This is a genomic window from Rhizobium tibeticum (assembly GCF_900110205.1).
Taxonomy (GTDB): Bacteria; Pseudomonadota; Alphaproteobacteria; order Rhizobiales; family Rhizobiaceae; genus Rhizobium; species Rhizobium tibeticum.
Genome location: NZ_FOCV01000013.1, coordinates 129,399 through 186,498 on the forward strand (window position 1 = coordinate 129,399; position 57,100 = coordinate 186,498).

Consider the following 57,100-nt stretch of genomic DNA (forward strand, 5'->3'; position numbering starts at 1 on the left):
CCGGCTGCTCGAGGCGAGCACCGGCATTTCCTCCAGCTCTGCCGGCAGAACATTTTCTTGCGTCGTGGACATCAATTGGAGATGCAAAAACTCATTTTCGGAAATTGTCTATCTTTTTAGTAGATTACGGCAACTGCTCTCCACCAATTAAGACAGGCGCGAAGTTTTCCTTTTCCGATCACGGAGAAAAACATTCTTCCTATTTCCCTTCAGCCGGCCCGATGATGCCTGTGACGGACGTTTCGCCGAGGCGTCACCCACACTCAGGGGGTATTGATGGACATTCGGAGACGCCAACTCAACGAGCTTCTTGCCTTGACGGGCCTGACCGCGCTCGTACCGCTCAGCGGCTTCGCTGAGACGTCGGGGGCAACAACGGGCGGCACTTTGAATTTCATTGTCGAGCCGGAGCCCCCCACGATCCTGGCGCTCGCTCACACTGCTGGCGGCACACAGAAGGTCAGTCCGAAGATCACCGAGGGATTGCTGACCTATGATTTCGGTCTCGCGCCGAAGCCGCAGCTTGCAACCGAGTGGTCCATCAGCGAAGACGGATTGAGCTACACATTCAAGCTGCGCCCAAACGTGAAATGGCACGATGGCAAGCCATTCACATCCGAGGATGTCGCCTATTCGATCGAGCTTCTGAAACAGGTACACCCACGCGGTCGTGGCACCTTCGCCACCGTAACAAAGGTCGACACGCCCGATCCGCTGACCGCGGTCATCCGGCTTTCCAAACCCGCGCCGTACCTTTTGAGCGCCCTCTATGGCGCGGAGTCGCCGATCGTACCGAAGCACGTCTATGACGGCGTCAAGATTGCCGACGTACCAACCAACCCGAACGGCGGCGCGCCGGTCGGCACCGGACCCTTCATCTTCAAGGAATGGGTGCGTGGCTCCCACATTATCCTGGAGCGCAATCCGGACTATTGGGATGCCGGAAAGCCCTATCTCGACAAGATTGTCGTGCGCTTCGTGCCGGACGGCGCAGCACGTGCGGCGGGCTTCGAGACCGGTGAATTCGATATCGGTGGTGACAATCCGATCCCGCTGAGCGATCTCGAGCGCGTCAAGGCGTTGCCGAATATTGGCGTCGATTCGCGCGGCTATGAGACCAAGGGTGATCAGACACAGCTGATCTTCAATCTCGACAACGAATACCTCAAAAATGCCCACGTCCGCCGAGCGATTGCCCATGCGGTCGACCTCAATGTCGTCCTCAACACGGTGTGGTACGGCTACGGTCACGTCTCGCCGAGCCCGATCAGCACCTTCCTGCCGCGCTACCTCGATGCCTCGATCAAGCCTTACGCCTATGATCTGCAGGCGGCCGAACATCTGCTTGACGAAGCAGGCTACAAGCGCGGCGCCGATGGCATCCGTTTCGGCCTTCGGCTCACGCACAATTCCTACAATGAGGGCTTCAAGCGGGTCGCCGAATATCTGAAGCAGAACCTGACCCGCATCGGCATTGCGGCGACGATCGAGTCCTATGATTTTTCGACCTATATCAAGAAGGTCTATACCGACCGCGCTTTCGACGTGACGGCCGAATATCTCGGCAACCAGTTCGATCCGACACTCGGCGTGCAGCGCATCTACTGGTCGAAGAACTTCAAGCTCGGCCTGCCATTTTCGAACGCCAGCCACTACGCGAACCCGGAAGTGGACAGCCTGCTCGAAGCGGCCTCCGTCGAGACCAACGACGAGAAGCGCAAGCAGCAGTTCTATGCCTTCCAGAAAATCATTGCCGACGAGGTGCCGGTGGTAAACCTGATAGCGCTTGAGAATGTCACCGTTTTCAACAAGCGCGTGAAAAACCACACGATCGGGGCCGAGGGCGTGCAGTCCAATTTCGCGGAAGTATACATCAAGGACGGCGAAGGCTGATCGGGGGCGACGGCGGACCGGCACGAAGGGGGCGCATCGGTGATGCGCCCCTTTTTTTACTATGTCAGGCGACGCGCGCCGGCGTCAGTTTGGCAAGGATGCGAGCGGCGAGCGCGATCGCCTGTGTGCGCTGCTCGGTAATCGAACTCGACTCCCATGCGACACCGCGCAGCGGATGCCCAATGGCGCTGAGGTTGCGATGAACGCGACCCTCCTCATTGACGAGGTCCCCCTCAGGCGTCGCATCGATACCGTAGCCGGTGCTATGCGGCCGAACTTCGCCACTTGCAAGCAGGCTCTTGACGAAAGGATCGGCAATCTGTCGCCAGTCGTGCAACTGATGACCGCGGCAGTCGATGACACCGTCGAACCGTGCGGTCTCGATACCCGTTCCAGTCCCTAGTCTGGCGACGATCTGGTCTCCCTCGAGGGCAAAGCCAAGCACACGCGCGCGACGGTGGGCCAGCCGGCCTTCGGAGATCACGGTCTCGATGGTCTTGTGGCTCTCCGGCGCCGATCGGTGTGCTGTAACATCCCAATAGGCTCGCAGATGCCTGATGAAACGCAACCGCTCACGATCACTCGCGCCCTGCCACAAGGACAGGATATGGGGCCGGATCGCGAGAGGCAAGCCCTGCCAGTCCGTACCGGCTGCCGCGATCGCGCGCCGCTCCGCCTTCACGCGCGACAGCAGATCGCGCGCCGTCACCGGCAACGGCCCCTCAGCGAGAAAATCGCGGGCGGCGGGGACGGTTCTGCGTCCGTCCACGAACTGACCACGGCGCGATATCACCCGGTAGCGGCCGCGATTGCCTCTCGCTTCCATGCTGGCAACCGCATCGACCATCGACAGGCTGGAACCGATCAGGAGAATCTCCTCGCAGCCGGTCAGGCGGTCAAGCGCATCGGCGTCCCAGGGACTGGCTGCAAAGCGCGCGTGACTTGCAAGAGCGGCCTCAGCTTCGGACAGTCGTGGCTGGAACACGCCAAGCGCCAACACGGCCTCGTCGGCCTCCACGACCGTACCGTCAGCTGTCGTGATGCGGATCCGGTGCGGTGTGGAAACCAGCGCAGATGCCGACGACCTGACATGCCGCAGCGTCGACCCAAACCGCGCACTCGCAACGGCACGGGCAAGCTCGTCGCGAACATAGGTTCCGTAAAGATAGCGCGGCGGACTACTTGAGCTGACGTCGACGGGCGGCACCCAGCCGTTGACGGCGCCGTTGTCGACAAGCCAGCGTGACAGATGGCCGGGGTCGTCGGGGTAGAGCGAAAAGATTTCAGCCGGTCCATTCACAAGGTGGACGGGGTCGGGCGTGCTGTAGGCGACCCCTCGGCCAAGCTCGGCACGCCGCTCGATCACAGTGATCGCAAGCGGCACTTCAGTCCGTTCCAGAAGCTTCAACGCTGTCACCGCCCCGGCAAAGCCGCCGCCAACAATAGTTACCGAATGATGCGGAATATGATCATCGATGCGCAATGAACCTCCTCTCCCGTCGGCAATGACAGGGCCTGGTAGATCGTGGTGAAAAATCGGCATGCGAAGGCAAGCCGTGCGAAACGTTGCTACGCGATCAAGCGGCGACGACTGCGGCGGTGGCCTTCGAGCAGATCAAGGGCATTTCGGCCGGCAACCAAGTGCGCTTCATGGTCGCTCAGCCCGGCCGCCGCGAATGCTTTTGCAAGCTCTTCCTGCGTCGGACCGTGTTCAAGGATCGGCCAGTCGCTCCCGACCAGAACATGATCGGCACCGACGAGACTGGTGACGAACCGGAGGAAACGCGCTTCCGACGGCATGATGTCGATGTAGAGATGCCGCCGCTTTCCGGCAGATGCGCTGGCGAAAATCGACGGCAGTTCGCCGAACGGACCAGTCAGCGCCAATGCCGCGACGCCAAGGGCTGTGATGACGACCCGAAGCTCGGGCAACTCCTCGAAAACGCCCGATGTCACAAGCGAGATCGCGGCGGCCGCGTTGATGGTGCCTCGGCTCAGGCGGGTACCAAGCCGGCCAAGTCCGGCCAGTTGGCTCGAAAGTGGCTCGGGGTTGATTGGATGCAGGAAGACGGGGACGCCCAGTTCGGCAGCAACTTTCAGGACAGGCCTGGCCTCCGGCGCGTCAATCAGCCTGGTCCCCTTTGCGCTGTCGAGAAATAAGCCGGACAGATTGAGATCAAGTATGGCGCGTCGCGCTTCGACGGCCGCTGCCTCGCCACCGAATGCGTCCACCGTCGCCAATGCGAACAGACGGTCGGGATGGTGCGCAACCGTGGCTGCCAGATCGTCGTTCAGCCTGCGGCTGACGTCCCCGAGATCGGCATCGGGTGCGGCGACCATGGACAGCGCCACACCAATCACGCGACGCGCAATCCCGGCTGCGTCGCTGTCGGCAATCAGTGCATCGATATCTGAGATTTTTGTTCCGATGCGAGCCCACAGGGGATCGAGCGGACGGTCGGGCGCGCGGTAGATCTCCCAGCCCTGCGGCAGCAAATGCGTATGAAAATCGACGATGTTGAGCTTGCCCATGGTTACTCCGCAGCGGAGCGTGATTTGCGTGCGGCAATGCCTACCTTGACGAGGGGCGCGACATCGCGCCCGTAGGTCACCGTGTCTTCGGTCGGATAGAAGCCTCGCATCAGGAAGTTGGAGACGCCGGCGTCATAGTAATCGAGGATCGCTTCGGCGACTTGGTCCGGCGTACCCACGAGTGCCGTCGAGTTGCCGGCGGCACCGCTGACCGCTGCGACCTCAGTCCACAGGCGCTTGTCGAGGACCTTGCCGCGGGCGGCTGCTTCCCGCAGACGCACCGAGCCGATGTTTGATGGCAATGTTTCGCCATTGCCGCCGGGCCGGGCTATCGACTTGACCTTCTGCAGGATGGAACTGGCCTTTTCCCATGCCTTGTCTTCGGTCTCCGCAACAACGATCCGGAAGGCGATGGTGAAGCGGATGTCATCGGCGCGCCCGAAAGGTTCAGCGGCCGTGCGCACCTTGCCGATCGTTTCGCGCACGCCATCGAGCGGTTCGCCCCACAGCGCGTATATGTCCGCGTGCTTGCCGGCGACCTTGAAGGCAGCCTCAGACGAACCGCCGAAAGAGATCGGAATCCGTGATTGCCGGAATGGCCTGACCTGTGAAACCGCACCCTTAACCTTGTAGAATTCGCCTTCGTGATCGAAAGGCTCTTCGCTTTCCCAGACGTTCTTGAGAACTGTCAGATATTCGTCGGTCCGGTCGTAGCGTCTGTCGTGATCGAGGAAATCGCCGTCGCGCTGCTGGTCGGCGTCAGAACCGCCGGTGATGATGTGGACCCACAGTCGCCCGTCTGAAAACTGATCGAGTGTCGCGAGCTGGCGCGCCGCAAGCGTCGGCGCCATGAAACCGGTGCGATGAGCAAGGAGCGCACCGATGCGGCTCGTCCTTGCAAAAAGGTAGGCGGCGATCTGGTTGTTGTCCGGCCAGGTCGAAAACGCACCGATCAGAAGCCGATCGATACCGGCCTCTTCAGCGGCCGTTGCATGGTTGAGGATATAGTCCTTGTCCACGACCGGTCCCTTGGGTGGCACGATATCCGACCCCTCGCGGTTCGATACGTGACCGATGAATTCGAAGCTCATGAGACACTCTTCCTTTAAGCGGCCGATCTCAGAAGACCTTGCCTTCTTCCAGATGCGTCGTGGTTCCGTTGATGTAATAGTCGCCGACCACCCTCGCCTTGTGCAGCAGCGGGTTGTGGTTGAGCACCGTGCGGATGTTGCGCCAGTGCCGATCGAGATTGAGATGGCGGGAGGTCGCCGACCCGCCGCCAAGCTCGAAGACGTTGGTGGCGGCCGCAAGCGCGAGTTGCGAAGCGATGATCTGCGTGCGGGCCGTCGTCAACGCGCTTTCGATCAAGGCTGTTTCGATCGCCTCGGCTTCCCCCCCTGCAAAGGCCACCACCGAGCGATCCAGCGCACGAGCACTCTCGCGGATCAACGTGTCGACAGCAAAGGAGCCTGCAGCAATCTCACCCAATATCTTCTGCACGAAGGGATCGGCATTGGCCGTCTCGGCCGCACTGTGGGCAGCCGACCGCGCCTGCCTGCGCACATAATCGGTCCCCTCTGCGAGTGCGCCGCGCACCGCACCTGCCATTGAGGCGGCCAGGTGGAGTTGACGCAACGTCGAGGTATGGCGACCGACAAGCGTGTTCAGACCCCGTCTGGAGATTTCGTGCGGTAATACCTCGACGTCTTCGAGCATCACGCCGCCGCTGGCCGTCAGCCGTTGGCCCATGCCGTCCCAGTCATCGAGAATGGTGATGCCTTTGCGATCCACCGGCAGCAGGACGCTGACGAACTCGTCGTCGTCGTTCCTGGCACTGAAAGAGGCAAAATCGGAAAAAGCTGTCCCCGTCGCATACCATTTCCGGCCGTTGAGGCGGTAGGTCTCGCCGGTTCTCGTCAACCGTGTCGTCACTTCGCCGGGGCGCTTCGTGCCTTGCTCGGTGTGAGCGCCCCCGAAAAGCTTGCCAGTGAGAACGCGGCCGAGCTGCGTTCGGTCGATGGCCGTATTGGGGCTGAGAATAAGGCTTTCGGTGAAATTGAAATGGCTGCGCAGTGCATGGGCAACGTTTGAATCTGCGACACCGATTGCCATGATCATGTCGATGTAGTCCGCCACAGATCCGCCCGGGCCGCCGAGTGCCACCGGAATGCGTAACGCGCCGAGCCCAGCCTCTTTGAAAAGGCGGAAAGCTTCGAAAGGAAGCTCCCTCTCCAGGTCGCGCCTTGCCGCCTCTTGGGATATTTCGGCCGATAGCGTCGGGATCTTCGCGAGAAGCTCGGAAAGATTGTTCCCCTGCGCAGATAGGCCGGGCGCGGCAGTGGAAGACAGTGCGGAAGGAGCGATATTCGGCATTCAGGAACCTTCTCGGCGCTAAGGAAAAGAATGGAAGGATCCGCCAGCGGGGCGGATCCTCGAGGCATATTCAGGCAACGGCGCGCGTCAGCGGCACCACATTGTCGATGCCGGAAGCAGTACTGCGCGGCACGCGGCCTTCGACCGGATGGCTGGGATCGTTGAAACCGGGCGTCGAGGGGTGCCTGTAGTGACCAGCCGATCGACCAGTGCCTCATCCTCAGCATCGAGCTTGACGTCGAGCGCGCGGATGTAGCTGTCCCAGTGCTCTTCCGTGCGTGGACCGGTGATGGCCGCCGAGATCAGCTTGTTGTTGAGCACCCAGGCAAGCGCGAATTCCGTCGGTGAAATCCCCTTGCGGGCGGCATGAGCGGCGATCTCGGTTGCAATGGCAATCGATTCAGGACGCCATTCTGTCTCTAGGATGCGCTTGTCGCCACGACCGGCACGGGTGTCGGCGGCTGGCTCCTTGCCGGGTTCGTACTTGCCCGTCAGGACGCCGCGGGCAAGTGGCGAGTAGGAAACGACGCCGAGGCCGTAGTGATGGGCTGCAGGTAGCTGCTCTGCTTCGGCGGTGCGGTTGACGATGTTGTAGAGCGGCTGGCTTGCTACCGGACGATCGATGCCGAGCTCATCGGCAAGATGAGCAATCTCGGCGATCCGCCAGCCACGGAAGTTCGAGACGCCGAAATAGCGCAGCTTGCCAGCGCGGATGAGGTCTGCAATGGCGCGCACCGGCTCTTCCAAAGGCGCGTCAAAGACAGCTCTGTGGAAATAGAGGATGTCGATATAGTCGGTGTTGAGGCGGCGCAGCGAATTCTCGACCGTCTCGATCACCCACTTGCGCGAATGGCCGCCGAGGTTCGGACCCTTCTTGTGGGAGTTGACGAACTTGGTTGCCAGTACCCAGTGATCTCGATGCGCCTTGATGCCTTTGCCGACGACCTCTTCCGATTTGCCGTCGTGATAGACATCGGCGGTATCGATGAAGTTAATCCCCTGCTCGCGTGCCTTGTCGATGATGCGGAAAGCGACATCGTCAGGCGTCGGCCCACCAAACATCATGGTTCCCAAGCTGAGCGGTGATACCTTCAGCGCACTGCGCCCCAGATAGCGATAATCGACCATTTTCTTCTCCTTGTTACTGAGCGTGGTGACAGGCAGCGGCGTGGCCGGTGCCGAACTGGCGCAACGTCGGGTCTTCGGCCCTGCAGATAGCGGTTGCGAGCGGACAGCGCGTATGGAAACGACAACCGGCAGGCGGATTGTGCGGGCTCGGCAGATCGCCAGTGATGGGCGCGGCCTGCTTGCGGCGCGACGGATCGGGGACGGCTGCGAGCAGCGCTTGCGTGTAGGGATGCTTCGCATTGGCCCAGAGCTCGCTTGTCGGGGCACTTTCGACAATGCGCCCCAGATACATCACGAGCACGCGATCGGCGAAATAGCGCACGACCGAAAGATCGTGCGAAATGAAGAGGTAGGAAAGCGACAGCTCGGTCTTCATTTCTACCAGCAGATTGAGGATCTGTGCCTGGATGGAAAGATCGAGTGCTGAAACCGGCTCGTCGCAGATGACCAGTTCCGGTTGCAGGATGAGGGCACGGGCGATCCCGATGCGCTGGCGCTGACCGCCTGAGAATTCGTGCGGATAGCGATCGAGTGCGTCGGCGGGAAGCCCTACATGGGCAACCATCTGAGCCGCAATCGCCTCGCGGCGCTTGCGCTCGCCAACGCCATGAACGGCAAGCGGCGCAGTCAGGATGGCGCGGATCGTCTGCCGTGGATTGAGGGACGCGAACGGATCCTGGAAGATCATCTGGATGCTGCGGCGGACCGATTGCAGCTCGCTGCCGGACATGGCGGTCACGTCCCTGCCCTTGAAGGTCACACTCCCCGAGGATGGGTCGACGAGCCGCACCAGCGATTTGCCGAGCGTGGACTTGCCGCAGCCCGACTCCCCGACCAGCGCCACCGTCTCGCTTTCGGCGATCTCCAGCGAGACGCCGTCGACAGCACGCACGGTGCCGGTGGTTCCCGGATAGTGGGTCGAAAGCCGATCAACCGACAGGAGCGACATGGGCGACCTCCGCAATTGCTGGAACATAGGGGCACGCAACCTGCCGACCGGCCGAAAGAGCGGTGAGCTGAGGGACACTGGAGCCGCAGGCCGGCCGCGCGACGGGACAGCGCGGGCGGAAGGAGCAGCCCTTCTCGCCGGCGGCTGACACGATCGAGCCCGGGATTTCTAAGAGCGGGCCGTCACGGTAGTGATAGTCGGCCTTCAGGCGCGGCGAGGCCGACAGCAGGCCGTGCGTATAGGGATGGTAGGGCGTCTCGAACACCTGATCGGGCAACCCCTCCTCGATCTTGCGCCCGGCATACATGACGACGACGCGGTCTGCCCATTGTGCGACGATGCCAAGATCGTGGGTAATAAGGATGACGGCCATCTGCAGCTGGACGCGAAGATTGTCGAGCAGTTGCAGCACTTGCGCCTGTATCGTCACGTCCAGCGCGGTCGTGGCTTCATCGGCGATCAAAAGTTTCGGATTGCAGGCAACGGCAATCGCGATCATGACGCGCTGGCGCATTCCGCCAGAAAGCTGGTGAGGATATTCGTCGATACGACGGGCGGCTTCCGGAATACTGACGAGATCCAATAGCGCGATGGCGCGCTCGCGAGCCTGGCGCCGGGTCAGATTCTCGTGAATGCGCAGCACCTCCATGATCTGATCACCGATCGTCAGCACCGGATTGAGCGATGTCATCGGCTCCTGAAAGATCATCGCGATATCGCGGCCACGAATGCGGCGCAGCTCGCGTTCGGAAAGACCTGTAAGATCGCGGCCGCCGAAGAGGATCTGTCCGCCGGCGCGTGCCTGCCGCGGCAGCAACCCCATCAGACCAAGCGCCGTCAGCGACTTGCCCGAGCCGGATTCGCCGACGATCGCCAGCATCTCGCCCGGATTTGCAAAAAAGCTGACGCCCTTGACAGGCTCGGCAGACGGGAAGCGCACCGAGAAATCGGAAACCTGCAGGAGCTTTGTCATCAGCGTTCCTCCGAAAAACGCGGGTTGAGCGCATCATTGAGACCGTCGCCGATCAGGTTGAGAGCAAGCACCGTGAAGACGATCGCAAGACCAGGCAGCGCCGTCAGGTACCAGGCGGTGCGGATGACGTCGCGTCCCGCACCGATCATCGAGCCCCAGGACACACGGTTGGGATCGCCGAGCCCCATGAAGGAAAGCGCCGATTCCATCAAAATGGCGCTTGCCACCATCACCGAGGAGGTGACGATCAGCGGCGGCAGGGCGTTCGGCAGGATCTCTCGGAAGATGATGCGCGCATGGCCGAAGCCGAGGCTGCGGGCGGCGAGCACGTAGTCCTTCTCGCGAATGGCCCTGAATTCGGCGCGGGTCAGCCGCGCCACGGTCGGCCAACTGACGATCGCGATCGCAACCGTGACGGTTGCTGTCGTCGGCTGGGCAATGGCCACGAGGACGACAAGCAGCACAAAGCTCGGAATGGTCTGGAATATCTCGATGAACTTGACAAGCACATCGTCGACCAGGCCGCCGAAATATCCCGCGACGGCACCGATGGCAATCCCGGCCGTCAGTCCAAGTGCGGTGGCTGCAAGCCCAACGGTCAGGGAGATCCGCGCCCCATGGACGATGCCGGCCAGCACATCACGCCCCATGGAGTCGGTGCCAAGCGGATAGGCTGGATTCTGGCCCGGCCAGAGGAATGGCCTCGCCACCATCTCCAGCGGATCGCCCGGATAGAGGAGTGGAGCAAACAAAGCTGAAAGAGCAACGGCGAGGAGGATGCCTGTGCCAAAGAGTGCATTGGGATTGGCTAGGAAGACCTTCACCTCTCGCCGCATGCCGCGCCAGGCCGTGCCAGACACCGACGCACGCACGTCGGGCGCATGGATATGTGTCCAGCGCGGCGGTTTGGGCGGGGCCGGCGCCGGCTGGCTGTCCTCGAGCTTTGCCTGCGGCGCAAAGTCGATCGCCCGACCGGCAAGAGTTCCAAGTTTTGGACTGTTCATCGACTTGCTCCAATTCGGGGATCGATCCACGCCTGCAAGAGGTCAACGGCGGCATTGGCGACGATCACGAGGAAGGAAGACAGCAGGAGTATGCCGAGAAGCACGCTGAAATCGCGCGCCATGACGGCTTCGAATGCCAGCCGGCCTAGTCCCGGCCAACTATAGACAGTCTCGACCACGACCGCGCCGCCCAGCATGCCGCCAAAGTGCATTCCAGCCATCGTCGTAATGGGGATGAGGGCATTGCGCAGGACGTGGCGCGTCGTCAGCACGAAGGGCGAGACACCCTTGGCGCGTGCCGTGCGCACGAAATCCTGCGACTTGACCTCCAGCATCGAGGCGCGCGTCAACCGTGCATAGATCGCAAGGTAGAAGAGTGCCAGCGAGGTGGCCGGCAGCACCATGTAGCGCGCCCTGTCGATCAATTCCGGCAATCCCGTCAGCCGCGAGCCGATCGTGCTGTCGCCGCCGCTCGGCAACCAGCCGAGCTTGACGGAAAACAGAAGAATCAGCATCAGACCGATCCAGAAGCCAGGGATCGAATAAAACAGCAGCGAAACGACGGAGATGATGCGGTCAGGCAAACGCCCGGAGAAGGTTGCCATCAGCGAACCGAGCAGCAGCCCGACGGCAATTGCGATCGCCAGCGCCGCCAGCATCAGCACAAGAGTGCCGGGCAGGCGCTGACCAATCAGATCGGCGACAGGCATGCCGTAGCGCGGGGAGAAGCCCAGGCTGAAGTGCGCGAGGTTGTTCAGGTAGTTGGCCAGCTGAACAAGGATAGGATTGTCCAGTCCGAAGCGCTCCCGCAACGCGGCCATGGTCTCCACCGTCGCCGAACCCGACTCTGCCGCCATGACATCGGCCGCATCGCCCGGTGCCAGCTTCAGCAGGAAGAAATTCAAAATGACGATCCCAAGCATTGTGGGAACGGCCTGAATGATCGTCCTGCCGATGGTTCGTCCGATCCGCCTGTACGCCGACATGTGTCCCGCCTCGCGATCTTGAGAAAAGATTTCGCCTCGTTTTCCTGTGTAAGTAGTTGACTAATTCTGTGGGTTTTGTCAAATCCATACAGGTAAATAATTCCAAAGGACATCGTTCTACGATCTACTTTTAGGAATCGCGTACCGCTTATGGCTACATAATGGAATTTTATACCACATCATCGTGATCGACTGGCAAAAATCTCTACGCCGGGAGTGATCTGCGGAATGGTACCGAACCTGGCCCAAGCGGCCTTTGAGATCATGAGGGTTGAACAAAATGTCACTATTCCCGGCACCCACACGCCGCAGCTTCCTCCTTGCCTCGGTCGCAATTGGCGTCACGGCAGCAGCTAGGCTTCCAGCCTTTGCTGCAGCAACGCGCGGAGGCACGGCAACGCTCCTGCTCTCGGCCGAGCCACCTGTCCTGACAACGATCGCCCACACGGCGTTCAATGCGGTTTACGTATCGCCGAAGACGACGGAAGGCCTCCTTACTTACGATTTCGAGCTGAACCCGCGTCCGTTGCTCGCCAAGCAATGGACCGTCAGTCCCGATGGTCTGACCTATACGTTCAAGCTGCGCGAGGGTGTGAAATGGCATGACGGGCAGCCCTTCACCTCCGCCGATGTCGCCTTCTCGATCAAGACCCTGAAGGAGGTGCACCCGCGTGGGCGCAACACCTTCCTCAATCTTGTCGACATCGAAACGCCCGACGCGCTGACGGCCATTCTGAAACTGTCAAAGCCGGCGCCCTATCTCATTACCGCTCTTGCCGCATCCGAAACACCGATCGTGCCGCGCCACGTCTATGAGGGTACCAAGGTTGGGGAGAACCCGGCCAACCTGGCGCCAATCGGCACCGGCCCCTTCAAGTTCAAGGAATGGGTGCGCGGCAGCCACATCGTCTATGAACGCAACCCCGACTATTGGGATCAGCCCCGCCCCTATCTCGACCAGCTGATCGTCCGCTTCATTCCGGATGCAGCCGCCCGTTCGATCGCGATCGAGACCGGCGAAATCGACCTTGCACCGTCAACGCCCGTGCCGCTCAGCGATCTCGAGCGACTGAAGGGCGTCGAAGCGCTCGCCTTCGAGACCAACGGCTACCAATATGCGAATGGCGTCAGCCGCATCGAGTTCAATCTCGAGCGTCCTTTCTTCAAGGACGTACGAGTGCGCCGCGCCTTTGCCCATGTCATTGACCGCAACGTCATCCTGAACACCATCAACTATGGCTACGGCGCCGCTATCCCAGGCCCGATCAATCCACATCTGGCAAAATGGTATGTGCCCGATCTCAAGACCTATCCGATCGACCTGGCCGCGGCCGAGAAACTCCTGGATGAGGCCGGCTACCCCCGCGGCGTCGACGGCATACGCGCCCGCATCAATCTAGACTACGTGCCGAGCGGCGAGACCTATCCACGGGGATCCGAATACATCCGTCAGGCGCTTGCCAAGGTCGGCATCGACGCGACGGTCCGCAGTCAGGATTTTGCAACCTACACCAAGCGCATCTACACGGATCGCGACTTCGACTTCGCCTTCGAAGGCATGAGCAACCTCTTCGATCCGACGGTCGGCGTACAGCGCCTCTACTGGAGCAAGAACTTCAAGCCCGGCGTGCCATTCTCAAACGGAGCGGCCTACAGCAATCCGAAGGTCGATCAGCTGCTTGAAGCAGCTGCCGTCGAAGTCGATCCGGAAAAGCGCATCGCGCAGTGGCGCGAGATCCAGCAGATCCTCGTCGAGGACGTGCCGGCGATCGACATCGTCAGCCAGCCGGAACTGACGATCTATAACAAGCGCATTTCCGATCACACGGTTGGTGGCGAAGGCGTGGCCGGCAGCCTGGCCTACGCCTACGTGGCCGCATCCTGATTATTCAACGACCGACAAACGGGAGCACTATGCATGTCCATTCAACATCGTCCCGGATCGATCGTTGGCCTGCCGAAATTTGCGGCCCCGACCGACTTTGCCGAAAGCCCCTTGTCGCAGGCGCTCAAGCAGCCGCTCCTTCTCGGTCTCTTCCTGCCGATCCAGGCCGGCGGCTGGACCCAATCGACGCTGGAAAGATCGACCGACTGGCGTTTCGACTACAACAAGGCTCTGACGCTGAGGGCCGAAGAACTCGGATTCGATCTCGTCTTTGCGCTGTCACAATGGCTGCCGAAGGGTGGCTATGGTGGCGTCTTCGACGGCCAGGCACTGGACAGCTTTGTATCGACGGCGGCATTGGCGGGCCTCACCAAGAAGATCATGCTGATTTCGACCATGCACGTGCTCTATGGCCCGTGGCATCCCTTGCATCTGGCAAAGTTCGGGGCAACGCTCGATCACATCACCGGCGGGCGCTGGGGCATCAACGTAGTGACCGGTCATCGCGCGGTCGAACATGAAATGTTCGGCTGGCCACGCATCGAACACGATAAGCGATATGAGCTCGCAGCCGAATTCCTGGAAGTTGTACAGCGCCTGTGGAGCGACACGGAAAATTTCTCCTTCGAAGGAGAAAGCAGCTGGAAACTCGGCGGCGGCTTCGTGACCCCAAAGCCGAATTTCGGCCGCCCGATCCTCGTCAACGCCACTGGTTCTGATGCAGGGATTGCCTTTGCAGGCCGCTACTCGGATATCGTGTTCATCACCAGTTCGACGGGTGCCGACATCGACAGTGCCCTGCAATCGCTGCCGGCGCATACGAAGCGGGTCAAGGACGCCGCAATCGACGTCGGCCGCACGGTCCGCACGCTTCTCAATCCAATGGTGATCTGCCGGCCGACAGAGAAGCAGGCCTGGGAGTTGGCCGACCGAATTGTTGCCCATGCCGATCATCGCTCACCACAGGGCTTCCAGTCGCTGAATTCGGACGCGCAGGCCTGGAAGGGGCGCGATCCCCAGGATCCCTACCGCGCCATCGGCGGCAACATCCGTGTCATCGGCTCGCCCGAACAGGTGGTCGATCAGTTCGTCAAGCTGAAGGAGGCTGGCGTCGACGGCCTGCAGCTCAGCTTCTTCGATTTCCGTGACGATCTCGAATTCTTCGGTTCGCACGTCCTTCCCCTGATGAAACAAGCTGGCCTGCGCCACTGAGGAAAAGCGCCATGACAAGCGATGCCATTTCAGAAATCTGGTACACGCGCTGCCCCGTGCCGACGCCTGTCGGCCTTGCCGCGCAGCTCGGCTATCTCGAGGAGAGTTTCCGCAAGGAAGGGGTGACGCTGAAGTCGATCATCGATTCACCCGACCGCAGCATCCGCCAGAGCCATTTCAACCACACGCTCGAATGGTCGTTCCGCCATGGCGGCAACGTGCCGCCGATCCGGGCCCGCTCGGAGGGACGCAAGACACGGCTCGTCGGCATCACCTGGACTGATGAGTTTCAGGCGATCATCACCCTGCCGGACACCGGCATAAAGACGACGAAGGATCTGAAGGGGCGTCGCTTCGGCATTGCCCGCCGCCCGCAAGGCATGGTCGATTTCATGCGCGCCACCGCATTGAAGGGCCTCGTTTCGGCGCTTTCGCTCGAAGACCTGGCACTTAGCGATGTCGAGATCGTCGATATCGCGCTTGCCGATTCGGTGCTTTTGACACAGGAGGGCCCGTCGCTTTTCGGGTTGAAACGCCGGCAGGCATATGGCGAGGAAGTTGCCACACTACTCCGCGGCGACGTGGACGCCATCTACGTGAAGGGAACGGCGGGCATCAACGTCGCAAACCTCATCGGTGCCGTCCAGGTCGTCGAGTTCGGCTTTCACCCCGATGCGAAGATCCGCATCAATTCCGGTTCGCCGCGCGTACTGACGGTTGACGAACGCCTGGCCGACGAGCGGCCGGATCTCGTCGCCCGCCTGCTGGAATCGATTTTCAAGGCAAGCACATGGGCTGAAGCCCATCCGGAAGAGACAAGGCGCTTCGTTGCGCGGGAATCTGGCGCCAGCGAAGAGCAGGTGCTCGCCGCCAATGGCCCGGACATCCACAGGCATCTCGGCCTCGGGCTTCAGCCGGAGTTGGTCGACGCCATTGGTCACTACAAGGATTTCCTGCGAGATTTCGGCTTTCTCGAAGCCGACTTCAGCATCGCCGACTGGGTCGATCGCCGCCACATCGACGGCTTCGACCGGCGTGCTGTGGCCTGAACCAAAAGGACACTTGATACCATGCTTTTGCAGCCGACCGATCCGGTGGACAAGGCGCGGCGGCTCGCCGTGGATTTTGCCGAGCGTGCCGCCCACTATGACGCGACGGGAGAGTTTCCCTTCGAAAACTTCACGCGTCTGTTCGAGACCGGATTGCTTGGCCTTGTGACCGCACGCGAGCACGGCGGCCATGGCGGTGGGCTTGCCGAGGCACAGGCAGTGGTAAGCGAGATCGCGCGCGGCGAACCCTCGACTGCGCTCGTTCTTGCGATGCACTACAACAGCCACTATAGCCTTCGCCGCTACGAAAAATGGCCTACCCATCTCGCCGAACGGGTTCTGTCGGCAAACCGGCTGGGCCCTGCCCTGATCAACGCCGCCCAGGCCGAGCCCGGCATTGGCTCTCCCGCTCACGGGGCATTGCCTGAAACGATCGCGCATCGTGAGGGCGACAGCTGGCGCATCACCGGCCACAAGAGCTACGTCACCGGCATCCCGGTTCTCAAATGGGTATCGCTGCTGGCGCTGACCGATGAGAAGGAGCCGCGGCTTGCTTCCTTCCTCGTCCCCACGGACAGTCCTGGCCTGCACATCTCAAAGACATGGAACGCCGCGGGGATGCACGCGACCGCCAGCGACGATATCATACTCGACAATGTCGTCGTGCCACTTCAGGATGTCATCGAAGCACAGCCCGCATCGGAGCCGCTGCGTCGCGAAGAGCACGCAACAGCCTTCTTCTTCTCGCTCATCGGCGCTGTCTACCATGGCGTGGCAGTTTCTGCGCGCGACCGCGTGCTCGCTTTTGCCGCCCATCATAGGCCCGCAAGCCTCGGCTCACCGATCGCTACCGTGCCGCGGATCCAGGACGGACTGGGAGAGATCGAGGTTCGGCTTGCCACCAACGCCAGACTTTTGCGTTCGCTTGGCGAAGACGTCGATGCCGGTAGACCTGTTGGAATGGAGGGCATGAGCGTCCGCCACGTTGTCATCGACAATGCCGTTGCCATTACCAGCCTTGCCCTCGACCTTGCCGGAAACCCGGGCCTGAACCGTGATTTTCAGCTCGAGCGCCATCACCGCGACGCCATAACGGGGCGCTCGCACGCGCCGCAGAACCACATGATCAGAACGATCGCTGCCCGAAACGCTCTTGGCAGCATACCGCCGCACCCCTGACATTGCATGCGGCCGACTCAACCATCGCCCTGCCCGGTCGTGGCCCAAAGGCGCTCCGCGATCGCTTCTGCTACTTTGCGGGCCTGCACCCGCAGATCAGGTACGGCGGTGATTTCCCAGAACTGGCCGGCAGTCAGCGCGCCCACGGCGTAGAGGGAAGCGCCGTTTTCCGCGGATTCGGGATGCGCGACTGAGGATCGACTATGATGCCGAGCCCAAGGGGGTCGGCTACGATCAGACCCTGGTGCTGCATCGCGCGCAATAGAGGCGAATGCGCGATACCTGCCCGTTCCATGCCGGTGCAGTTCACGATCCAATCGCTCTGAATGGACCGGACATCGCGCCGCCCCCTGGCTCGATAGCAAAGCGTGAGCCGATCTCCATCTTCGACGTTGAGCAGGTAACCCGCGTGGAGCGCGATCTGCCCGCTTCTTGTTATCTCCTCAAATCGCTCGAAGACATCAGGGGCGACCCGGTGTCGATGGATGTTCCACCACGGCAGAGCGTGGCGCAAAAACCGGCTTCGTTCGGACAGCGGCAACCGTTGCCAAAGCGTCTGAGTCTGCGGACGCAGGCCGTCCATGATGCTGCGCCAATCATCGGCAAGTCTGCTTTCCCGGCGCAGTGTCCTCATGAGTTCGCTCAATCTGGTCGGCAGCGTCGCAACATCGAGTTCTGCCGGCGGCTTCGGTGCACGCACGTGGCCAAGTGGTGCAAGACCGCGCCTCGAGATGACATCGATATGACCCTTGAAGCCGTGAGCATGAAGAGCGAGAAGCTGATCGATCATCGTCAGCCCCGAACCGAGGATGCAGACGCTGTCTTCGGACGCCACGCGCCCGAGCCAGGACAACCGCCAGGGATTGTCGACGACATGACTGGCCCCAATCGCTGACAGTCCGGATAAGTCAATCGGCAGTTTGGCGCTTCCAACGCCAAGGCAAAGCACGATGTTGCGACCTGCGATCTCTTTGCCGTTGCCGAACAGAAAGCCGAGGGCCGCGTTGTAGCGCTCAAGGCACCCCGTCGCTTTTGCCTTGATGAAATCGACCCGGCAGCGCGGTTTCTTTCGAAGAAGCCCCGCCAGACTGTCGCGGATGTAAAGGCCGTAATCCTGGCGGGAGGCGAAATCGCGAGCACCCAAGGGCCGCTTGCGCTCGGCAAGCCAATCGACGAACGCCTCTGGTCGATCCGCAAACAGGCTCATACGTCCCGCCGGCACGTTGAGGCGGTGCAGATAAAGCTCCGTCCGATAGGCAGTACCGCGCCCGAACCCCGGATCGTCGCCGACGACCGCGACGGAGGAGGAGGAGGCAGGCAACAGTTCGATGAGATTGCAGACGCTGGCAATTGCGGAAAATCCAGCGCCCACGATCACGACATCATAGACCATCGCACACTGTTTTCCGGTTGAGCAGCTACCAGAACGCCGTGGCTCGTCACCGAGTTTCGTGATCGAGATCTTGTCTCCGGTTTGATCTCCAGTAGCCGCTTCGCCTGAGGACCGTGTGCGAACCAAAATCGCCTCCCTCTGTGAAAAAATAGAATAATCTATCTTCTCTATAAACTTAATAGCAATTAGATTTCACGAACGAAAGAAGGGATCCGGGCAACCGGTCGCATCGAAATACGAGATTGAACACAGGCTGAGAAGCAATCCATCCATGCGTGACCACCAAAATCATATCAGACACCGGACGCACATTCATTGAGTAGCACGACGCAGTTTTTCGGTTGTGCCGAAACCGCTTCACCAGTGAGGACACTGGACGCGCAGCACATCGGTTCTTGTCACTTTTGTTTTGGCGTGACCGCTCCCCGACTATCGCTCTGTTTGTTCAGTCCATCAGCGCGCAGGCAATTCGCATCATGAGCGGCAACTCCGAATTTCTCTGGTACATTCCCAACGACGTCAAGCCTGGCCATCGTGGCGATTCGGCCGTCGAACATCACAACAGCTTGGATACCCTGACCGAACAGGCAAAGGCGCTGGAAGAACGCGGCTGGAAGGGGGCACTCATCGGGACCGGCTGGGGCCGACCCGATACCTTCACGGTCGCGACGTCACTTGCGGCGCGGACCACGACCTTTGAGCCGCTGATTGCGGTCCGCCCCGGTTATTGGCGACCAGCAAACTTCGCGTCGGCCGCGGCAACCCTCGATCACCTGACCGGCGGGCGCATTCGCGTTAACATCGTCTCTGGTCAGGACAATCTTTCTGCCTATGGCGACAGCGAAGGCGATCAGGCCCACCGCTACGCCCGGACGAAGGAGTTCATGCGGCTCGTGCGCAGGCTTTGGACCGAAGAGACCGTCACTTATGAGGGGCAGCACTTTCGAGTCAGTCAATCGAACGTCGCGCCACGCATAGAGATACGCGGCAAGCGTCGCCACCCTAAACTCTACTTTGGCGGTGCGTCGCAGGCAGCAGAGCGGGTGTCGGCCACTGAAGCCGACGTTCAGCTTTTCTGGGGGGAGCCGATTGACGGTGTCAGCGAACGGATCGAGCGCCTCAAGGGGCTCGGCAGGAGGCTCGACCGCGACCTGCCGCCTCTCGAGTTCGGGTTGCGCATCACGACACTCGTGCGTGAGACCACGCAACAGGCCTGGGCCGACGCCGAAGCGAAGGTAGCCGAGATGGCCAAGAACGCAGGTGCAGGTTGGAATGACCATCGACGATCGGTGGCCGTCGGACAGCAGCGATTGCTCGATCTGCATAAGCGCGGTGATGTCCTTGACGACAACCTCTATACTGCCCCGGGCAAATACGGGGGCGGAGGCGCCGGCACCACATGGCTTGTGGGCTCTGCAGCAGACGTCGCGCGTTCACTGCGCAAGTACGAGGATCTGGGCGTGACGCATTTCGTCCTCTCCGATACACCATACCTCGCCGAAATCCGCCGGCAGGGTGACCAACTGCTTCCGCTGTTGCGCCGCTGAGACACTGGCGCGAGGGCCGCACATGAAGCTGAGTAAGTCTTCGATCATAACCGTAGTCCTGCTTGGGATCAGTCCCGCCTTGATGATCGAGACCGCATAGCCTCTTCGTCAGCGCTCGATCGTCGCAGACAGCGGCAAGAGCGTCATCCTCATTTCCAAGGCATGACCCTGAAAAGCGCGGCTTGTGATCGTTACCGGGCTAATGTCGACCGGGGCAAATTGTTACGTCTCTAGACTCGACCGGCGCTCGCATCATTGAAAGGCCGTTCCTGAGCTTCTCCCTTGAGGCCGATAGAGACGGTTATCGATGAGGAAGTCGTCCGCCGCGATTTGGGAAGAGATGCGACAGTAGATTGCCGCATCCCAGGCTTTAAGCGTTAAGCCTCGATAAAGGCGAGCAAGTCGGCATTGAGGACGTCGGCATTGACGGTCAGCATGCCGTGCGAGAAGCCGGGGTAGGTTTTCAGCGTGCCGTTCTTCAGGAGCTTAATGGCTTTCAATGCTGCGTCCGCGATCGGCACGATCTGGTCATCTTCACCATGGAGAACGAGTGTCGGAACACCAATTGCCTTGAGGTCTTCGGTCTGGTCGGTCTCGGAAAAGGCCTTGATGCCGTCGTAGTGCGCCTTGGCACCGCCCATCATACCCTGCCGCCACCAGTTCTGGATCACGCCGTCCTGGACGGCCGCACCCGCGCGATTGAACCCGTAGAACGGGCCGGCTGGGACATCGCGGAAGAATTGCGCCCGGTTGGAGGCCAGCGCGGAGCGGAAGCCATCGAAGACTTCGATCGGCAGACCCTCAGGATTGGAGGGGGTCTTGAGCATCAGTGGCGGCACAGCGGAAACCAGTACCGCCTTGGCAACGCGGCCTGCCGGCTGGCCATGCTTGGCCACGTAACGGGCAACTTCACCTCCGCCGGTTGAGTGGCCGATATGGACGGCATTCTTCAGATCGAGCGCTTCGACGACAGCGAAAGCGTCGGCAGCATAGTGGTCCATGTCGTGCCCTTCGGAAACCTGAGCCGATCGACCATGGCCACGGCGATCGTGGCCGACAACGCGGTAACCCTTCGACAGGAAGAATAGCATCTGCGCATCCCAGTCGTCCGAACTCAGCGGCCAGCCGTGATGGAACATGATCGGCTGAGCGTCCTTCGGACCCCAGTCCTTGTAGAAGATTTCGGTGCCGTCTGCGGTGGTAACAAAGCCCATGGTATCTTCTCCTGTGATTGCCTGGGTGTTGGTTGCAGCGGTGTTGGTTGCAGCGGATGCTGCGAACGTGGAACGAATTGGAAGCATGAGGTCCGCAGCGAAAACAGCCCCGGCAAGCAGGGCCTCACGGCGGCTGATTGGGAAAGGTTCTTCGGTCATGTCAGCTCCTGCATGTTTTCGCGGCGTCGCGTACTGTCTATGCAGGGATACTGGACCGAGGAGATTACGCTAACAATTACAATAAAAGTTTCGAGTTAATTGCCAATTCCGCAACAAAAGGGAGGCGGGTGAAAGCCGCCTCCCCGGTCGTTGCGGCTACTCTTCGCTCGGCCGGTTGATGGTCAGGAAATGCCTGACAACCGGCTTTTCGGATCCTGAATGATAGGCCAACACTTGGCCCTGCAGATCGGCGTCGGCATGCGATACCCGCTTGTGCTGCCTGAGGTGTTCCGCCCAGGATTCGACCATGAACCACTCGACGATCTTTTGCGGATCGGCAGAATCTTCCGTCACGCCCCAGCCATAGGCGCCATCACGGCGTCGTTCGTGCGACAGTTCGCCGAGGGCGTGCAGGAATGGGGTACGATGATGCTTCTCGACGTGGTACTCGATCAGGATCAGAACCGGGCCACGGTCATGCGCGACCGGTTCTGCCACGAGTGGCTCCGGCCAATGATTTGACGGTACCAGATCGGCATCGCCCGACGGCAGTTTGATGAAGTGCATGATCACTCCAGCCACGAGCAGTCCACCCGCAGCGATCAGTAACGTGCCCGATACGCCGGCGACTTCGCCGACTGCACCCCAACCGAGGCTGCCGGCTGTCATCGCACCGTTAAAGACGGTCAGATAGACGGCAAGTCCACGCCCACGCACCCAGTTCGGGAGGACCGCCTGGGCGGCACCGTTGAGGGTGGTGAGAGCCGTGATCCAGGCTGCACCGAGGAAGAGCAGTATGACCACTGCCAGCCATTGCGGCGGAGCCAGGGAGAGCGCCGCCATGACCAGCGCCGTGACGAGGGCGGATCCGAGCAGCAGGCCATCAGCATCGAAATGCCGGCGCAGCCTCGGCATGACAAGGGCGCCGCCAATTGCGCCAGTACCGACCGCGCCGAGGAGGATACCATAGAAGCTCGCGTCGCCGCCAAGGAGCTGACGTGCCACCAGCGGAAGCAGCGCCCAGACGGCGCTGGCGAACGCAAAGAAGATCGCAGCCCGTAGCAGGACGACATGGAGAAGCCGGCTGGCGCGGGTGTAGCGCAGTCCTGCCCTGAAGGCACCAAAGAAGCCCTCCGATAAGGCGTCGTCCGCATCCTTGGCCCGCGGCCACCAGATGAGCGCTGCGATGACGAGGGCGTAGCTGGCGACATCCGCACCGTAGGTCACTGCAGCACCAAAGGCTGCAAGCAGCAGGCCACCGGCCGCCGGACCGATGGAGCGTGCGATATTGATGCCCAGCGAATTCAGGGCGACGGCGCTCTTCACATCTTCGCGCGGCACGAGTTCAGGCACGATAGCCTGCCATGTCGGTCCCATGAGGGCGGCACCGATACCGCCCAAGAACGTCAAGCCAATCAGTGCGCTGACCGACAGCATGCCCATGTAAGATAACGCCATTAGCGATACACTGACGGTCGCCAACAGAAGCTGAACCGCGATGAGGAATTTGCGCCGGTCGAGAATGTCGGAGAGGACGCCTGCAGGAATGGCGAGCAGGAAAATCGGCAACGTGCCGGCGGCCTGCACCATCGCGACGGCCGCAGGGGCCGCGGAAAGGTCGGTCATCAACCACGAACTTGCGACGTCGCGCATGAAACTACCGGTATTGCCCAGAACCGTTGCGGCCCACAGAACCGAAAATACGGGCTGGCGGAGCGGTGCGAAGCTATCGCCGGAGGATTTTGTGATGCTCATTTTCCCGCTCCCTTGACGACATCCATTGCCGCGACGATGACGAACGCACCGGCGAGGCCGAGATGTTCGAAGAAGGCATTCATGGCCATGGAACGCTCCATGCCAGACGGCATTTCCCAGAAACGGAGGGCGATGAGGGTCGCAAGAAGCGTGAAGACGGCCAAAGCCAGCGCACCCAGCCAACGCAGGAAGCCGGACAGGATCATGGCAGATGCCGTCAGTTCGAACGCGATGACGACGACCGCGAAGAAGGCTGCCGGATGAAGGCCGAAATGCTCCATCTCTGCGAGTGCACCGGAGAAGTCGAAGAGCTTGGTGAGCGGCCCCTGGATATAGGCCGCGCATAGACCGAGAAGCGCGATAAAACGCGTCACCGGTGACGTGAGCAGCCAACCGAGGCTGCCCTGGGAGCGGGTTTGCGATGTCATGATCCTCTCCTCACACAGCCCAGCAGGCACAGCCGAGCGCACCGAAGAAGCCCTTGAGATCGGCAATCGGCAGCTTCGACGTCCAAGCTCCGGCATGGTCGTGGCCGTGGACGTTGCAGTCGTTGGCGCAGCCGCATGTGGAAATTGCCGTGCGGCGAAGCGAGCGCTTGCCGGCCCCTTCCGGATCACCCCAGGCAGCATAGCCGCCGAATGCACGCACCGGAGACCAATCAGGCATTGCGGGGGGCACATCGCTTTCGTCGTACGTTGCGAAGTCACCTGCCCCATAGACGATCTTGCCGCCGACCATGGTAAGATCGGATGTGAGGAAGGAAATCTCGTCCTCCGCACAGGCGAAGAAATCCTTGTCCGGCACGACGAGATCGGCGAATTGACCCTTTTCGATGCGGCCCTTCTTGCCTTCCTCGTTGGAGAACCAGGTCACGTTTTCCGTCCACATCCGCAGAGCGGTCTCGCGATCCAGGCAATTGGCACGAGGGTACAGGTTCATGCCGCCGACGGTCTTGCCGGTAATCATCCAGGCGAGAGAGACCCATGGATTGTAGGAGGCGACGCGGGTCGCGTCGGTGCCGGCAGAGACCTTGACGCCCTTTTCCAGCATCTTGGCGACCGGCGGCGTGGCTTCCGCAGCTCCCAGACCATAGCGCTCGACGAAATATTCCCCCTGATAGGCCATGCGATGCTGGACTGCGATGCCGCCGCCAAGCGCCGCAATGCGATCGATCGAGCGGTCGGAGATCGTTTCGGCGTGGTCGAAGAACCAGTTCAGGCCTTCGAGCGGGATATCCTGGTTGACCTTTTCGAACACATCGAGGGCGCGCGAGATGGTTTCGTCATAGGTGGCATGCAGCCGCCACGGCCAGCGGTTCTCGGCAAGGATCCGAACCACCTCTTCCATTTCTCCTTCCATTTCCGGTGGCATATCCGGACGCGGCTGGCGGAAATCCTCGAAGTCGGCAGCGGAAAAGACCAGCATTTCGCCGGCGCCGTTGTGTCGGAAGTAGTCATTGCCCTGCTTGTATTTGACCGAGCTCGTCCAGTTGAGAAAGTCTTCCTTCTCGCCTTTCGGCTTCTGGGTGAAAAGGTTGTAGGCAAGCCGCACCGTCATCTGGTTCTCGTCGGCCAGCTTCTGGATGACGGCATAATCATCCGGATAGTTCTGGAAACCACCGCCGGCATCGATCACGCCCGTGACACCGAGACGGTTGAGTTCGCGCATGAAATGGCGGGTCGAGTTGACCTGATACTCGAGAGGCAGCTTCGGTCCCTTGGCGAGCGTGGAATAGAGGATGCCGGCGTTCGGCTTGGCAAGCAGCAGGCCGGTCGGATTGCCGGCTGTGTCGCGCATGATCTCGCCGCCCGGCGGGTTGGGCGTGTCCTTGGTGTACCCGACCGCCCGAACGGCAGCGCCATTCAGAAGCGCGCGATCATAAAGGTGGAGCAGGAAGACGGGCGTATCCGGCGCGATCGCGTTGATTTCTTCGATCGTCGGCAGGCGCTTTTCCGCAAACTGATGCTCGGTAAAGCCGCCAACCACGCGCACCCATTGCGGGGCTGGCGTGATCGCCACCTGGCGCTTGAGCATATCCATGGCATCCGCCAACGAGCGAACGCCGTCCCATCGCAGTTCCATGTTAAAGTTCAGGCCGCCACGGATGACGTGAGTATGGTTGTCGATCAGGCCGGGGAGAACGCGCTTGCCCTTCAGGTCGACGACCTTCGTCTCGGGGCCTTTCAAAGCCATGATCTCCTGATCATCACCGACGGCGAGGAATTTGCCGTCTTTGATGGCAACGGCGCTGGCGGTCGGGTTGGACCGGTCAAGCGTGGTGAACAGACCGCGGTGCAAGATCAGATCAGCGAACATGGAAGACCCTCCAGTTTGGGCGGCAGCCGAAGCGGTGCTCGAGAACAGATTGGGAAAGGCGAGCGCCGAAGCGCCGCCGAGAAATTTGCGTCGCGTCGGCATCAGCTAAGCTTTCCATCGTCGCTCTGACGGGTGGCGCCGCCATTGCCCTTGGGAAGATGGCCGAACATGTGTGGCTTGACCTGATTGAGCCAGGAGACGGCAGCGGGGTCGCGCGCCCAGACGCTTTTTGCCAGTGGCACCAGTTGCTCGCCGACAAGGATGCCGAGCAGGCCGATCAGGGCAACGACAGGTGGGGCGGGCGAACGAACATTGAGCAGGCTGTAAATAACGCCAACCAAAAGACCGGCAGCCAAAGACAGAAGATAGACTCTCATGGGATCCTCGCTTGATGAAGGAAGCCGCTCCGGCAGGATGCGTCCCGCCGGAGGGAATGGAAGTAGTTACTTAGCGGGATTCGGGCCAATCCGCTTGCCGTGCTTGACGCGTTCGGCTCCCTGGTGGACATGGGTGACGGCGTAATCGATGCCCATGCCGTAGGCGCCGGAATGCTCCTTCACCAGGGAAGTGACAGCATCATAGGTTTCCTTGCGGGACCAGTCGCGCTGCCACTCGAGCATGACCTGCTGCCAGGTGACCGGAACGACGCCTGCCTGCACCATGCGGTCCATCGCATACTTGTGTGCATCCAGGGACGTGCCGCCCGATGCATCCGCAACCATGTAAATCTCGTAGTCTGTATCCCGCATGCAGGAGATGGCGAACGTCGTGTTGCATACCTCGGTCCACAATCCCGAGACGACGACCTTCTTTCGGCCGTTTGCGGCGTTCTTGGCAAGTGCGTCGCGGACATTCTGGTCGTCCCACGAGTTCATCGAGGTGCGCTCCAGAATGTCGTTTTCCGGGAAGACGCCAAGCAGTTCGGGAAAGGTGTTGCCCGAGAAGCTATCCGTTTCGACCGTCGTGATCGTGGTCGGGATGTTGAAGATCCTGGCGGCCTTGGCGAGGCCGACGACGTTGTTCTTCAGGGTCTGCCGGTCGATCGACTGGACGCCGAAGGCCATTTGCGGCTGCTGGTCGATGAAGATGAGCTGGCTGTTTTGCGGGGTGAGGACTTCGAGTTTGCTGGACATTGGGTTTCTCCTTCGTGAGTTGATGCCGCTTGTGCGGCGGGCTGGGAAGAACAGTCTCGCCCGATGCGACCTCGGCGTTGCGGGCGTCCGTCTAAGGGGCAAGAAAATGAAAGTGGAGGGCGGCCCCCGTGGCAGTGTGCGTGAGCGGCTCCGCTAGGCTGCCAGTGGAGCGAGGCCTGCTTCGATCCGGTCCCGCAGCGGTTCGTAACGCGCAGGCAGCTTCAGGACCTCGCCGAGATGTGTCGTATCCTCGTCGCGGCTAAAGCCCGGTTCGTTCGTTGCGATTTCGAACAGCACTCCGCCAGGCGTGCGGAAGTAAATCGCAAAGAAGTAATCGCGGTCGATGACCGGTGTGACCTGATAGCCGGTGTCGATGAGTGCCTTGCGCACTTCCAGCTGTTTTTCGCGGTTGTCGACGGCGAACGCGATATGATGCACCGAGCCTGCGCCCTGCCGGGCGAAAGGCGTCTGCGGAAGGGTGGCGAGGTGAATCGTATCGGCACCATTTCCGCCAGGGATGACGAAACGCGTGACATCACCTTCGGTCTCTGTGCGCTGATAGCCCATGAAGCCCAAGAGCTCTTCGGTTGCGGCCGTGTCATGCAGGTTGAGACCTGCGCCGGCAAAGCCACGGATCGCTGCATCCTCCGGTACGCCCGCTCCGGTCCAGGGCGTACGAGCATCGTTCGCCGTCTCAATCAGCGCGAACGCGTCTCCATCGGGCCCATCGAAGCGTAGACGGTTAGCGCCGAACACCGTATCGGTTTGCATACCGCCGACATCGTTGGCGACGAACCGATCCTTCCAGAACGATAGCGAGCCCTTTGGGATCGAGAACTGGGTTTCGCCAACCTCGCCGACGCCCCGCCGGCCCCGCATCATGTGCGGAAAAGGGAAGTACGTCATTACGGTGCCGGCGGTGCCGCTCTCGTCGCCGTAGTAGAGATGATAGATGCTCGGCTCGTCGAAATTGACCGTCTTCTTGACCCGGCGCAACCCCAGCGTATCGGTAAAAAATTTATTGTTCTGCCGGGCATCCGACGCCATGGAGGTGATGTGATGCAGTCCCTTGATATCCTTGATCATGGCCGTCCCCTTCTGCGTTGGCGCTTGTTTGTGTCGATGGAGAAGGTTTAGCTGGATTGATTGCGCCTCGGAATTGCAATATTAATATCGAATGAATTGCGATTTTTGAAATAATATCGATGAACGATTACAAGGTACTCAAAACTTTTCTCCTCGCCGCAGAAAAGCGGAACTTCGCGCAGGTGGCACGCGAACTCGACATGACGCCGGCCGCGGTAACGCGCGCCATAGCTGCCCTGGAAAACGATCTCGGCGTCCAGCTGTTCGTTCGCACGACCCGGCAGGTATCCTTGACGACTGACGGTGCCGTTTTCGCCGCACAGATCCAGCCGGCAGTCACGGCGCTCGAAAACGCCCGGCGGGACGTGATAAACGCGCACAAGGCGGATCAGGGACGCCTCAGGATCAGCGCGCCGACATGGCTCGGCAAAACCGTCCTTCCCCCCATCCTTTCTGGCTTCCGCGAGCTCTATCCAAAAATGTGCTTCGAGATCTCATTGTCCGATGGCCTCGTGAACATCGTTGACGACGACTACGATCTCGCAATCCGGATATCGTCCGCACCATCCGACAAGTTCACGATCTGGCGTAAAATCGCTGTCGTGCGGCGCATCCTTGTAGCAGCGCCTGGAAGCCGGTTCGCCGGTATGGAGCATCCAAGTGAACTGACGCCCGACGACTGCCTGGCCTACAGTGGTGAGAGCCGTCGCGAAAACTGGATTCTGTCCGATGGTGGGGGCAGCGTAACAGTATCGGCTGGCCGCGCCTTCAGCGCCAATAGCGGTGAAGTCCTTTCCGACATGGCAGCAGATGGACTTGGCGTTGCAATGCTGCCTGGTTTTCACGTGGCGGAACATCTGCAAACCGGCAAGCTCATCCGTGTCCTGAAGGAGTGGTCTCCGCCAGACCTATGGCTCACGCTCTACTACCCGCCCTACCAGGCACTGCCACCGCGCATCGCATCGTTCTCGAAATTCTTCGAAGAGCAAGTGCCAGCATACATGGTCACACTCGATTGAGATTGGCTATGGTTGTCGGCCATGACGAAGCCGGCCTGCCCCTGCCCGGAAGCACTGGCAATTCGGGCTAACGTCACGACCGCCCGGCAAGGCAGCGATGCACATTTTCTGAACCCGGCGATCGCTTGACACTTTTTTAGCCCCTCCATATGGTTTTGAACCAAATGGTAAAAAAAGGGGAACAATCATGACCAAAGATCTGCTTATGTCGCGTCGTGCGATTATCGCTTCGGGCATTGCCCTTGGCGTGAGCGGCCTGGCGCCGCTGGCACGCGCAGCCGCACCGCTGAAAGTGGCCGGCATCCATGCATCGCCCGTCGAGAATGCCTGGAATTCCTGTCTTCACAAGGCCTTGCAGGACGCTGCCAAGGAAGGCGTAATCGAATATGTGTTCTCAGAAGGCGTCTCTGGCACCGACTATCCGCGCGCCATGCGCGAATATGCCGAGCAGGGCAACAAACTGATCATCGGCGAGGCCTATGCGGTCGAGAAGGAAGCCCGACAGGTGGCGGCCGACTACCCCGATACCGCCTTCGTGCTGGGATCAAGCGGCAAGGAGGAAGGCAGCAATTTTGGCGTGTTCGGCACCTGGAACTATGACGGTGCCTATCTCGCCGGGATGCTGGCGGGCAAGATGACCAAGTCCAACGTCGTGGGCTCCGTCGGCGCCATGCCGATCCCAGAAGTCAACATGCTGATCAATGCCTTCGCGGAGGGCGTCAAGTCCGTCAATCCCGACTGTAAGCACCTCGTCGCTTTCATTGGCACCTTCTTCGACCCGCCGAAGGCACGCGAAGCAGGCCTAGCCCAGATCGACGCCGGCGCTGACATCCTGTTCGGCGAACGCATCGGCACTGCCGACGCCGCCAAGGAGCGCAAGATCAAGGCCGTCGGTTCACTGATCGACTATACGCCGCGCTACCCCGACACCGTCTTCGCCAACGCGCTCTGGGGCTTCCGGCCGATCCTTAACGCGGCGATCGCCGACGTTGCGGCCGGCAAGCCCGTCGGCCGAAACTACACAGCCTATGGCCTGATGAAGGAAGGTGGCAGCGACATCGTCTTCGTGAAGGGAGTGGCGCCGGCAGAGGCGGAAGCGGCGATGGAAGCCAAGCGCGCCGACATCAAGGCTGGAAAGTTCGAGGTGCCGCAGAACATGGAACAGCCGAAGTAATTCGGCTCGATCATGCCCCGCAAGCCGCCAGCAGACGCCACCGACGTGGCGGAGATGATCCGTTTCGGACAGTTGACTGCAGCGGAAGCGATGCAGTCTTCCCTCGCCGCCGCCGCGCGGCGTTCCGGCCTGGGCGCGATTGCCCATCTCGATGAGGAGATGGGGATGGCCGCGGCCCGTGCAGCCGACGACGAACGTTTGGCTGCGCCCCGGCGCTTTTCCGCTCGACCGTTCGGCGGTGTGCCGACGCTGGCGAAGGATCTTGGTGGCCCGTTCGCCGGTCTGCCGGTGACAGGCGGATCGCGCCTTTTCCAGCGGCGGGGCGGGAAGGCCGACTCCGAGCTTGCGGCCCGGTTCCGCGCCGCGGGCTTTTGCATGTTCGGCCTGACGACCAGCCCCGAATTTGGCTTGTCGCTGGCAAGCGAACCGGCGATCGGCCCCATCTGCCGAAATCCGAATGACCCGACCCGCACCGCCGGAGGTTCCTCGGGTGGTGCGGCCGCAGCCGTCGCGGCCGGCATCGTCGCGATTGCACACGCCACGGACGCTGGTGGCTCAATCCGGGTTCCGGCCGCCTGTTGCGGCCTTGTCGGGCTAAAACCCAGCCGCGGTGCCATGCCGGCCGGTCCCTCTTTCGGCAATCATCTGGGCGGCATCGCCAGCGAACTCGTCGTCACACGCTCGGCGCGGGATACAGCACGCGCCCTGGAATCATTGAGCGGCAATGCCCGCGGCCCCTTTCCCGACGTCGGCATGCATGCGCACCGACACCGCCCGCTCAGGATCGGCCTCCTCGCGGATACCGGCGCGCGCTGGCCGACCGGGGCCGACCGGCTCGAAGCTGTCGAGGCCGTGGCTATCACCCTTGAGAAGGAAGGTCACCGGATCGTTCGGCTCGACTGGAGCGATATCGAGACCACGGTGGAAGCGAGCGCGCGTGCCTTCTCGGATATCGTCGCCGTCAACCTGGCCAGGTTCGTCGAAGACCTTAATCTCGACATCGGCATGGCCGAACCCATGACGCAGGCGGTCGCCGCCTATGGCGGGCCATGCCCGCGACCGCGCTCTGGGCATCGCTGAACGAGGCAGTCCTCGTCAGCCATCATATGTGGATGCTGTTCGAAACGGTCGATTGCATCCTATCGCCAATGCTGTCCTCGGCGCCGCTTGCGATCGGCTCGTTTCCGTCCGATCATGGCGACATGAAGCAGCATTTCGAACGCATGACGGCCTTCGCGCCGCTTGCGTCACTCGCCAATGTCTCGGGGTTTCCTGCCTTGACCCTTCCATTCGGAACAGACGCCGCCGGCCTGCCCCTGCCAATTCAACTCATGGCGCCGATCGGCCGTGAACCGCTATTGCTCTCGCTTGCTACGTGCCTCGAAGCTGAAGAACGCTGGCAGCATCGCTTCCCGATTGCGGATTTTGCAGCATGACGCCGGTGCTGGAAATTTCCGGCGTTTCCAAGCGCTTCGGCGACAACCTCGCCAATGATGATATTTCGCTTTTGCTCAACGAGGGCGAGATTGTGGCGCTTCTAGGCGAGAACGGTGCCGGCAAGACGACGCTGATGAGTATTCTCTTCGGCCATTACGTCGCGGATGCCGGGCACATTCTCATCCATGGCCGCGAACTGCCGCCCGGCAAGCCCCGGGAAGCGATCCGCGCCGGCGTCGGCATGGTTCACCAGCATTTCTCGCTGGCGCCGAATCTGACGGTGCTCGAAAACATCATGACCGGCACGCAAAAGCTCTGGGCGTGGCGCTCCGAAACAAGCGCTGCACGCAAGAAGCTGCTCGCAATTTCCGACCGCTTCGGCCTCAAGGTCTCTCCGGACGCGCGCCTTGGCGATCTCTCGGTCGGCGAGCAGCAGCGCGTCGAAATCCTGAAAGCGCTCTTCAACGACGCCCGCATCCTGATCCTCGACGAGCCGACCGCGGTCCTGACCAATATCGAGGCGGAGCGGCTGTTTTCGACACTCAAGGAAATGGCACGGCATGGTCTGTCGGTGATCTTCATATCCCACAAGCTGGACGAGGTCATGGCGGCAGCCGACCGCATCGTCGTGCTGCGCGGCGGCAAGATGGTGGCCGAGCGCCGCGCCTCAGAAACCAGCAAGGCGGAACTTGCCGAACTGATGGTCGGCCGCCGGGTCAGCCGGCCGGTGCGTGAGCCTTCGACGCCGGGCGCCGTCGTACTGGAAGCCGCTGGCATCTCGGTTAGGATCGGCGGCGTCGACAGACTGAAGAATACAAGCTTCCGTCTCCGGGAAGGTGAGGTGCTCGGCATCATCGGCGTCTCCGGCAATGGCCAGGCGGCTTTGGCCGCGCTGCTGTCCGGCACGCAGTCGCGCACGGCCGGCGATCTCATCCTGTTTGGCCAACCCGTCGGCAATCTCGTTGTCGCCGATATCGTGGCGGCGCATATCGGCCGCATTCCCGAGGACCGAAACAGGGAAGGCGCGATAGGCGAAATGGCGATCTGGGAGAATACCGTGCTCGAACGCCTTTCCACCTTTTCCAGCCGTGGACTGGTGGACCGCAAGGCAGGCATCGCCTTCGCCCGCGAGATTATCGACGCATTCGACGTGCGCGGCGGCAATCCGCAGAACCGCACCCGGCTTCTTTCCGGCGGCAACATGCAGAAGCTCATCCTCGGCCGCAATCTTCACCAGCGCCCGCGCATATTGATCGCAGCGCAGCCGGCGCGCGGCCTCGACGAGGGCGCGGTCGCCGCGGTCCACACGCGAATCCTTAAAGCCCGCCGCCAGGGTACGGCCGTGCTTTTGATCTCCGAGGATCTCGATGAGGTGATCGCGCTTGCGGACCGCATCCAGGCCATCGTCGGCGGTCGGCTTTCTCCGCCGGTCGATGCGCAACATGTCGATGCGCGCCGGCTTGGCCTGATGATGGCGGGCGACTGGAGCGATACGACAGGGGAGGCCGAAGATGCGATTTGAGCGTCGCGAGCATCGGCCGTTCTACCTTCTTGTCGGCACGCCGATCATCGCCGTCGCCGCGGCACTCGCGCTTTCTGGCATCCTGATCTCCATTGCCGGCGGGCCGGTCTTCGAAGCCTATCGGCGCATCCTCACCGGCGCGTTCGGCTCGCGTCTCTCGGCGACTGAGACCCTAACCCGGGCGACACCGCTAATTCTCACCGGGCTTGCCGCCGCCGTCGCATTCCGGGCGAGGCTCTGGAATATCGGCGCGGAGGGCCAGTTCTATATCGGCGCGATCGCGGTTGCCGCGTGCGGCTCGAAACTGCTGGCGGCCCTTCCCGGCCCCATCCTCATTCCGGTCCTGCTGGTGATCGGCGCGGTCGCCGGCATGGTGCTGATCCTGATCCCGCTCTGGCTCAGGCTCCGCTTCTCGGTCGATGAAGTGGTGACCAGCCTGCTCATGAACTTCATCGCGCTGCTTTTCGTCTCGATGCTGATTAATGGCGTGCTGAAGGACCCGATGGCCTTCGGCTGGCCGCAGTCCCAATCCGTCGTCGACCACGCCATGCTGCCCAAGCTGATCGCCCGCTCGCGACTGCATATCGGCTTCGCGATCGCGATCGTGCTTGCTGTCATCGTTCATTTCCTGCAGGCGAGGACAGTCTTCGGCATGCAGTCGCGCGCTGCCGGCCTCAATCCCCAAGGTGCCGTGTTCGCGGGCGTGCCCCTGGCGCTCACGCTGGTCAAAGTGGCCTGCCTTTCCGGCGGGCTTGCCGGCCTCGCCGGCGCGATCGAGGTCATGGGCGTCAAAGGCTACGTCACCACTGATCTGTCCCCCGGCTTCGGCTATTCCGGCATTGTCGTCGCCATGCTCGCCAATCTCAACCCGCTCGGTGTCGTGCTCACGGCACTCTTCACCGCCACCATGTTCGTCGGCGCGGACGGCATGAGCCGCAGCCTCGGCATCCCGACCTATATCGCCGATGTAACGGTGGCGCTGTCACTGCTCACCATGCTGGTGGCGCTGTTTTTCACCCAATACAGGATCCGCCGATGAACGCGATCGTCGACATCCTCACCTCGGCCGGCCTCTGGGCGGCGATCCTGCGGATCGCGACACCTTTGGTATTCGGCACCTTGGGCGCGCTGCTTTGCGAACGCGCCGGGGTGCTCAACCTCGGCATCGAGGGCATCATGACCTTTGGCGCGATGATCGGATGGCTAGCAGTCTATCACGGGGCCGATCTCTGGACCGGTCTTCTGGTGGCGGCCATCGCAGGCATGGTATTTGGCCTGTTGCATTCCGCCCTGACGGTCACGCTCGGCCTTTCACAGCACGTCTCGGGTCTGGGCGTGACACTGTTCGCATCGAGCTTCAGCTACTATCTCTTCCGCCTGATCGTGCCGGTCGCGGGCACGCCGCCGACGATTGTGCCCTTTCAGCCGATCAACATACCCGTCCTATCCACTCTTCCCTTCGTTGGCCCCGCCTTCTTCACGCAGACGGCGCCAACCTATCTTGCCATCGTCATGGCGCTGCTGCTTGCCTATGTCGTCTTCCACACACCGCTGGGCCTTGCGATCCGCATGACCGGCGAGAACCCGCATGCGGCAGAAGCGCAGGGCGTCAATCCGATGCGGATACGCTATGGCGCGGTGATCGTCGGCAGTGCGCTGATGGGCATGGGCGGTGCCTTCCTCACGCTTTCAGCCTTCAACAGCTTCTTCCCGACGATGGTACAGGGGCGCGGCTGGATCTGCATCGCGCTTGTCGTCTTTTCATCGTGGAGGCCGGGGCGTGCCCTGTTCGGGGCTTTGCTCTTCGCCTTCTTCGACGCCTTCCAGCTGCGCTTGCAGACTGTGGTGCAGGGCATACCATACCAGATTTTTCTGATGACCCCCTATGTACTTTCGATCGCGGCGCTCGCCGCCATGGCGCGGCGCGCCCGCGTGCCACAGGCGCTGATGCAATCCTATCGCCGTGGCGAACGATAACGAGGAGATCCCATGTTCGACCTGATCATCCGAAACGCCAACCTTCCCGACGGCCGCACCGGCGTCGACATCGCCGTAGAGGGAACAAAGATTGCCGCCGTCGAACCCCAGATTGGCGCCCTTGCGAGAACGGAAATAGATGCGACCGGCCGGCTGGTAACGCCGCCCTTCGTCGATCCTCATTTCCATATGGACGCGACACTGTCGCTCGGCCTGCCGCGAATGAATGTCTCCGGCACGCTCCTGGAGGGCATCTCGCTCTGGGGTGAGCTTCGGCCGCTCTTGACGAAGGAGGCGTTGGTCGAGCGAGCCCTGCGCTATTGCGACCTTGCCGTCAGCCAAGGCCTGCTGTTCATCCGCAGTCATGTCGATACGTCTGATCCGCGCCTGGTGACGGTCGAGGCGATGATCGAGGTCCGTGAGAAGGTGAAGCCCTATATCGATCTGCAGCTCGTCGCCTTCCCGCAGGATGGCTACTACCGCTCCGAAAACGGCGTTGCGTCGCTCAACCGCGCGCTCGACATGGGCATCGACATCGTCGGCGGGATCCCGCATTTCGAACGGACGATGGACGACGGACGTGCCTCGGTGGAAGCGCTCTGCAGGATCGCCGCCGATCGCGGCCTGCCAGTCGACATGCATTGCGACGAGACCGACGACCCCATGTCGCGGCACATTGAGGTGCTGGCCGCCCAGACGGTGCGTTTTGGCCTGCAGGGCCGCGTCGCCGGCTCCCATCTTACCTCGATGCATTCAATGGACAACTACTACGTCTCGAAGCTAATCCCCCTGATGGCCGAGGCGAAGATCAACGTCATCCCCAACCCGCTGATCAACATCATGCTGCAGGGCCGGCATGACAGCTATCCGAAGCGGCGCGGCCTCACCCGCGTGCGCGAGCTGATGGATGCCGGCCTCAACGTCTCTTTCGGCCACGACTGCGTCATGGACCCCTGGTATTCGATGGGGTCGGGCGACATGCTGGAAGTCGGCCACATGGCGATCCATGTGGCGCAGATGGCCGGGCTCGAAGACAAGAAGAAGATCTTCGATGCCATCACCGTCAATTCGGCTAAGACAATGGGCCTCGAAGGCTACGGCCTTGAGAAGGGGTGCAACGCCGACTTTGTAATCCTGCAGGCTGCTGACCCGCTTGAGGCGCTGCGGCTAAAGCCGACGCGGCTTGGCGTCATCCGCCGCGGCAAGGTCATCGCCCGCTCCATGCCACGCATCGCCGAGCTCTCCCTCGATGGCCGCCCCGAGCTGATCGATAGCGGGCGGGATTACGTGCCCTTAGGCTGAACCGGGTGTCGCCGCGTTACACCGCCATCAAGCGCGTCGGGATTGCCAGCGGCACATGAATCTTTAGCCGAACGCTGGCTTAAGATCGAGAAGGACGTCTGTAGCATCCGCCTAAACCACGCGGTGTCTAGTGAAGCGTGATGTGTTTAGGACCATGCTAGGATTGCCAAAGAATGAGCTATAGGGAAATTGCATGGCTGCTATTCAGGGCCAACCTCAGGGCCTCTTAAAGGGTCCCTCTTCATTCGCATTACGGTTCAGCCGCTCGATCAACTCCTCAGCCTCCTCTTCGGACAGCATGTCCATGACGATCCCATCGATAACGAGCGGCTGTCCAGTTGTCGCATCGACTACCGTCCAGTAGACGTTCAGGTTCTTGCGACGGCTATACCGCTCGGTTGCCATGAGACGTGCCTTTGGGTGCTGTGGCGCGGTCTTTGCCTTCCTAGTCCCCTTCCTCTTCTTCATCCCCTTCTCTTGGGCGTTAAGGATAAATTCAAGGTTGCTAGCGGTATCGTGGGGTAACCGATCGAGAACCGCTCCGTTCGCTTCCGCCGCCTTTCCTTCGCGGTAGTCTACGACACGCCATGTGCTATCAGAGTTCTCCTCTAAACCGTACCGCTTGTAGGGCATTGGTCACCGTAGGTTATTTTAGATATACCTGAAACGCAGACCCCGAATGTTTTGTTGCAAATTCATCTGACAGCCATCCAATATGCGGGCACGCGCGCCGCCACGGTATCCCCTTCTGCACCATTACAGGCAGCGGCAGCGCTGCATCATTGCCGCTCGTTGAACGCCATCAGGCTCGGCCTCAGAGCGTGGCAGCCGTGCGATGGAGGTGACAGAGCAATGCTTGCCCCGGGCTGCGCGGGCGGCTCTCCTGCCATGGTCCCATCCACTTTGAGGCGGCTAGACTGACGGCGGATGTCGCCAGGCAGGCCACGCATTGCGTCAGGTCGTCGCCACCTTGTCCACCCAAACGCCACTATTTCGCGAGGGCCAATCAAACTCCATGCGCCATCACATCGACGGCAAACCAGTAGAACCAATTTCCGACAGCTGACCGTCGCGTTGCGCAACGACGCTTTCTCAGCCTGAAAAGAAGTAACGATGAAATGGCGCCTCTCACGGGGAGCCGGCCCAATCCCTCAGCTCCCCCGAGCAAGCTGAGCAGATCCGAGCAGCTCTTCTCGAACGAGATAAGCGGGCCCGATCTCCGAACCCAGCTGGACGCGGCTCGACCGTCGGCACAATCACGCGAACCGGGTCAGAGTGCGCGCGCGCGCTTTTGCGGCTTCTTCCTCGCGGTTGTGCGGCGGTTGTGAAGTCTCGAGTGAATCGAGCAACTCGCGCGCGCATGCCGCGATCGAACCGACCGCGCGGTCGAACGCCGCCTCATTGCGTTTCGACGGTTTCGTCGTTCCGCTCAGCTTTCGCACGAACTGCAACGCAGCGTCCTGGATTTCCTGGTCCGTCGCGGGCGGATCGAAATTGAACAGCGTCCTTATGTTTCGGCACATGACTTGCTCCCAGTGATCTTCATTTCCTTCGCACCTTGAGGGCGGGGCGGTGGCTTAGCGGGCGCCAAGAGGTTCGAGGTGCTCGTGTATGTTCTGTCGGGCCGCCGCTTCCTGTGCGCCAACTGCATGCTGCCAATGGCGGAAGATGCGTTAAACGCCTAAAATAGCGAGTCAGAAGGTATAAGTCATCCTAGCGCCCATCGATCCAGGCATTGAGTGCATAACACGCCATGGCGATAGCGGCACCGTGAAGGGTGACTTCTACCGCGCGGCGCCGGAATCAATCCATTCCTCTCACCGCTTAAACGTCGATCCTGTAGACGCAATCCGTTCCGTGACATCCAAGGCCCGGTAACAGCCGTCACCTTTTCCTGGTGTGTCGAGCGTCAGGGCCTGACTGCAGGCAGGATCGCCGCCGTCTGATACGGCAAACGCTGCGCGCGCCTCTCCGCCCCCGATAAGCTGTTTAGTCTTCAGTGAGCAGCTTTCCAGACAGAATGGTCGCTATCGACAGCGTCACGCTTGGCTAACAGCGCCCGCAATACCGCTTCAGGTTCCCGCTCCATGATCCGAAGCAAGGTGCGCGCGGCGCCGGACGGTTGCCTCGATCCCTGCTCCCATTTCTCATACCCAGACGCGCTCGTTCCCAGCACGGTCGCCATCTCGTCCTGGGTCAGGTCGCGTTTCTTATGGATTGCTTTCGCATCGACCGTGCCAAGATCAATCGCGTTTATGCGAATGCCCGGCAGGTCCGTCCCCTGGGAATGAGCCAACGCCTCAGACATAGCCTGACGAGCAGACGATGAGCGCACGCCATATACCTCGTGTGCAGCGCAGCAACGATTGCCCCTTGCAATGTTTAGAAAAATATCTATCACTAAACAAATTGCTAAACATGAGGGTTGAGGAGTTCATGTAGGCATTCTCTGAAACGGGTGAACTTGCACGGTCGGCAGGAGCCGGCCTTTGGTTCTGGGAGGAACGTATGCAAACGAAATCGAAAGCCCTTCTCGGGCTGGCCTCGGCATTCATCATATCATCAGCGCTGCCCAATCTCGCAAAAGCTGACCAACTGACGCTCTGCTGGGCGGCCTGGGACCCGGCGAACGCACTTGTCGAACTTTCCAAGGATTTCACCGCCAAGACCGGCACGGAAATGAAGTTCGAGTTCGTGCCCTGGACGAGCTACGCGGATCGCTTCCTCAATGAACTGAACTCCCACGGAAAACTCTGCGACCTGATCATCGGCGACAGCCAGTGGATCGGCGGCTCGGCGGAAAACGGCCACTACGTCAAGCTCAACGACTTCTTCGACAAGGAAGGCATCAAGATGGATGACTTCGTGCCGGCGACGGTCGTTGGCTACTCGGAATGGCCGAAGAACACGCCGAACTACTGGGCGCTGCCTGCCATGGGCGACGTGGTCGGCTGGACCTACCGCAAGGACTGGTTCGAAAAGCCGGAACTGAAAAAGGAATTCAAGGAAAAGTATGGCCGGGATCTCGCGGCCCCGAAGACCTACGACGAGCTGAAGCAGATTGCCGAGTTCTTCCAGAAGCGCGAGATCGACGGCAAGACCGTCTACGGCGCTTCGATCTATACCGAGCGCGGCTCCGAAGGCATCACCATGGGCGTGACGAACGTGCTCTACGACTGGGGCTTCCAGTACGACAACCCGGATAAGCCCTATGAAATGGAAGGCTTTGTCAACTCGCCGGATGCGGTCAAGGGCCTGGAATTCTACAAGGCTCTCTATGATTGCTGCACCCCACCCGGCAGTTCGAACGTCTACATGGTCGAATCCGCCGATGCCTTCAAATCCGGCCAGGTCGCGATGCAGATGAACTTCGCCTTCACGTGGCCCGGCCTCTACAAGGACGAGAAGGTCGGCGGCGACAGGATAGGTTTCTTCCCCAATCCTGCTGAAAAGAAGCATTTCGCTCAGCTTGGCGGACAGGGCATCTCAGTCGTCTCCTATTCCGACAAGAAGGATGCCGCTCTGCAGTACATCAAGTGGTTCGCCCAGCCCGAAGTCCAAGCCAAATGGTGGCAACTGGGTGGCTACTCGTGCCTGAAATCAGTTGTCAATGCGCCTGACTTTGCCTCCAGCCAACCCTACGCCCAAGCGTTTTTGGACTCGATGGCTATCGTCAAGGACTTCTGGGCCGAGCCGAGCTACGCAACCCTCCTCCAGGATATGCAGAAGCGCGTTCACAACTATGTCGTGGCCGGCAACGGCACCGCCCAGGAAGCGCTTGATGGCCTGGTGAAGGACTGGACGGAAGTCTTCAAGGACGACGGCAAGATCTAGTGTCCACCTGGACGCGCAATCTTCTTGCCAGAATGGCGGCCCGGATCGCCAAGACTGCCGGGCCGCCTGATGTCTCACATACGCAAAGACCAGGTGACATCTTGAACATTTCCTCTTCATCCATGGTCGAGAAGGCAGCAGACGCGACCGCAACGGCGACGCCAGCATCGGTCGCTCACCGCGTCCGCGGCCTGTCCGATCGAGCGATCGCCTGGGCGTTCATCGCCCCCACCATCATCCTTCTTCTCGCCATCAACATCTTCCCACTCATCTGGGCTATCTATCTCTCGTTCACGAACTATCGCGCCAACCGTCCAAACGCGCCGGTCCTGAACGTCGGATTGAGCAATTACGAGCGCGTCCTGACCGACCCCGACATCTGGCAGGCGATGCAGACAACGGCGCACTTCGTGTTCTGGACGATCCTGCTGCAGACGGTGATTGGCTTTACGCTCGCCTATCTCATCGACCGCAAGTTTCGCGGCCACGCGTTCTGGACGACGCTGATCCTGATCCCGATGATGCTGTCGCCGGCCGTTGTCGGCAACTTCTGGCGCTTCCTCTACGAGCCACAGATCGGCCTCTTCGCCTACGCCGTCTCTCTCGTCACCGGCATACCGACAGCCGAGATCCAGATGCTCGGCAGTGTCTCGTTGGCACCCTGGGCCATCATCATCGTCGATACCTGGATGTGGACCCCCTACGTGATGCTGATATGCCTTGCAGGTCTGCGTTCTATTCCGGACTACATTTACGAGGCCGCCGAGGTCGATCGCGCCTCCGCATGGCGACAGTTCTGGTCGATCACCGTCCCAATGGCCCTCCCCTTCATCATGCTCGCTGTGCTTTTCCGCGGCATCGAGAACTTCAAGATGTTCGACATGGTCACGCTCTTGACCGGCGGTGGCCCGGGCTCGACCACCGAAGTCGCCTCTATCACGCTGAAGCGCGCGGCCTTCGAGAGCTGGGCAACAGGTCGGGCCTCTGCCTTCGCCATTGTCCTCTTCGTGGCCGTGTTCGGCCTCGCCAACATCTACGTCAAGGCACTCAACAGGGTGAAGCAACGATGAGCTCCGTCACCTCAGCCCATTCGGTCGTAGAGCCGAGACCGACCAGCAAACGCATCGCCGGCGCTATCGTGATCCTCTACGCCCTGATCACCCTGATCCCGCTTGTCTGGATTTTCCTGACCAGCATCAAGTCACCGCCGGATTCCATCAGCTATCCTCCCAAGATCGTTTTTACGCCGACGCTGGAAGGCTATTGCAACCTTCTGACGACCAGGACGCGCCAGACGCCGGAATACATTGCCTCCCTGCCCGCGCCGACCGGCACCTGCGACGAGGTGACACGCAAGCGAAACATGGTGATCGCCGGCCCCTCGAACTTCCTGCCGCGTTTCGCCAACTCGCTGGTGATCGCCTTCGGCTCGACGTTCCTGGCGGTCTTTCTGGGGACGCTCGCCGCCTACGGCTTCTCCCGCTTCAGGGTGCCGCTTGCCGACGACCTGCTGTTCTTCATCCTGTCGACGCGCATGATGCCGCCCATTGCCGTCGCCATCCCGATCTATCTCATGTACCGCGAGCTTGGCCTTTCCGATACGGCGCTGGGCATGATCCTGCTCTACACTGCGGTCAACGTCTCGCTCGCAGTCTGGCTGCTCAAAGGCTTCATCGACGAGATCCCGCGCGAATACGAGGAAGCCGCAATGATCGACGGCTATACCCGGCTGCAGGCGTTCTGGAAGGTTGTCCTGCCGCAGGCAACCACGGGCATCGCCGCCACCGCGATCTTCTGCCTGATTTTCGCCTGGAACGAGTACGCCTTCGCGGCCCTGCTGACATCGGGCGAAGCTCAGACGGCGCCACCCTTCATTCCGACCATCATCGGCGAGGGCGGTCAGGACTGGCCGGCAGTCGCGGCGGGAACGACGATCTTCCTCATCCCGATCCTCGTCTTCACCATCCTCCTGCGCAAGCAGCTCTTGCGTGGCATTACCTTCGGAGCGGTCCGCAAATGACGCATCTGATCGAAACACCGCGCCCTTCGCGCCCTAAGCGCCCCTTCTTCCTGCGCCGCGGTCCGATGGAAAACATCGCAACCACACTGATCGGGATCGGCTTTCTCATGCTTTTCCAGCCGTTCCTGCTGGTTCTTTATACCTATTCGCTGGTAACGCTGCTCGCAGGCACGGCCATGTTCATCATCGTCTCGAAGTTCCCGGAGTGAGCCATGGCGGACATCAGAATCGAAAATCTCCGCAAGCAATTCGGCAGCTTCGTCGCGGTTCAGGATTCGACCTTCCGCATTCATGACGGCGAGTTCCTGGCACTGCTTGGACCGTCTGGCTGCGGCAAGACGACGACGCTTCGTATGATTGCCGGACTTGAACTGCCGACCAGCGGCAAGATCCATCTTGACGGCGAAGACGTCACCTTCAATCGCGCCAGTGCCCGGGACATAGCCTTCGTGTTCCAGCTTTTTGCGCTCTATCCGCATATGAACGTGCGCAAGAACATCGGCTTTCCCCTGCTCTCGCAGGGCATGCCGAAGGCGGAAATCCGCCAGCGCGTCGAGGAAACTGCACGGCTGCTGCAGATCGATCATATCCTTGAGCGATCCGTTTCAGGACTTGCCGGCGGCGACCGCCAGCGCGTGGCTCTCGGCCGCGCAATCGTGCGCCGTCCGAAGTGCTTCCTGATGGACGAACCCCTCGGCACGCTCGACGCTGAATTCCGAGAAGTCATGGTCCACGAACTGCGCGAACTGCACAACCGCATCCATGCGACGACGGTTTACGTGACGCATGATCAGCACGAGGCCATGGCGATGGCCGACAAGATCGCGGTCATGAACCATGGTGTCATCGAGCAATTCGGCACGCCGCAGGAAATCTACAGCAAGCCCGCCACCATGTATGTCGCGGATTTCATCGGCTCGCCGCCGATGAATTTCATGCGCTTCACGGCAGGCCTTCAGACGGGAGCACGGTCGATATCGCTTCATGGCGTCGATGTCAAAATTCCTGAGGTGCACCAGGACTTGGCCGAAGCCGAACTGGCGCTTGGTGTCAGGCCCGAACATATTCGCTTCAGCGATACCTCTCCTTTGCGCGGAGCGGTCTACGGCAGCGAATATCTCGGGACCAATCAGGTTGTGGCGATCGAGACGTCGAGCGGCGTCATCAAGGCTCGCGTTCCGGCAAATCGCAACTTTCGTATCGGCGAGACCGTTGGTCTTGAGTTCAACCCGGCCAAGCTCGCGCTGTTCGATTGCAAATCGGGCCGCGCCATTGCCTCGGCACTCTATTCGGAGGCACGGCATGGCTGACGTTGCTCTCAAAGGCCTCAACAAGCGTTTTGGCGATACACAGGCTCTGGCTGACTTGGACCTCTCGATCCGTGACGGTGAGTTCGTCGTCCTGCTTGGGCCGACGGGCGCCGGCAAGACAACGACGCTGCGCCTGATTGCCGGGCTGGAGCGCCCCGACAGCGGCCGCATCGAGATAGGCGGTCGCAACGTCGCAGGCGAAGCTCCGGCCGACAGGGACGTCGCATTCGTCTTCCAGCAATATTCGCTTTATCCGCATATGACGGTCTACGACAACCTCGCCTTCCCGCTACGAGCGCCCGTGCGCAAGCTCAGCAGCGAAGAAATCGACCGGCGCGTGCGGGAAATTGCGCGCATGGTCAGGATCGACCATAAGCTGGAGAACCGTTCGACACGACTGTCGGGCGGCGAAATGCAGCGCGTTGCGATTGGGCGGGCGCTGGTGCGCCGCCCCGCCATCTATCTGATGGACGAGCCACTCTCGTCGCTCGATGCAAAGCTACGTGCGGAACTTCGCTTGGAACTCAAGCGGATCCAGAAGGAGCTCGGCTCGACGCTGCTCTATGTAACCCACGACCAGGTCGAGGCCATGACGATGGCGGATCGGATCGGCATTGTTGCGGGAGGAAGGCTGTTGCAGGTCGGAACGCCCCGCGAAATCTACGGCAATCCTGCCAGTCTTCATGTCGCTGCCCGTCTTGGCCAGCCGCACATCAACCTGTTGCCCACCGATCTTCTTCCTGGCGCCAATCCGCCCCCCGGGACCAGAACGATCGGCGCGCGAACAGAGCATCTCGATATCATCGTCGACCAGAACGCCAATGCCAAAATCGACTGGATCGAACACCTGGGAGACCAGAACCACCTGCACATCCGCGTGCGTGACCACAAGCTCGTCACGCTTGCCGATCCATATCTCGCAATCAGGCCGGGTGATCGAATCAATCTGACGCTGCGCGATCCGCTCTATTTCGACGCCAGCGGCCGGCGCCTCGGATAAGCAACAGAACGAACAAACACACTGGCATCAAAAGACGGGTCTCACTCCATGAAGCATTTCTTCAATCGCCGGGAAACCATCGTTACCGAAGCCCTGGACGGCCTGCTCCTGACAAGTAGCGCCGGTCGTCTTGCCCGTCTGGATACCTTCCCCGAGATCAAGGTGATCCTGCGCGCGGACTGGGATAAATCGAAGGTTGCAATCATCTCTGGCGGCGGAGCCGGTCATGAGCCCTCGCATGCAGGCTTCGTCGGCAAGGGCATGCTGACCGCGGCCGTATCCGGCGAGATCTTTGCCTCGCCCAGTGTCGATGCCGTGCTGACAGCCATCCGTGCCGTAACAGGCCCCAAGGGCGTTCTGCTGGTCGTTAAGAACTATACAGGTGACCGTCTGAACTTCGGCCTTGCCGCCGAGAAGGCGCGTGCCGAGGGATTCGACGTCGAGATGGTGATTGTCGCCGACGACATCGCAATTCCTGGGATCAACCAGCCGCGCGGCGTTGCCGGTACGCTGTTCGTGCACAAGATCGCCGGCTACCATGCCGAATCCGGCGCCGACCTTAAGACGGTCGCAGCCCAGGCGGCGGCCGCAGCACACGATATCGTTTCGCTCGGCATGTCGCTTTCGACCTGCAGCGTACCCGGTCAGGCGCATGAGGATCGGCTTGGCGCCGACGAGGGAGAGCTCGGTCTCGGCATTCACGGCGAGCCAGGCGTCGAACGCATTGCGCTACAGCCGGTTGCCGATCTGGTGGCCACCATGACGAACCGGTTGGCCGCCAAGGTTGACGAGGCAGGAGACTATGCGCTGCTGATCAACAACCTTGGCGCGGTGCCGCCGCTCGAGATGGGCGTTATCGCCAACGCGGTATTGTCCTCACCTCTCGCCGGCCGTGTTCGGCTGGTCATCGGGCCGGGACCGATGATGACCGCACTCAACATGAACGGGTTCTCACTTTCACTGATCCGGCTGGATGCTGCCCGCCAAGCCGCACTGAAAGCTGCCGTCGAGCCACATGCCTGGATACCGGCCACTGAACTGCACGAGATCGCCATTATTGCTGCACCGCAAGTGTCCGCGCGGGATGCAGCGACGCCGGCCAGCGATGACAGTCGCAATCGTCGCTTATTGACCGCGCTTTGCGCCCATCTGATTTCTCTCGAGGGCGAGCTCAATCGCCTGGATAGCCGCGTCGGAGACGGCGATACGGGTTCCACCGTGGCGACAGGAGCGCGCAGCATTCTTTCCCGCATCGACGCGCTGCCGCTGAAGGATCCTGCCGCCACCATGGCCTCAGTCGGCGAGATCCTGAGCACGAGCATGGGCGGCTCGAGCGGCGTGCTGCTCTCGATCTTCTTTACGGCCGCATCCAAAGCTATGGCGGAAAGGGCAGATATCGCTGCTGCCCTGCTTGCCGGGCTCGATCGGATGACGTTCTATGGAGGGGCCGATGTCGGCGACCGCACGATGGTCGATGCGCTGGCGCCCGCGCTTGCTTCTTTGGCATCCGGCGATGTCGCGGCCGCGGCAAAGGCTGCGGCAGCCGGTGCCGAGTCGACAAAGGCAATGCGAAAGGCAAAGGCCGGCCGCGCCTCTTATGTCGGTGAGAAGGATCTGGAGGGAGTGCCGGATCCGGGAGCGGTGGCTGTGGCAAACGTATTCGAAGTTGCAGCAACGCTGACATAGATGGCGCTGCTGCTGGGAGGTACACGTGCAGGCAGAACCAGTTCTTCTTGCGGGATTGATTGAAGTTTGCCGTGCGACGATTGCGGCAAACAGCGATCGTCTCTGCGCACTGGATCGCGCAATCGGTGACGGCGATCATGGAACCAACATGCAGCGCGGCTGTGAAGCGGTTAGCGCCGAAGAAGCGACGGTCTCAAGCCTCCCCCTGCCTGACGCGCTGGAAAGGATCGGCCTGACACTGGTGATGAGCATAGGCGGTGCGGCCGGCCCACTCTACGGAACGCTCCTAATGGAGATGGGACGCGAGCTTCGCAAATCGGATCAGGGACAGGATTTTTCCTCGGCGTTAAAGCAGGCCATTGATGCTGTTGCCCGTCGCGGACGTTCGCACGCCGGAGATAAGACCCTGCTCGACGTGCTCTACCCTGTGCAAGATGCTCTTGCGCACCGGTCGCCATTGACCGATATCGTACATCGGGCGGAGCTTTCCGCCGGCTTTACCGCCGCCATGAAGGCCATGCGCGGCCGAGCAGCTTACCTTGGAGAGCGTTCGATCGGCCACGTTGATCCGGGCGCCTCGAGCTGCGCTCTCCTGACAATTGCTATCTGCCGCTATCTTGAGGAGCACCGCCCGGCATGAGTGTAAAGACCCCAAACGTCGGGATTGTGATCGTCTCCCACTCACCGCTGGTCGCGCGAGGCACGGCCGACATGGTGCGGCAGATGGTGGGCGACAGCGTGCCGCTTGCCTGGTCGGGTGGCAATAGTCGCGGAGAGCTCGGCACGGATGCCGGCGGTATCCTGACGGCCATAGAGGAGGCCTGGTCAGAGGCAGGTGTCGCCGTTTTCGTCGACCTTGGCGGGGCCGAAACCAACAGCGAGATGGCCATCGAAATGCTCGGTTTGCCGCGCGCAAAGCTCATCTCGATCTGCAATGCTCCGGTGGTGGAAGGCGCCGTCATCGCCGCTGCCGAGGCCTCCGGCGGGGCATCGCTTGCAAAGGTTGTAGCGACAGCAGAGGAACTGTCACCCTGATGAGCGGTGGGTTGCGCATAGGAAACCGGGAGGCCGAACAAGTGCATGCGAGTTGCCAGACGGAGGTCGAAGTGAAGCACGGGGTAGGCTTGCACGCCCGCCCCTCGGTGACGTTCACGAGGCTGGCAAAGTCGTTTCCCTGCTCGATCGAAGTCGCGGTCAATGGCAGCGACGTCTGGTTGAATGGCAAGAGCATCATCAAGATCATGGGTGCCAGGATCCGCAAGGGATCCATGCTGAAAATCCGTGCCGACGGAATCCTCGCAGAAGAGGCAGTCCGGGCATTGAAGGGCCTCATCGAGCGCAACTTCGACGAAGAAAAGAAACATGGCCGCACCGCTTAGATTGAAAGCGACGAGCGCCTCTCGGGGCGTCGCATCCGGGCCGGCCTATATCGCGGAGCCGCCGGCCGCCGCTGCCCTGTCACAATCGACCGTTTCGGGGCACGCGGAGCTGGCCGCGGCCATCGAGACCGCTATCGACGAGCTTCAGAGCCTTGCCACGGGCTCGGACGCAGAAGGCGGCGACATCATCGATTTTCAGCTCGAAGTGCTTCGCGATCCGACGATCGTTGAAATGGCGGGTGCGCGTATCGATGCGGGCGAGAATGTCGTATTCGCGTGGGTCGGGACACTCGACGGATACATCCGTGAACTGGAGAGTGCTGAAGAAGAACAGCTGCGAGCCCGCGCTGTCGATATTCTGGACATCAAAAATCGCGTCCTGGCGGCGCTGACGGGAACGCCTGTAAAGGACTTTCCGGCCGGATCTATCTATGTCGGTAAGGACATGGAGCCCAGCCGCTTTCTCGCACATGATTGGTCTGCAGGCGGCGCCATTGCGCTCTACGCCGGCAGTGCCGCAGGTCATGTCGCCCTTCTTGCCAGATCACGGTCGGTCCCGATGGTTATCGGCGCGGGACGCTTCGTCACCGCTGGCGGCCAACATATACGCGTTGATGGAGATGCAGGCGTGATCGTTCTTCAGATGGGCACGGAGGGCGCAGCGCCAATCCGACCCGAGCTTCCAGCATCAAGCACAGTGCCGGCGGCAGACAACGGGATACTGCAGACGGCGGATGGCGCGCAAATTCTGTTGTCTATCAATCTCAACGCCCTCGACGAAATCGACGGGATCGCCCCAACGACGGCGGCCGGTATCGGACTGATGCGTTCCGAATTCGCAGTCGCGTCACTCGCTGATGCCGCAAACGAGGAGAAGCAACTCGCCATCTACCGCCGCGTCCTTGACTGGGCCGATGGCAGAGGGGTGACGATCCGCATGCTGGATGTTGGCGGCGACAAGCCGCTCCCCGGCCTCGCAGCTTCGCCCGCATTGCGCGGCATCCGCCTTCTTCTTGCCCGCCCAGAGATCACGCGCGTTCAAGTGCGTGCGTTGTTGCGTGCAGCCATCTTCGGTAATCTGCGCGTCATGCTGCCGATGGTGACCTTTCCATCGGAAGTCGATGATATGCGGCAGATCTTTCGAGAAGAGGCCGCCGAGCTTGCGCGCCGGGGCGTGCCGCACCGCCTGCCTTCGATTGGCATGATGGTGGAAGTGCCGGCCGCCGCGCTCATGCTCGAGCAATTCGAAGGCGCGGACTTCTTTTCATTCGGCACCAACGACCTCGCGCAGTATCTCGCCGCCTCGACCCGCGAAGATGCCGATTTCGCCGCACACCGCGAGAAGGCCGCGCAGGCTGTACTGCGCCTGCTCGCTTATGCGGTAAAACTTGCCGGTAGCAAACCGCTCAGCATCTGCGGCGACATGGCCGGCGATCCGCGCCTGACAGCCGAACTGCTGGCCGCCGGCATCCGGCATTTTTCCATGGCGCCCGCTCAACTTCCCGCGATAAGATCGGCAATCGTCGGTTTGAACGCCGGTGGGACAAAGGCAGCCGGAGAATAATATGGCGCGCGAAGACACCGAAGACGCCATTATCGCCTACAAGTCAATTCTGGCGCAGATCATCGACAACCGACCTTCCGGAACCCGTCAGCGGCTGGCCACGGAACTGGGCAAGCACCGCAGCTTCGTTACCCAGATAACAAGCCCGACCTACGCGACGCCTCTTCCTGCGCGGCATCTCGCGACGATCTTCCGGGTCTGTCATGTCAGCGCCGCCGAACAGGAGCGTTTTCTGGAAGCCTACCAGAATGCACATCCCGGCAAACTGCCGGAGCTTGGCGCCTCGGAAAAACTGCGGCATCTTTCACTCATGGTTCCTGATTTCGGCGACGAGCGACGCAACCGGCTGCTGGAGGAAGCAATCTCCGATCTGGTGCAGAAGATTGCCGCAATTTCCGGACCGCCTGAGTGAACGGCGTTGCGCTTAGTGCGACAAGACAGAGACGATGACGCCTTGGGAGGGGCTTGATGAAGAAGTTCATCAACACAGCAGACACCATGGTCGCCGAAAGCGTCGAAGGCTTTGTGCGCGCCCATGAGGAGTTCGTTGTGTTCGGCATCGACCGCAAATTTATCCGCCGTCGCCACATGGTCCCGGGCAAGGTGGCGATCATATCCGGCGGCGGCGCGGGTCATGAGCCAATGCACATCGGCTTCGTCGGCCGCGGCATGCTCGATGCGGCTTGCGTCGGGCATATTTTCACGTCTCCCACGCCGAGCCAGATCATGAGCGCCATCGAGGAAGCGGACACCGGGGCTGGATGCCTGCTGGTGGTGAAAAATTATGACGGCGACGTCATGAATTTCGAAATGGCGGCAGAGATGGCATCCAGCCGCCACAAAATTGAAACGGTGATCGTCAACGACGACATCGAAACGGCAAGGACAGGCGACGGGCGCGGCCGCCGTGGCGTCGCCGGTACAGTGATCATAGAGAGGCTTCTCGGCGCCGCGGCCGAACGAGGCATGACCCTCGCCGAACTGAAACGCCTCGGCGACGGCCTCGCTCCACGCATCCGATCGATGGGCGTTGCCCTGACCGGCGTGACGGTCCCGCACACGCAACGCACAACATTCGCGCTCGGACCGAACGAAATGGAAGTGGGCATCGGCATTCATGGGGAGCCGGGCCATTCGAGAGAGCCCTTCTCCAACGCCGACACCATCGTCCGACATCTGAGCGAAACGATCTTCAACGACATCGCCCGAGCCGCCGACAAAGCGTTGCTTTTCGTCAACGGGCTTGGCGGCACGCCACCGGCCGAACTCTATCTCGCCTACAACACAGCTCACCGCTTCATGGTCGACCACGGCCTGCGGATCGAGCGCTCGCTTGTCGGCACTTATGCCACGTCGCTCGACATGCAGGGCCTTTCTGTCACGCTCGCGTTCCTCAGCGACGAGGAGTTTTCCCTATGGGATTCGCCGGTTGCAACCGCCGCGTTGCGCTGGGGGTGCTAGGTTCTACTGAGGAGGTTTGATTGGGCCGTGCCATTTACGATTGAAGGCCATTTCCCGACAGCCAAATCGTCCACGTGCTGCTGAAAGACATTATCGAAGCCGAGCGCCCCTTCAGTTCAGCTTCTGCCGGCCGTAGAGCAGTAGCATGCCTATGATCACCACTCCGTAGATCAGCTGTCGGCCAGCCTCTTCAATCTGCATTACTGAGAGGATTGACTGCAGCAGCGTGATCAGGATGACGCCCGCGACTGTTCCAAGGTAGGAGCCTTTGCCGCCGAGGACATGGGTTCCGCCGAGGACCACGGCTGCAATCGACGGCAGCAGATAGGCGTCACCCATCGACTGCGATGCCTTGGACGCATAACCGGCAAGCAACACGCCGCCAAGTGCGCTGAGCGACCCCGAAATCACGAAGGCGAGCAAGGCAATGCGCCGGGTGTCGATGCCCGACATATAGGCGGCTCGTTCCCGGTTTCCGATCGCGTACAGTGAACGGCCGAACGTGGTTCGGGTAAGCAGGAAGACGGCAAGGATGCCGACAACGAGCCAAACTAGAACGCCGTTCGGGACAGACGGGATCATATAGCCGGTCGCGAGGAAGCGCATCGCCGGGGAGGCCGAATCCTGCGGTGAGAAGCCGCCGGTGTAGACGACCATTAACCCTTGCACGACGGCATTAGTTGCAAGCGTGATAATCATCGAGGGAATGCGCAGGTACGCGACGGCAAGTCCGTTGACGAAGCCGATCGCTGCGCCGCAGGCAATTCCGAAGGGAATGGCAAGGAACGAGCCGCTGGTTCCATAAGCTGTCGCGGCGCATGCCATCATCGCGCCGGCGGTCACCGTCCATGGAACCGAAAGATCGATCTGTCCAAGCAAGATGACCATCATCATACCCGTCGCGATCACGCCGAGAAACGAGGCGACCTTCAATTGCTGCAACAGGTAATCGGCCGACAGGAAGTTGGAGGAATAGATCGATCCGCCAAGCACCAGAAGGAGGATGCAGCCGAAGGCGATCGCCACGGCGGGATCTCTCCCGCGCAGCCGGATGGGAACGATTGATTGCCGCATGCTGGACGCATCCTCGCTCATTGGAACCATTCCAGTCGGTTGCGTACCCGCGCCAGCCCGATCGAGCCGACACCGATCGCCAGCATTAGCACGATGCCCTGGAACAGCGGCTGCCAAAGAGGATCGAAATCGAAGACGAAGAGGAGATCGCCGATGGTGCGAAAGGCAAGTGCTCCGAACACCGCTCCGACAGCGCTGCCCTTCCCGCCCGCCAGCGAGACGCCCCCGAGAACGACCGCAGCAATCGAGTAAAGCGTGTAGGCGTTGCCGCTAGCGAAGGCCGCTTCGCCAGTGTAGGAATAGAACGTCAGGTAGAGCCCGCCCATGGCCGACAAGAGCCCGGCAACTGCATAGGCGGCCAGTTTCGCCCGCTTCAGCGGCATGCCGGACATATAGGCCGCATTCTCCGCGGAACCAGCCGCATAGGCCGCACGGCCGTAGACTGATCTGCTGAAGGGGATCCAGACCAGGAGGATCGTGGCTGCCAGCACCGCCAGGCTGGTGGGAAACATCCCGAAGAGCGTCGAGGTAAACACGTCTGCAAGAGCTTCGTTGACAGAGCCGCCCGGCGTTGGCCGCAGCAGCAACGCCAGCCCGAAGAAAATTGCACTTGTGGCGATGGTCGTAACGATCGGCTGCAGTCTGCCGAAGATGATGATGAGGCCGTTCAATGTGCCGCATGCAAGCCCTGCGACAAGCACGGCTACGATCCCGAAACCGGTCTGCAGCGGTGTGCCGACCACCAGCCACGATGCAAGGCAGTTGCACAGCACCAAAACCATGCCTGCCGAAAGGTCGATTCCGGCGGTGATGACGACGAGACATTGCGCCATTGCGACAAAGGCGAGCAAAATCGCCTTGTTGGACGCTGTCTGCACGACATTCGGCGTGAAGCCCGCCGGATGGTTGGAGACATAGATCACGAACATCGCGACGAAGAGGGCGGCGGCAAGCAGCGTCCCCTTGTTGCTCTGATACCAGAAGCGCCATCCGCCGGAAGTGCCTATTGTCACTGCATTACCCTCCGTTCCACAGGCCGGGCGGCGATGTTCAATGCACTCCCGATCAACTCACGTTCGTTGATGTCGGCGCCTTCAAGCGTGCGAACAACGGTACCGTCGTACATGACGAGAACGCGATCGCAGCAGCCGATCAGCTCGTCGTAGTCCGTGGAATAGAAAATGATCGCGGCGCCGCCGTCGGCGAGCTTTCTCAGCAGTTGATAGATCTCCTGCTTGGTGCCGACGTCGATGCCGCGCGTCGGGTCGTTCAGCAGGACGATCCTTGGTCGATTCATCAGCCATTTCGCAATCACGACCTTCTGCTGGTTTCCGCCGGACAGGCTGCTGACCGGCATGTCGATGGTTGCCGCCTTAATGGCGAGGATCTTGAGGAGTTCGTCAATGCGGGCCGCCTCTGCCCCTCGGTCGATGATGCCGTTGCGCGAAACGCTGCCGAGTGCGGCGATCGACAGGTTCTCGCGGACCGACATCGGCAGCATCAACCCCTCGGTCTTTCGATCCTCCGGAATAAGCGCAATGGAGTTCGCGGCGGATTTCGCCTCTTTGGGGCTCCTCAAGCGCACGCTGCGGCCGTCGATCTGCACATCGCCCTTGACGTCGCGAAGCACGCCAAAGAGGGCGAGCAAGAGCTCCCGCTGGCCCTGCCCGTCCAAGCCGCCGACACCGACGATTTCGCCGGGACGGGCATCGAACGTGATACCAGCCAGACGGCCGCCCCAGGAAAGGTCATGACAGGACAGCACCGGAGCCTTATTGGCTTCAATGCTCGGCTTTGCCGGAAACACGCTTTTGTATTCCCGCCCGATCATCAATTCAACAACCTGGTGGTCAGTCTTTGTACCGGCTGGGTAGGATTCTATGCTGCGGCCGTTGCGGAATACCGTGCAATCGTCGGCAAGTTCTGCGATCTCATGCATGCGATGTGAGATGTAGACCAGCGCCAATCCTTCGGAGCGCAGCCTCTTCAGGACACTGAAGACCTTCTCGACGTCAGACCTTGTCAGGGCAGATGTCGCCTCGTCCAGGATCATCAGCCGGGGCTTGCGGGCGAGCGCCTTTGCAATCTCGACCATCTGTCGACGGGAGAGCGGGAGGTCCTTGACCAGCGATGATGGATGAATGTCGGAGGCGCCGGCGCGATTGAGCGCTTCTTCGGCGATCCGCCTCTGGGCGCGCCTGTCGATCATGCCGAAGCGGCGCGGTGGATTGCTGATGACGATATTGTCGGCAACGGAGAGGTCGGGAATCAGCGACAGTTCCTGGAAGACCGATACTATCCCCACTGCATTTGCCGCCGCTGGCGATGAGAAGGCCACGTCCTTGCCGCCGAGGAGCATTCGCCCTTCATCGGGTGCGGTGACCCCGGCCATGATTTTGATCAGGGTCGATTTGCCGGCGCCGTTTTCGCCGAGTACGGCATGAATTGCGCCGGATCGAATGGCAATATCGGCTTCCTTGAGTGCGATGACGCCGCCATAGCGCTTCGATATACCTTCCATCCGCAACAGCGGTTCTGACAAAAGCACGCGCCCAACCTCCCATCGGGTGCATTCAGCGTCTGACTGAGGGCGCCCACGTCCGCAGTCAATCCTACGAGCCTTGGCTACTATTGGTTTTCCTTGGTTTGCCCCATGATTTCCTGGGCCGTGAAATTGATGCCGCAGGTGGGGAAGGAGTTGCCGACGAAGAAATTGTCGGACTGATCAGGGTAGTAGTCCTGGTCTTTCTTGAAGTCGGGGTGCGACACCAATGCCGTCGGTAGCTTGACGGCCTGCGGAATCACCTGCCCCTCGAGCGCGGCGATCGCCGTCTTGATGGCGACGGCGACCTGGGCCGGACCGGTTCCTGCGGACGAGCACAGCAGACCGTCTCCAGCGTGCGCGGCGCAGAGCTTGCGGAAGCCATTTTCCGTCTCGCCGCCGAAAGGCACGAAGGGATGCTTTGCGTCCATCATGGCCTGAACGACGCCCGTGTCGCCGCCCTGTGCGGTGATGCCGTCAAACGGGCCGTTTGTCGCGATGGCATCTGCCGTCACCTTCTGGGCAACGCTATCGTCCCATTTGCCGACGACTTCCGTCACGTCGAACTTCTTGCCCGAGGCAGCCAGCGTTTCCTTGATGCCATTGTGACGGTCGGTATCGACAGATGTACCGGCAACGCCTCTCACTTCGAGAATTTTGCCACCATTCGGCAGATGCTTGACGAGCCACTCGGCCCAGGTAACGCCGAGGCCCTTCTGGTCGACGTTGACGTTGATCGCATCTTTCGTGTCGAGCGTGTTATCGAACGCGACGAGCACGACACCGGCTTCCTTGGCGCGTTTGATCACAGGACCGAAGGCTGTTGGGTTCTGGGCATTGACGACAATCGCATCATAGCCGGCGTCGATGAAGTTGTTGATCGCCGAAATCTGCGCCGGCACGTCCTCGCCCGTGGAGACGACCTTAAATTCTTTCAGCTTCGCCTTTACTTCCGGTTGCGCCGCATAGGCCTTCGCCGTCTTTACCATCTGGATGCGCCAGGTATTGGCGATATAGCCATTGGCCAGCGCGATGCGATACGGGCCTTCCTTCTTCGGATATTGTAGAAACTGCGTATCGGAGGCCCACGGCGTCATGCAGCCTGGATCTGCTGCTGGCCCGGCTACGACTTTCGGTTCGGCATATGCAGCACTGCAAAGCAGCGCAAGCATGGATGCGGAAACTGCCACAATGCGCGCAGATTTCGATGTCACGTCTCTAAGCATGGATGTTCTCCTCCTCGGGCAGACCAAGCCGCCCCTCCAATTTTCTAATTGGCATGCTTGGTCCGAAAGGGCTCCATCCCATCCTTTGCGGAACAGGACAAAAAATTAACACAGATGATAGCGCTGTCAATTTTATTTAACAGCGCTGCCAATTGTGGAATATCTATTGATTATCTGTTTTGCTTGGTCTTGTGTTTGGATAATCTTGGATGCGCCGAATAACTCTGGACGACGTTGCCAGCCTTGCTGGCGTTAGCCCGATTACAGTTTCGCGGGTGCTGCGCAAGCCGGGATCCGTCTCGGAAGCATTGCGGCTGCGCGTCAACAGCGCCATTGAAAACCTGGGCTATGTGCCGAATGTTGCGGCAAGCAGGTTGGCTTCCTCCCGCACCCATACAATTGGCGTGATTGTGCCAACGCTTTATAACGTCATCTTTGCCGAATATCTGTTTGCCCTGCATGATGTTCTGATTGCCGCAGGCTTCCAGGTCATTGTCGTGAACAGCCGATATTCGGAAGTCGAGGAGGAGAATGCAATCAAGGCATTGCTTGGCCAGCGAGTGGAAGCCATCATCATTGCCGGCATCCACCACACCCCACTGTCACGTCAGCTTCTGATGAAGGCGCATCTTCCGGTTGTCCAGACGTTCGAATTGTCCGACGATCCCATCAACCTCAACATTGGCATGTCACAGGAGCGCGCCGGCCATGCTGCGACCCGCCATCTCATTGACCGCGGGTTTCAACGGATTACCTTCCTGACCGGCAATCTCGACCACCGTGCGCAGTCGCGGTTTGACGGCTATCACGCGGCGATGCAGGAGGTCGGATTGAGAAGCCTGGAAATGATTTCCCATAGACCTCGCCACAGTTCGGTGGCGCTCGGATCCGAGCTCTTTGGTGAGATGCACGACCGGGGGGATCTTCCCGAGGCGATCTTCTGTACTGACGACAACTTGGCGCTCGGCGCTATGCAGGAGTGCAGAAAGCGTCGCATCCGCGTACCCGATGACATTGCGATCATGGGCTTTCACGACCTCGAATTCTCGGCATGTGCGGCTCCTTCCCTCTCTTCAGTCGCCACACGTCGCTATGAAACCGGCAAGCTAGCGGCCGAAAAGGTTCTCTTGGCGCTCGATGCATCCACAAGGCAGAGCATCGAGCAAATCAACATGGGATTTGCCCTTGTCCAACGCGAAAGTACGTCCGGCGACGCCGGTCACCGCTCGCCGCAGTAGCGGGGGAAGAGTCCTCCGATGCGAGGTGGCGCCTTACAATGAATTTGGGCTGCCAATGGTGGGCATAGGCGGCAATGGCGGAGGTACGAATGCTCGCACCGTTTCGCTGGCAATGGAAATTTCGACAAAGCGGCCGAGCCGATGATTGGGTTCGGAATCAGACATGGCGCGAGTCTGGCTTTCGGTCGCTATTTAGGTCAAGCGGGCCTTTAAATAAGGAAGGACCTAAAGTAAGTGCTCTTAGCACTACTTTGGCAGAATTGATTTTGGGGTCATTTGGAACCTGATACGGCAGTGTGGACATCGTTGTGGTGGATGGTGGTTTGAGAGCGCGGCTATGACGGCGCGCCGGATAGCTGGCAGCGTTGGTTTAGGCGGGCCGGGCCTGTTCCTTTTTTTCCCGCTTTGCCTTGGATAGGCGCTGATGCTGCAGGAAGGCATAAGCGATCATCGTCATCAGTGCGTGTCGATGGAGGCCTTGCCATGATCGGCCTTCGAAGTGATCGAGGCCGAGTTCTTCCTTCATCTGCTGATGAGCCTGCTCGCAGACCCAACGCGCTTTAATGGCC

The 57,100-nt window shown here is 60.8% G+C and carries 48 protein-coding genes and 4 pseudogenes; 27 read left to right on the forward strand and 25 right to left on the reverse strand.

The annotated features are described in order from the left end of the window. The first annotated feature begins 276 nt into the window (after positions 1-276). Positions 277-1,893: an ABC transporter substrate-binding protein gene (locus tag BSG20_RS16310; RefSeq protein WP_072378601.1), complete on the forward strand. Its 1,617-nt coding sequence runs from the start codon at positions 277-279 to the stop codon at positions 1,891-1,893. Between the two features lie 64 nt (positions 1,894-1,957). Here the strand turns inward: BSG20_RS16310 and BSG20_RS16315 are convergent, their stop codons facing one another. From BSG20_RS16315 to BSG20_RS16355, 9 genes and pseudogenes are all read right to left on the reverse strand, one after another. Further along, the gene (locus BSG20_RS16315; protein WP_072378603.1) at positions 1,958-3,376 is read right to left on the reverse strand and encodes an FAD/NAD(P)-binding protein; all 1,419 of its coding nucleotides are present in this window, start codon (positions 3,374-3,376) and stop codon (positions 1,958-1,960) included. 86 nt (positions 3,377-3,462) lie between these two features. Next, complete coding sequence (locus BSG20_RS16320) at positions 3,463-4,425, reverse strand: amidohydrolase family protein (protein ID WP_072378605.1); 963 nt, start codon at positions 4,423-4,425, stop codon at positions 3,463-3,465. A 2-nt stretch (positions 4,426-4,427) separates the two neighbouring features. Next, complete coding sequence (locus BSG20_RS16325) at positions 4,428-5,516, reverse strand: LLM class flavin-dependent oxidoreductase (RefSeq protein WP_072378607.1); 1,089 nt, start codon at positions 5,514-5,516, stop codon at positions 4,428-4,430. A 28-nt stretch (positions 5,517-5,544) separates the two neighbouring features. Beyond that, the gene (locus BSG20_RS16330; RefSeq protein ID WP_072378609.1) at positions 5,545-6,798 is read right to left on the reverse strand and encodes an acyl-CoA dehydrogenase family protein; all 1,254 of its coding nucleotides are present in this window, start codon (positions 6,796-6,798) and stop codon (positions 5,545-5,547) included. Between the two features lie 70 nt (positions 6,799-6,868). Next, a pseudogene (locus BSG20_RS16335) lies at positions 6,869-7,926 on the reverse strand (aldo/keto reductase). A gap of 13 nt (positions 7,927-7,939) precedes the next feature. After that, positions 7,940-8,875 carry an ABC transporter ATP-binding protein gene (locus BSG20_RS16340; protein ID WP_072378611.1) on the reverse strand — a complete coding sequence of 312 codons (936 nt, stop codon included), beginning with the start codon at positions 8,873-8,875 and terminating at the stop codon, positions 7,940-7,942. Next, the gene (locus tag BSG20_RS16345; protein ID WP_072378613.1) at positions 8,856-9,848 is read right to left on the reverse strand and encodes an ABC transporter ATP-binding protein; all 993 of its coding nucleotides are present in this window, start codon (positions 9,846-9,848) and stop codon (positions 8,856-8,858) included. The genes BSG20_RS16340 and BSG20_RS16345 overlap by 20 nt, the downstream gene beginning before the upstream one ends. Further along, positions 9,848-10,852 carry an ABC transporter permease gene (locus tag BSG20_RS16350; RefSeq protein ID WP_072378615.1) on the reverse strand — a complete coding sequence of 335 codons (1,005 nt, stop codon included), beginning with the start codon at positions 10,850-10,852 and terminating at the stop codon, positions 9,848-9,850. The genes BSG20_RS16345 and BSG20_RS16350 overlap by 1 nt, the downstream gene beginning before the upstream one ends. Beyond that, the gene (locus BSG20_RS16355; protein WP_072378617.1) at positions 10,849-11,838 is read right to left on the reverse strand and encodes an ABC transporter permease; all 990 of its coding nucleotides are present in this window, start codon (positions 11,836-11,838) and stop codon (positions 10,849-10,851) included. The genes BSG20_RS16350 and BSG20_RS16355 overlap by 4 nt, the downstream gene beginning before the upstream one ends. 280 nt (positions 11,839-12,118) lie before the next feature. Here BSG20_RS16355 and BSG20_RS16360 point away from each other — a divergent pair, with 280 nt between their 5' ends. Genes BSG20_RS16360 through BSG20_RS16375 form a run of 4 tightly spaced genes read left to right on the forward strand, consistent with a single transcriptional unit; the run spans position 12,119 to position 17,163 of the window. Then, positions 12,119-13,723, forward strand: coding sequence for an ABC transporter substrate-binding protein (locus BSG20_RS16360; protein WP_072378618.1), 1,605 nt, complete (start codon positions 12,119-12,121; stop codon positions 13,721-13,723). Positions 13,724-13,756: 33 nt separating this feature from the next. After that, positions 13,757-14,935: an LLM class flavin-dependent oxidoreductase gene (locus BSG20_RS16365; RefSeq protein ID WP_072378620.1), complete on the forward strand. Its 1,179-nt coding sequence runs from the start codon at positions 13,757-13,759 to the stop codon at positions 14,933-14,935. Positions 14,936-14,946: 11 nt separating this feature from the next. Next, positions 14,947-15,984 (forward strand): ABC transporter substrate-binding protein, encoded by a 1,038-nt coding sequence (locus BSG20_RS16370; protein ID WP_072378622.1) that lies wholly within the window; start codon positions 14,947-14,949, stop codon positions 15,982-15,984. A 21-nt stretch (positions 15,985-16,005) separates the two neighbouring features. Further along, positions 16,006-17,163, forward strand: coding sequence for an acyl-CoA dehydrogenase family protein (locus BSG20_RS16375; RefSeq protein WP_072378624.1), 1,158 nt, complete (start codon positions 16,006-16,008; stop codon positions 17,161-17,163). A gap of 17 nt (positions 17,164-17,180) precedes the next feature. Here BSG20_RS16375 and BSG20_RS16380 read toward each other — a convergent pair. Continuing rightward, positions 17,181-18,556: pseudogene (locus tag BSG20_RS16380) on the reverse strand (FAD/NAD(P)-binding protein). Positions 18,557-19,032: 476 nt separating this feature from the next. Here BSG20_RS16380 and BSG20_RS16385 point away from each other — a divergent pair. Further along, positions 19,033-20,103, forward strand: coding sequence for an LLM class flavin-dependent oxidoreductase (locus tag BSG20_RS16385; RefSeq protein WP_072378691.1), 1,071 nt, complete (start codon positions 19,033-19,035; stop codon positions 20,101-20,103). A gap of 377 nt (positions 20,104-20,480) precedes the next feature. Here the strand turns inward: BSG20_RS16385 and BSG20_RS16390 are convergent, their stop codons facing one another. From BSG20_RS16390 to BSG20_RS16420, 7 genes are all read right to left on the reverse strand, one after another. Continuing rightward, positions 20,481-21,317, reverse strand: coding sequence for an alpha/beta fold hydrolase (locus tag BSG20_RS16390; protein ID WP_306372247.1), 837 nt, complete (start codon positions 21,315-21,317; stop codon positions 20,481-20,483). Between the two features lie 315 nt (positions 21,318-21,632). Continuing rightward, positions 21,633-23,231, reverse strand: a complete 1,599-nt coding sequence (locus BSG20_RS16395; protein ID WP_072378628.1) for an MFS transporter — start codon at positions 23,229-23,231, stop codon at positions 21,633-21,635. Then, positions 23,228-23,659: a DoxX family protein gene (locus BSG20_RS16400; RefSeq protein ID WP_072378630.1), complete on the reverse strand. Its 432-nt coding sequence runs from the start codon at positions 23,657-23,659 to the stop codon at positions 23,228-23,230. Before BSG20_RS16400 ends, BSG20_RS16395 begins: the two co-directional genes overlap by 4 nt. Positions 23,660-23,669: 10 nt before the next feature. Continuing rightward, positions 23,670-25,649, reverse strand: coding sequence for an amidohydrolase (locus BSG20_RS16405; RefSeq protein ID WP_072378632.1), 1,980 nt, complete (start codon positions 25,647-25,649; stop codon positions 23,670-23,672). Continuing rightward, positions 25,649-25,924 carry a XapX domain-containing protein gene (locus BSG20_RS16410; RefSeq protein WP_072378634.1) on the reverse strand — a complete coding sequence of 92 codons (276 nt, stop codon included), beginning with the start codon at positions 25,922-25,924 and terminating at the stop codon, positions 25,649-25,651. Before BSG20_RS16410 ends, BSG20_RS16405 begins: the two co-directional genes overlap by 1 nt. A gap of 66 nt (positions 25,925-25,990) precedes the next feature. Then, positions 25,991-26,680, reverse strand: a complete 690-nt coding sequence (locus BSG20_RS16415; RefSeq protein WP_072378636.1) for a hydrolase — start codon at positions 26,678-26,680, stop codon at positions 25,991-25,993. A 153-nt stretch (positions 26,681-26,833) separates the two neighbouring features. Next, positions 26,834-27,766, reverse strand: a complete 933-nt coding sequence (locus BSG20_RS16420) for a VOC family protein (RefSeq protein ID WP_072378638.1) — start codon at positions 27,764-27,766, stop codon at positions 26,834-26,836. Positions 27,767-27,885: 119 nt separating this feature from the next. Between BSG20_RS16420 and BSG20_RS16425 the strand changes: the two genes are divergently transcribed. The 7 genes and pseudogenes from BSG20_RS16425 to BSG20_RS16455 all read left to right on the forward strand — a co-directional run bounded on the left by BSG20_RS16425 (position 27,886) and on the right by BSG20_RS16455 (position 36,197). Then, positions 27,886-28,785 (forward strand): LysR family transcriptional regulator, encoded by a 900-nt coding sequence (locus BSG20_RS16425; RefSeq protein WP_072378640.1) that lies wholly within the window; start codon positions 27,886-27,888, stop codon positions 28,783-28,785. 187 nt (positions 28,786-28,972) lie between these two features. Next, positions 28,973-29,959, forward strand: a complete 987-nt coding sequence (locus tag BSG20_RS16430) for a BMP family protein (RefSeq protein WP_072378642.1) — start codon at positions 28,973-28,975, stop codon at positions 29,957-29,959. Between the two features lie 12 nt (positions 29,960-29,971). Then, a pseudogene (locus BSG20_RS16435) lies at positions 29,972-31,395 on the forward strand (amidase). Then, entirely contained in the window at positions 31,392-32,918 is a 1,527-nt protein-coding gene (locus tag BSG20_RS16440) for an ABC transporter ATP-binding protein (protein WP_072378644.1), read from the forward strand. Before BSG20_RS16435 ends, BSG20_RS16440 begins: the two are co-directional and overlap by 4 nt. Further along, the gene (locus BSG20_RS16445) at positions 32,908-33,957 is read left to right on the forward strand and encodes an ABC transporter permease (protein ID WP_072378646.1); all 1,050 of its coding nucleotides are present in this window, start codon (positions 32,908-32,910) and stop codon (positions 33,955-33,957) included. Before BSG20_RS16440 ends, BSG20_RS16445 begins: the two co-directional genes overlap by 11 nt. Then, positions 33,954-34,895, forward strand: a complete 942-nt coding sequence (locus tag BSG20_RS16450) for an ABC transporter permease (protein ID WP_072378648.1) — start codon at positions 33,954-33,956, stop codon at positions 34,893-34,895. Before BSG20_RS16445 ends, BSG20_RS16450 begins: the two co-directional genes overlap by 4 nt. A 12-nt stretch (positions 34,896-34,907) precedes the next feature. Next, positions 34,908-36,197, forward strand: coding sequence for an amidohydrolase family protein (locus BSG20_RS16455; RefSeq protein ID WP_072378650.1), 1,290 nt, complete (start codon positions 34,908-34,910; stop codon positions 36,195-36,197). A 216-nt stretch (positions 36,198-36,413) separates the two neighbouring features. On the opposite strand, the gene BSG20_RS38640 is transcribed toward BSG20_RS16455, so the two are convergent. The 3 genes from BSG20_RS38640 to BSG20_RS16470 form a co-directional block, all read right to left on the reverse strand. Next, complete coding sequence (locus BSG20_RS38640; RefSeq protein WP_306372246.1) at positions 36,414-36,830, reverse strand: hypothetical protein; 417 nt, start codon at positions 36,828-36,830, stop codon at positions 36,414-36,416. A 623-nt stretch (positions 36,831-37,453) separates the two neighbouring features. Next, positions 37,454-37,720 carry a DUF2277 domain-containing protein gene (locus BSG20_RS16465; protein ID WP_072378652.1) on the reverse strand — a complete coding sequence of 89 codons (267 nt, stop codon included), beginning with the start codon at positions 37,718-37,720 and terminating at the stop codon, positions 37,454-37,456. A gap of 473 nt (positions 37,721-38,193) precedes the next feature. Beyond that, complete coding sequence (locus tag BSG20_RS16470) at positions 38,194-38,493, reverse strand: helix-turn-helix domain-containing protein (protein ID WP_244551811.1); 300 nt, start codon at positions 38,491-38,493, stop codon at positions 38,194-38,196. Between the two features lie 212 nt (positions 38,494-38,705). On the opposite strand from BSG20_RS16470, the gene BSG20_RS16475 reads away from it, so the two are divergent. The 13 genes from BSG20_RS16475 (at position 38,706) to BSG20_RS16535 (ending at position 50,451) form a co-directional block, all read left to right on the forward strand. Beyond that, positions 38,706-40,031 carry an ABC transporter substrate-binding protein gene (locus tag BSG20_RS16475; RefSeq protein WP_037120432.1) on the forward strand — a complete coding sequence of 442 codons (1,326 nt, stop codon included), beginning with the start codon at positions 38,706-38,708 and terminating at the stop codon, positions 40,029-40,031. Between the two features lie 101 nt (positions 40,032-40,132). After that, on the forward strand, positions 40,133-41,101 hold the full coding sequence (locus BSG20_RS16480) for a carbohydrate ABC transporter permease (protein ID WP_177309849.1): 969 nt from the start codon (positions 40,133-40,135) through the stop codon (positions 41,099-41,101). Further along, positions 41,098-42,051 (forward strand): carbohydrate ABC transporter permease, encoded by a 954-nt coding sequence (locus tag BSG20_RS16485; RefSeq protein ID WP_072378659.1) that lies wholly within the window; start codon positions 41,098-41,100, stop codon positions 42,049-42,051. The genes BSG20_RS16480 and BSG20_RS16485 overlap by 4 nt, the downstream gene beginning before the upstream one ends. Next, positions 42,048-42,260: a hypothetical protein gene (locus tag BSG20_RS16490; RefSeq protein ID WP_072378661.1), complete on the forward strand. Its 213-nt coding sequence runs from the start codon at positions 42,048-42,050 to the stop codon at positions 42,258-42,260. The genes BSG20_RS16485 and BSG20_RS16490 overlap by 4 nt, the downstream gene beginning before the upstream one ends. 3 nt (positions 42,261-42,263) lie before the next feature. After that, positions 42,264-43,361: an ABC transporter ATP-binding protein gene (locus BSG20_RS16495; protein ID WP_072378663.1), complete on the forward strand. Its 1,098-nt coding sequence runs from the start codon at positions 42,264-42,266 to the stop codon at positions 43,359-43,361. Further along, positions 43,354-44,361, forward strand: a complete 1,008-nt coding sequence (locus BSG20_RS16500; RefSeq protein WP_072378665.1) for an ABC transporter ATP-binding protein — start codon at positions 43,354-43,356, stop codon at positions 44,359-44,361. Before BSG20_RS16495 ends, BSG20_RS16500 begins: the two co-directional genes overlap by 8 nt. A gap of 48 nt (positions 44,362-44,409) precedes the next feature. Continuing rightward, positions 44,410-46,047 carry a dihydroxyacetone kinase subunit DhaK gene (locus BSG20_RS16505; RefSeq protein WP_072378667.1) on the forward strand — a complete coding sequence of 546 codons (1,638 nt, stop codon included), beginning with the start codon at positions 44,410-44,412 and terminating at the stop codon, positions 46,045-46,047. 25 nt (positions 46,048-46,072) lie between these two features. Continuing rightward, positions 46,073-46,687, forward strand: a complete 615-nt coding sequence (gene dhaL, locus BSG20_RS16510) for a dihydroxyacetone kinase subunit DhaL (protein WP_072378669.1) — start codon at positions 46,073-46,075, stop codon at positions 46,685-46,687. After that, positions 46,684-47,082: a dihydroxyacetone kinase phosphoryl donor subunit DhaM gene (dhaM, locus tag BSG20_RS16515; RefSeq protein WP_037120446.1), complete on the forward strand. Its 399-nt coding sequence runs from the start codon at positions 46,684-46,686 to the stop codon at positions 47,080-47,082. The genes dhaL and dhaM overlap by 4 nt, the downstream gene beginning before the upstream one ends. Next, positions 47,082-47,426, forward strand: a complete 345-nt coding sequence (locus tag BSG20_RS16520) for an HPr family phosphocarrier protein (RefSeq protein ID WP_072378671.1) — start codon at positions 47,082-47,084, stop codon at positions 47,424-47,426. Before dhaM ends, BSG20_RS16520 begins: the two co-directional genes overlap by 1 nt. After that, positions 47,410-48,990 (forward strand): putative PEP-binding protein, encoded by a 1,581-nt coding sequence (locus tag BSG20_RS16525; protein ID WP_072378673.1) that lies wholly within the window; start codon positions 47,410-47,412, stop codon positions 48,988-48,990. Before BSG20_RS16520 ends, BSG20_RS16525 begins: the two co-directional genes overlap by 17 nt. A gap of 1 nt (position 48,991) precedes the next feature. Further along, the gene (locus tag BSG20_RS16530; protein ID WP_072378675.1) at positions 48,992-49,402 is read left to right on the forward strand and encodes a hypothetical protein; all 411 of its coding nucleotides are present in this window, start codon (positions 48,992-48,994) and stop codon (positions 49,400-49,402) included. A gap of 56 nt (positions 49,403-49,458) precedes the next feature. Then, complete coding sequence (locus BSG20_RS16535; RefSeq protein ID WP_072378677.1) at positions 49,459-50,451, forward strand: dihydroxyacetone kinase subunit DhaK; 993 nt, start codon at positions 49,459-49,461, stop codon at positions 50,449-50,451. A gap of 111 nt (positions 50,452-50,562) precedes the next feature. Here the strand turns inward: BSG20_RS16535 and BSG20_RS16540 are convergent, their stop codons facing one another. From BSG20_RS16540 to BSG20_RS16555, 4 genes are all read right to left on the reverse strand, one after another. Continuing rightward, positions 50,563-51,546 (reverse strand): ABC transporter permease, encoded by a 984-nt coding sequence (locus BSG20_RS16540; RefSeq protein WP_072378679.1) that lies wholly within the window; start codon positions 51,544-51,546, stop codon positions 50,563-50,565. After that, positions 51,543-52,538: an ABC transporter permease gene (locus BSG20_RS16545; protein WP_083539968.1), complete on the reverse strand. Its 996-nt coding sequence runs from the start codon at positions 52,536-52,538 to the stop codon at positions 51,543-51,545. Before BSG20_RS16545 ends, BSG20_RS16540 begins: the two co-directional genes overlap by 4 nt. Then, positions 52,535-54,073 carry a sugar ABC transporter ATP-binding protein gene (locus tag BSG20_RS16550; RefSeq protein ID WP_072378681.1) on the reverse strand — a complete coding sequence of 513 codons (1,539 nt, stop codon included), beginning with the start codon at positions 54,071-54,073 and terminating at the stop codon, positions 52,535-52,537. Before BSG20_RS16550 ends, BSG20_RS16545 begins: the two co-directional genes overlap by 4 nt. A gap of 80 nt (positions 54,074-54,153) precedes the next feature. Continuing rightward, on the reverse strand, positions 54,154-55,293 hold the full coding sequence (locus BSG20_RS16555) for a sugar ABC transporter substrate-binding protein (protein WP_072378683.1): 1,140 nt from the start codon (positions 55,291-55,293) through the stop codon (positions 54,154-54,156). Between the two features lie 209 nt (positions 55,294-55,502). Between BSG20_RS16555 and BSG20_RS16560 the strand changes: the two genes are divergently transcribed. Further along, positions 55,503-56,531, forward strand: coding sequence for a LacI family DNA-binding transcriptional regulator (locus BSG20_RS16560; protein WP_072378685.1), 1,029 nt, complete (start codon positions 55,503-55,505; stop codon positions 56,529-56,531). A 373-nt stretch (positions 56,532-56,904) separates the two neighbouring features. On the opposite strand, the pseudogene BSG20_RS16565 reads toward BSG20_RS16560, so the two are convergent. Next, a pseudogene (locus BSG20_RS16565) lies at positions 56,905-57,100 on the reverse strand (transposase); the annotation flags it as partial.

Coding starts and splice junctions, on each gene's coding strand:
- BSG20_RS16475 (WP_037120432.1), top strand. CDS start 38,706: ATGCAAACGAAATCGAAAGCCCTTCTCGGGCTGGCCTCGGCATTCATC.
- BSG20_RS16505 (WP_072378667.1), top strand. CDS start 44,410: ATGAAGCATTTCTTCAATCGCCGGGAAACCATCGTTACCGAAGCCCTG.
- BSG20_RS16485 (WP_072378659.1), top strand. CDS start 41,098: ATGAGCTCCGTCACCTCAGCCCATTCGGTCGTAGAGCCGAGACCGACC.
- BSG20_RS16400 (WP_072378630.1), bottom strand. CDS start 23,659: ATGACATCGCAAACCCGCTCCCAGGGCAGCCTCGGTTGGCTGCTCACG.
- BSG20_RS16395 (WP_072378628.1), bottom strand. CDS start 23,231: ATGAGCATCACAAAATCCTCCGGCGATAGCTTCGCACCGCTCCGCCAG.
- BSG20_RS16310 (WP_072378601.1), top strand. CDS start 277: ATGGACATTCGGAGACGCCAACTCAACGAGCTTCTTGCCTTGACGGGC.
- BSG20_RS16540 (WP_072378679.1), bottom strand. CDS start 51,546: ATGAGCGAGGATGCGTCCAGCATGCGGCAATCAATCGTTCCCATCCGG.
- BSG20_RS16370 (WP_072378622.1), top strand. CDS start 14,947: ATGACAAGCGATGCCATTTCAGAAATCTGGTACACGCGCTGCCCCGTG.
- BSG20_RS16330 (WP_072378609.1), bottom strand. CDS start 6,798: ATGCCGAATATCGCTCCTTCCGCACTGTCTTCCACTGCCGCGCCCGGC.
- BSG20_RS16495 (WP_072378663.1), top strand. CDS start 42,264: ATGGCGGACATCAGAATCGAAAATCTCCGCAAGCAATTCGGCAGCTTC.
- BSG20_RS16355 (WP_072378617.1), bottom strand. CDS start 11,838: ATGTCGGCGTACAGGCGGATCGGACGAACCATCGGCAGGACGATCATT.
- BSG20_RS16325 (WP_072378607.1), bottom strand. CDS start 5,516: ATGAGCTTCGAATTCATCGGTCACGTATCGAACCGCGAGGGGTCGGAT.
- BSG20_RS16525 (WP_072378673.1), top strand. CDS start 47,410: ATGGCCGCACCGCTTAGATTGAAAGCGACGAGCGCCTCTCGGGGCGTC.
- dhaM (WP_037120446.1), top strand. CDS start 46,684: ATGAGTGTAAAGACCCCAAACGTCGGGATTGTGATCGTCTCCCACTCA.
- BSG20_RS38640 (WP_306372246.1), bottom strand. CDS start 36,830: ATGCCCTACAAGCGGTACGGTTTAGAGGAGAACTCTGATAGCACATGG.
- BSG20_RS16405 (WP_072378632.1), bottom strand. CDS start 25,649: ATGCCGACGCGACGCAAATTTCTCGGCGGCGCTTCGGCGCTCGCCTTT.
- BSG20_RS16465 (WP_072378652.1), bottom strand. CDS start 37,720: ATGTGCCGAAACATAAGGACGCTGTTCAATTTCGATCCGCCCGCGACG.
- BSG20_RS16445 (WP_072378646.1), top strand. CDS start 32,908: ATGCGATTTGAGCGTCGCGAGCATCGGCCGTTCTACCTTCTTGTCGGC.
- BSG20_RS16520 (WP_072378671.1), top strand. CDS start 47,082: ATGAGCGGTGGGTTGCGCATAGGAAACCGGGAGGCCGAACAAGTGCAT.
- BSG20_RS16555 (WP_072378683.1), bottom strand. CDS start 55,293: ATGCTTAGAGACGTGACATCGAAATCTGCGCGCATTGTGGCAGTTTCC.
- BSG20_RS16415 (WP_072378636.1), bottom strand. CDS start 26,680: ATGTCCAGCAAACTCGAAGTCCTCACCCCGCAAAACAGCCAGCTCATC.
- BSG20_RS16425 (WP_072378640.1), top strand. CDS start 27,886: ATGAACGATTACAAGGTACTCAAAACTTTTCTCCTCGCCGCAGAAAAG.
- BSG20_RS16320 (WP_072378605.1), bottom strand. CDS start 4,425: ATGGGCAAGCTCAACATCGTCGATTTTCATACGCATTTGCTGCCGCAG.
- BSG20_RS16420 (WP_072378638.1), bottom strand. CDS start 27,766: ATGATCAAGGATATCAAGGGACTGCATCACATCACCTCCATGGCGTCG.
- BSG20_RS16390 (WP_306372247.1), bottom strand. CDS start 21,317: ATGGGCTTTGTTACCACCGCAGACGGCACCGAAATCTTCTACAAGGAC.
- BSG20_RS16500 (WP_072378665.1), top strand. CDS start 43,354: ATGGCTGACGTTGCTCTCAAAGGCCTCAACAAGCGTTTTGGCGATACA.
- BSG20_RS16430 (WP_072378642.1), top strand. CDS start 28,973: ATGACCAAAGATCTGCTTATGTCGCGTCGTGCGATTATCGCTTCGGGC.
- BSG20_RS16490 (WP_072378661.1), top strand. CDS start 42,048: ATGACGCATCTGATCGAAACACCGCGCCCTTCGCGCCCTAAGCGCCCC.
- BSG20_RS16365 (WP_072378620.1), top strand. CDS start 13,757: ATGTCCATTCAACATCGTCCCGGATCGATCGTTGGCCTGCCGAAATTT.
- BSG20_RS16385 (WP_072378691.1), top strand. CDS start 19,033: ATGAGCGGCAACTCCGAATTTCTCTGGTACATTCCCAACGACGTCAAG.
- BSG20_RS16450 (WP_072378648.1), top strand. CDS start 33,954: ATGAACGCGATCGTCGACATCCTCACCTCGGCCGGCCTCTGGGCGGCG.
- BSG20_RS16375 (WP_072378624.1), top strand. CDS start 16,006: ATGCTTTTGCAGCCGACCGATCCGGTGGACAAGGCGCGGCGGCTCGCC.
- BSG20_RS16360 (WP_072378618.1), top strand. CDS start 12,119: ATGTCACTATTCCCGGCACCCACACGCCGCAGCTTCCTCCTTGCCTCG.
- BSG20_RS16345 (WP_072378613.1), bottom strand. CDS start 9,848: ATGACAAAGCTCCTGCAGGTTTCCGATTTCTCGGTGCGCTTCCCGTCT.
- BSG20_RS16440 (WP_072378644.1), top strand. CDS start 31,392: ATGACGCCGGTGCTGGAAATTTCCGGCGTTTCCAAGCGCTTCGGCGAC.
- BSG20_RS16535 (WP_072378677.1), top strand. CDS start 49,459: ATGAAGAAGTTCATCAACACAGCAGACACCATGGTCGCCGAAAGCGTC.
- BSG20_RS16455 (WP_072378650.1), top strand. CDS start 34,908: ATGTTCGACCTGATCATCCGAAACGCCAACCTTCCCGACGGCCGCACC.
- BSG20_RS16340 (WP_072378611.1), bottom strand. CDS start 8,875: ATGTCGCTCCTGTCGGTTGATCGGCTTTCGACCCACTATCCGGGAACC.
- BSG20_RS16350 (WP_072378615.1), bottom strand. CDS start 10,852: ATGAACAGTCCAAAACTTGGAACTCTTGCCGGTCGGGCGATCGACTTT.
- BSG20_RS16410 (WP_072378634.1), bottom strand. CDS start 25,924: ATGAGAGTCTATCTTCTGTCTTTGGCTGCCGGTCTTTTGGTTGGCGTT.
- BSG20_RS16530 (WP_072378675.1), top strand. CDS start 48,992: ATGGCGCGCGAAGACACCGAAGACGCCATTATCGCCTACAAGTCAATT.
- BSG20_RS16560 (WP_072378685.1), top strand. CDS start 55,503: ATGCGCCGAATAACTCTGGACGACGTTGCCAGCCTTGCTGGCGTTAGC.